Annotated in this window: 39 protein-coding genes and 1 riboswitch; of the genes, 25 read left to right on the top strand and 14 right to left on the bottom strand. The window is 69.9% G+C overall.

Annotation, left to right across the window (positions count from 1 at the left end; all coding sequences use genetic code 11):
- Positions 1–33 precede the first annotated feature (33 nt).
- The 3 genes from G6045_RS13245 (at position 34) to G6045_RS13235 (ending at position 5,504) form a co-directional block, all read left to right on the top strand.
- Positions 34–1,326, top strand: a complete 1,293-nt coding sequence (locus G6045_RS13245) for a sensor histidine kinase (protein ID WP_165332115.1) — start codon at positions 34–36, stop codon at positions 1,324–1,326.
- A gap of 52 nt (positions 1,327–1,378) precedes the next feature.
- A complete protein-coding gene (locus G6045_RS13240) occupies positions 1,379–2,065 on the top strand; it encodes a response regulator transcription factor (RefSeq protein ID WP_165332114.1) in 687 nt (228 codons plus the stop codon).
- A 256-nt stretch (positions 2,066–2,321) separates the two neighbouring features.
- A complete protein-coding gene (locus tag G6045_RS13235) occupies positions 2,322–5,504 on the top strand; it encodes an efflux RND transporter permease subunit (protein WP_165332113.1) in 3,183 nt (1,060 codons plus the stop codon).
- 75 nt (positions 5,505–5,579) lie between these two features.
- Here the strand turns inward: G6045_RS13235 and nadA are convergent, their stop codons facing one another.
- The gene (gene nadA / locus G6045_RS13230; RefSeq protein WP_328707757.1) at positions 5,580–6,779 is read right to left on the bottom strand and encodes a quinolinate synthase NadA; all 1,200 of its coding nucleotides are present in this window, start codon (positions 6,777–6,779) and stop codon (positions 5,580–5,582) included.
- Positions 6,780–7,058: 279 nt separating this feature from the next.
- On the opposite strand from nadA, the gene G6045_RS13225 reads away from it, so the two are divergent.
- Positions 7,059–7,418: a HesB/IscA family protein gene (locus tag G6045_RS13225; protein WP_165332111.1), complete on the top strand. Its 360-nt coding sequence runs from the start codon at positions 7,059–7,061 to the stop codon at positions 7,416–7,418.
- Positions 7,419–7,496: 78 nt separating this feature from the next.
- Here the strand turns inward: G6045_RS13225 and G6045_RS13220 are convergent, their stop codons facing one another.
- Both G6045_RS13220 and G6045_RS13215 read right to left on the bottom strand, forming a co-directional pair.
- Positions 7,497–8,954, bottom strand: coding sequence for a hypothetical protein (locus tag G6045_RS13220; RefSeq protein ID WP_165332110.1), 1,458 nt, complete (start codon positions 8,952–8,954; stop codon positions 7,497–7,499).
- 131 nt (positions 8,955–9,085) lie between these two features.
- Complete coding sequence (locus tag G6045_RS13215) at positions 9,086–9,298, bottom strand: hypothetical protein (protein WP_408056329.1); 213 nt, start codon at positions 9,296–9,298, stop codon at positions 9,086–9,088.
- Between the two features lie 166 nt (positions 9,299–9,464).
- Here G6045_RS13215 and G6045_RS13210 point away from each other — a divergent pair, with 166 nt between their 5' ends.
- Positions 9,465–10,439 (top strand): carbohydrate kinase family protein, encoded by a 975-nt coding sequence (locus G6045_RS13210; protein WP_165332109.1) that lies wholly within the window; start codon positions 9,465–9,467, stop codon positions 10,437–10,439.
- Between the two features lie 3 nt (positions 10,440–10,442).
- Here the strand turns inward: G6045_RS13210 and G6045_RS13205 are convergent, their stop codons facing one another.
- Complete coding sequence (locus tag G6045_RS13205; RefSeq protein WP_165332108.1) at positions 10,443–11,822, bottom strand: cysteine desulfurase/sulfurtransferase TusA family protein; 1,380 nt, start codon at positions 11,820–11,822, stop codon at positions 10,443–10,445.
- A gap of 312 nt (positions 11,823–12,134) precedes the next feature.
- Between G6045_RS13205 and ctaC the strand changes: the two genes are divergently transcribed.
- The 4 genes from ctaC (at position 12,135) to G6045_RS13185 (ending at position 16,615) form a co-directional block, all read left to right on the top strand.
- Positions 12,135–13,094, top strand: a complete 960-nt coding sequence (ctaC, locus tag G6045_RS13200) for an aa3-type cytochrome oxidase subunit II (RefSeq protein ID WP_165332107.1) — start codon at positions 12,135–12,137, stop codon at positions 13,092–13,094.
- Positions 13,091–14,836, top strand: a complete 1,746-nt coding sequence (ctaD, locus tag G6045_RS13195) for an aa3-type cytochrome oxidase subunit I (protein ID WP_165332106.1) — start codon at positions 13,091–13,093, stop codon at positions 14,834–14,836. Before ctaC ends, ctaD begins: the two co-directional genes overlap by 4 nt.
- Positions 14,833–15,231 (top strand): cytochrome c oxidase subunit 4, encoded by a 399-nt coding sequence (locus tag G6045_RS13190; RefSeq protein ID WP_165332105.1) that lies wholly within the window; start codon positions 14,833–14,835, stop codon positions 15,229–15,231. Before ctaD ends, G6045_RS13190 begins: the two co-directional genes overlap by 4 nt.
- Positions 15,232–15,370: 139 nt before the next feature.
- Positions 15,371–16,615 (top strand): L,D-transpeptidase, encoded by a 1,245-nt coding sequence (locus tag G6045_RS13185; RefSeq protein WP_165332104.1) that lies wholly within the window; start codon positions 15,371–15,373, stop codon positions 16,613–16,615.
- Positions 16,616–16,710: 95 nt separating this feature from the next.
- On the opposite strand, the gene G6045_RS13180 is transcribed toward G6045_RS13185, so the two are convergent.
- Entirely contained in the window at positions 16,711–17,112 is a 402-nt protein-coding gene (locus G6045_RS13180) for a response regulator (protein WP_165332103.1), read from the bottom strand.
- Positions 17,113–17,280: 168 nt separating this feature from the next.
- On the opposite strand from G6045_RS13180, the gene ctaE reads away from it, so the two are divergent.
- The 6 genes from ctaE to G6045_RS13150 all read left to right on the top strand — a co-directional run bounded on the left by ctaE (position 17,281) and on the right by G6045_RS13150 (position 24,430).
- A complete protein-coding gene (gene ctaE / locus G6045_RS13175) occupies positions 17,281–17,901 on the top strand; it encodes an aa3-type cytochrome oxidase subunit III (protein ID WP_165332102.1) in 621 nt (206 codons plus the stop codon).
- An 83-nt stretch (positions 17,902–17,984) separates the two neighbouring features.
- On the top strand, positions 17,985–18,794 hold the full coding sequence (gene qcrC, locus G6045_RS13170; protein ID WP_165332101.1) for a cytochrome bc1 complex diheme cytochrome c subunit: 810 nt from the start codon (positions 17,985–17,987) through the stop codon (positions 18,792–18,794).
- A complete protein-coding gene (gene qcrA / locus G6045_RS13165) occupies positions 18,791–19,843 on the top strand; it encodes a cytochrome bc1 complex Rieske iron-sulfur subunit (protein ID WP_165332100.1) in 1,053 nt (350 codons plus the stop codon). The genes qcrC and qcrA overlap by 4 nt, the downstream gene beginning before the upstream one ends.
- Positions 19,840–21,474: a cytochrome bc1 complex cytochrome b subunit gene (qcrB, locus tag G6045_RS13160; protein ID WP_165332099.1), complete on the top strand. Its 1,635-nt coding sequence runs from the start codon at positions 19,840–19,842 to the stop codon at positions 21,472–21,474. Before qcrA ends, qcrB begins: the two co-directional genes overlap by 4 nt.
- Before the next feature lie 118 nt (positions 21,475–21,592).
- Positions 21,593–22,657 carry an anthranilate phosphoribosyltransferase gene (gene trpD / locus G6045_RS13155; protein ID WP_165332098.1) on the top strand — a complete coding sequence of 355 codons (1,065 nt, stop codon included), beginning with the start codon at positions 21,593–21,595 and terminating at the stop codon, positions 22,655–22,657.
- An 84-nt stretch (positions 22,658–22,741) separates the two neighbouring features.
- Positions 22,742–22,859, top strand: a riboswitch (SAM riboswitch).
- Positions 22,860–23,035: 176 nt separating this feature from the next.
- Entirely contained in the window at positions 23,036–24,430 is a 1,395-nt protein-coding gene (locus G6045_RS13150) for an aminotransferase class V-fold PLP-dependent enzyme (protein ID WP_165332097.1), read from the top strand.
- A 3-nt stretch (positions 24,431–24,433) separates the two neighbouring features.
- On the opposite strand, the gene G6045_RS13145 is transcribed toward G6045_RS13150, so the two are convergent.
- From G6045_RS13145 to G6045_RS13115, 7 genes are all read right to left on the bottom strand, one after another.
- Positions 24,434–25,588 (bottom strand): glycerate kinase family protein, encoded by a 1,155-nt coding sequence (locus G6045_RS13145; protein ID WP_165332096.1) that lies wholly within the window; start codon positions 25,586–25,588, stop codon positions 24,434–24,436.
- Positions 25,589–25,689: 101 nt separating this feature from the next.
- Positions 25,690–27,108: an SLC13 family permease gene (locus G6045_RS13140; RefSeq protein ID WP_165332095.1), complete on the bottom strand. Its 1,419-nt coding sequence runs from the start codon at positions 27,106–27,108 to the stop codon at positions 25,690–25,692.
- Positions 27,109–27,202: 94 nt separating this feature from the next.
- Complete coding sequence (locus tag G6045_RS13135) at positions 27,203–27,868, bottom strand: response regulator transcription factor (protein ID WP_165332094.1); 666 nt, start codon at positions 27,866–27,868, stop codon at positions 27,203–27,205.
- A 74-nt stretch (positions 27,869–27,942) separates the two neighbouring features.
- Positions 27,943–29,403, bottom strand: a complete 1,461-nt coding sequence (locus tag G6045_RS13130) for a sensor histidine kinase (RefSeq protein WP_408056328.1) — start codon at positions 29,401–29,403, stop codon at positions 27,943–27,945.
- A complete protein-coding gene (locus tag G6045_RS13125; protein ID WP_165332093.1) occupies positions 29,378–29,653 on the bottom strand; it encodes a small hydrophilic protein in 276 nt (91 codons plus the stop codon). The genes G6045_RS13130 and G6045_RS13125 overlap by 26 nt, the downstream gene beginning before the upstream one ends.
- 102 nt (positions 29,654–29,755) lie before the next feature.
- On the bottom strand, positions 29,756–30,037 hold the full coding sequence (locus tag G6045_RS13120; RefSeq protein WP_165332092.1) for an Lrp/AsnC family transcriptional regulator: 282 nt from the start codon (positions 30,035–30,037) through the stop codon (positions 29,756–29,758).
- Entirely contained in the window at positions 30,034–30,798 is a 765-nt protein-coding gene (locus G6045_RS13115; protein ID WP_165332091.1) for a rhomboid family intramembrane serine protease, read from the bottom strand. Before G6045_RS13115 ends, G6045_RS13120 begins: the two co-directional genes overlap by 4 nt.
- 160 nt (positions 30,799–30,958) lie before the next feature.
- Between G6045_RS13115 and G6045_RS13110 the strand changes: the two genes are divergently transcribed.
- The 8 genes from G6045_RS13110 to G6045_RS13075 all read left to right on the top strand — a co-directional run bounded on the left by G6045_RS13110 (position 30,959) and on the right by G6045_RS13075 (position 38,359).
- The gene (locus G6045_RS13110) at positions 30,959–31,198 is read left to right on the top strand and encodes a hypothetical protein (protein WP_093609527.1); all 240 of its coding nucleotides are present in this window, start codon (positions 30,959–30,961) and stop codon (positions 31,196–31,198) included.
- A gap of 33 nt (positions 31,199–31,231) precedes the next feature.
- Positions 31,232–32,578, top strand: coding sequence for an NYN domain-containing protein (locus G6045_RS13105; RefSeq protein ID WP_165332090.1), 1,347 nt, complete (start codon positions 31,232–31,234; stop codon positions 32,576–32,578).
- A 301-nt stretch (positions 32,579–32,879) separates the two neighbouring features.
- Positions 32,880–33,908 (top strand): C40 family peptidase, encoded by a 1,029-nt coding sequence (locus tag G6045_RS13100; protein WP_165332089.1) that lies wholly within the window; start codon positions 32,880–32,882, stop codon positions 33,906–33,908.
- Between the two features lie 432 nt (positions 33,909–34,340).
- Positions 34,341–35,378, top strand: coding sequence for a C40 family peptidase (locus G6045_RS13095; protein WP_328707756.1), 1,038 nt, complete (start codon positions 34,341–34,343; stop codon positions 35,376–35,378).
- A gap of 73 nt (positions 35,379–35,451) precedes the next feature.
- Positions 35,452–36,642, top strand: coding sequence for a hypothetical protein (locus tag G6045_RS13090; RefSeq protein ID WP_328707755.1), 1,191 nt, complete (start codon positions 35,452–35,454; stop codon positions 36,640–36,642).
- 153 nt (positions 36,643–36,795) lie between these two features.
- Entirely contained in the window at positions 36,796–37,452 is a 657-nt protein-coding gene (locus G6045_RS13085) for a helix-turn-helix transcriptional regulator (RefSeq protein ID WP_165332088.1), read from the top strand.
- Between the two features lie 81 nt (positions 37,453–37,533).
- Entirely contained in the window at positions 37,534–37,932 is a 399-nt protein-coding gene (locus tag G6045_RS13080; protein WP_165332087.1) for a cupin domain-containing protein, read from the top strand.
- 46 nt (positions 37,933–37,978) lie between these two features.
- Complete coding sequence (locus G6045_RS13075) at positions 37,979–38,359, top strand: cupin domain-containing protein (RefSeq protein ID WP_165332086.1); 381 nt, start codon at positions 37,979–37,981, stop codon at positions 38,357–38,359.
- A gap of 10 nt (positions 38,360–38,369) precedes the next feature.
- Here G6045_RS13075 and G6045_RS13070 read toward each other — a convergent pair whose 3' ends face one another.
- Complete coding sequence (locus G6045_RS13070) at positions 38,370–38,894, bottom strand: PadR family transcriptional regulator (protein ID WP_165332085.1); 525 nt, start codon at positions 38,892–38,894, stop codon at positions 38,370–38,372.
- A 107-nt stretch (positions 38,895–39,001) separates the two neighbouring features.
- On the opposite strand from G6045_RS13070, the gene G6045_RS13065 reads away from it, so the two are divergent.
- A complete protein-coding gene (locus G6045_RS13065; RefSeq protein ID WP_165332084.1) occupies positions 39,002–40,384 on the top strand; it encodes an MATE family efflux transporter in 1,383 nt (460 codons plus the stop codon).
- Here the strand turns inward: G6045_RS13065 and G6045_RS13060 are convergent.
- Positions 40,348–41,622 (bottom strand): glycosyltransferase 87 family protein, encoded by a 1,275-nt coding sequence (locus G6045_RS13060; RefSeq protein ID WP_165332083.1) that lies wholly within the window; start codon positions 41,620–41,622, stop codon positions 40,348–40,350. The two genes, G6045_RS13065 and G6045_RS13060, sit on opposite strands and share 37 nt — an antisense overlap.
- 166 nt (positions 41,623–41,788) lie before the next feature.
- Here G6045_RS13060 and G6045_RS13055 point away from each other — a divergent pair, with 166 nt between their 5' ends.
- Complete coding sequence (locus G6045_RS13055; protein ID WP_165332082.1) at positions 41,789–42,931, top strand: glycosyltransferase family 4 protein; 1,143 nt, start codon at positions 41,789–41,791, stop codon at positions 42,929–42,931.
- Positions 42,932–42,998 lie beyond the last annotated feature (67 nt).

The following is a 42,998-nucleotide window of genomic DNA, read 5'->3' as shown; positions in this document are numbered from 1 at the left end:
CCCCACCCCGATCCACCCGGTACCGTTCCCGAAGTGACCACCCTCGCCCGCATCCGGGACTGGCTGACGGCCCACCCCCTGGCCTTCGACGCCACCCTCGCCTTCGCCGTCTTCGCCTGCATGGTCACCGCCTCCTTCGTGGAGCCGTACGGCCTGCACGGCCCCCACTTCGGCCGCGCCCCCGAGGCGATCAGCGTCGTCCTGATGGTGATCAGCGCCGCCGCCCTGGTGTTCCGCCGCCGCACCCCCCTGCTCGTCCTGATCATCACCGTCGCCGCCTCCCTCGTGGAGGTGCTCACCGGCGAACAGCGCGCCCCCGTGATGATGGCCGTCGTCATCGCCCTGTTCACGGTGGCCTCGATGACGAACCGCCCCACCACCTGGCGCTTCACCCTGCCGATCATGGCGGTCCTGACGGCGGCCGCGATGCTGACGAGCAAGCTCCCCTGGTACGCCCAGGAGAACCTCGGCGTCATCGCCTGGGCCGGCCTCGCGGCCGCCGCCGGTGACGCCCTGCGCAGCCGCCGCGCCTTCGTCGACGCGATCCAGGAGCGCGCCGAGCGCGCGGAGCGCACCCGCGAGCAGGAGGCCCTGCGCCGCGTGGCCGAGGAGCGCCTCCGTATCGCGCGCGATCTGCACGATGTCGTCGCGCACCACATCGCCCTGGTCAACGTTCAGGCCGGGGTCGCATCGCACGTCATGGACAAGCGCCCCGACCAGGCCAAGGAAGCCCTCGCCCACGTCCGCGAGGCCAGCCGCTCCGCGCTGAACGAACTGCGCGCCACCGTCGGCCTGCTCCGGCAGTCCGGCGATCCCGAGGCACCCACCGAGCCGGCCCCGGGCCTCGCCCGCCTCGACGACCTGCTCGACACCTTCCGTGCCGCCGGCCTCCCCGTGGAGCTCGTGCACAACGACAACGGCGAGCACCTTCAGGCCGCCGTGGACCTGGCCGCGTACCGGATCATCCAGGAGGCGCTCACCAACGTGCAGAAGCACGCGGGTACGGGTGCCAAGGCCGAGGTCAGCGTGCTCAGGGTGAGCCGCAACCTGGAGATCACCGTGCTCGACAACGGCGGTGGCGGTGCGCAGCCCGAGGAGGGCAAGGGGACGCGGCACCCGCACGACAACGCACGGCACCCGCACGACACACCGAGCCCCAAGTCCGAAGGCGGGCACGGTCTCATCGGGATGCGCGAGCGGGTCTCGGCCCTCGGTGGCACCTGCACCACCGGCCCCCGCTACGGAGGCGGTTTCCGCGTCCATGCGATCCTGCCCCTGAGTACCGAGGCCCAGCAGTCGTCGTCCCGCTCCCGCAAGTGCCTGTGAGCCGGACGGCTTTGGTGTCGCGCTTCGCACGATCCCGTACGGGGGAGAAATCATGACCATCCGTGTCCTGCTCGCCGACGACCAGGCCCTGCTGCGCAGCGCGTTCAAGGTGCTCGTCGACTCCGAGCCCGATATGGAGGTCGTGGGCGAGGCCTCCGACGGCGCCGAGGCCGTCGCCCTCGCACGCTCCGAACGCGCCGACGTGGTCCTCATGGACATCCGGATGCCCGGTACGGACGGTCTCGCCGCGACCCGGACGATCAGCGAGGACCCCGAACTCACCCACGTCCACGTGGTGATGCTCACCACCTTCGAGGTCGACGAGTACGTGGTGCAGTCCCTGCGGGCCGGCGCGTCCGGCTTCCTCGGCAAGGGCTCCGAGCCCGAGGAACTGCTCAACGCGATCCGGGTCGCGGCGGGCGGCGACGCACTGCTCTCGCCGGTCGCGACCAAAGGCCTGATCGCCAAGTTCCTTGCGCAGGGCGGCAGTTCCGACGGAGACGGCAGCGATGGCGCGCACGCCGAACGCCTCGCCCAGCTCACCGGCCGTGAGCGCGAGGTGCTCGTCCAGGTCGCGGGCGGTCTGTCCAACGACGAGATCGCCGAGCGGCTCAGCGTCAGCCCGCTCACCGTGAAGACCCATGTGAACCGTGCGATGGCCAAGCTCGGCGCCCGTGACCGCGCCCAACTCGTCGTCATCGCCTACGAATCCGGACTTGTCCGGCCGAAGGTCGACTGATCGGGACAGGCGAACCGGGACGAGCCGGGCGCGCTCCCTCCAAGGATGGAGCGCCCGTACTGCGCCCGCAGTAGGCGCCGTATAAGGAAACGGGTCCGCGGGGCGAGGAATCCGCTCCGGCGATGGCTGATCGTGTAGGCGGGCGGCACCTGCGCCCTGTCGGCAACCGACGGCAGGCCCGCGCGTGCTCGCCCGGGCAGCACCCGCGTGTGCCCGCCCGCCTGCCGCATACGCCAGCAAAGGAAGTCCCCATCCCATGTCCTGGCTGTCCAGATTCAGCCTTGCCCAACGGGCCCTGATCGGCCTGGTGTCGATCGTCGCGCTGGCCTTCGGCGCGATCGCCATTCCCCAGTTGAAGCAGCAGCTGCTTCCCTCCATCGAACTGCCGATGGTCTCGGTGATCGCCCCGTACCAGGGCGCCTCTCCCGACGTGGTCGAGAAGCAGGTCGTCGAGCCGCTCGAGGACTCCCTCGAAGCCGTCGACGGCATCAAGTCCGTCACGTCCACCGCCAGCGAGGGCAACGCCCTGCTTATGGCCTCCTTCGACTACGGCGACGGCTCCAAGCAGCTGGTCGCCGACGTCCAGCAGGCCGTCAACCGCGCCCGCGCCCAGCTTCCCGACGACGTCGACCCGCAGGTCGTGGCCGGTTCCACCGACGACATCCCGACCGTCGTGCTCGCCGCGTCCGCCGACGGCAAGGACCAGCAGGCGCTCGCCGACGACCTCGACCGCTCGGTCGTGCCGGTCCTCGAAGGCATCGACGGAGTGGCCCAGGTGGCCGTCGACGGCGTCCGCGACGTCGAGGTCTCCGTCACGCCCGACGACGCCAAGCTGGCCAAGGCGCGCCTGACGTCCGCCGCGCTCGTCCAGTCCCTCCAGGCGGGCGGCGCCACCCTGCCGGCCGGCTCCTTCGACGAGGACGGCAAGAACCGCACCGTTCAGGTCGGCGGCGGCTTCAGCTCCCTCGAGCAGATCGAGAACCTGATGGTCACCGGCGGCGAGGGCTCCAAGGCGAAGCCCGTACGCCTCGGTGATGTCGCCAAGGTCGAGGAGACCGAGGCCAAGGCCGACTCCCTGACCCGTACGAACGGTGAGCCGAGCCTCGCGATCGTCATCACCATGGACCAGGACGGCTCCGCGGTCGCGATCTCCAAGGCCGTCGAGGACGAACTGCCGTCCCTGCGCAAGGACTTGGGCGCCGGCGCCGAGCTGACGGTCGTCTCCGACCAGGGCCCGGCCGTCGAGAAGTCCATCTCCAGCCTCACCACCGAGGGCGCGCTCGGTCTCGCCTTCGCGGTCATCGTGATCCTGGTCTTCCTCGCGTCCCTGCGCTCCACGCTGGTCACCGCGGTCTCCATCCCGCTGTCCGTCGTCCTCGCGCTGATCGTCCTGTGGACGCGCGACCTGTCGCTCAACATGCTCACGCTGGGCGCGCTCACGATCGCCATCGGCCGCGTCGTGGACGACTCGATCGTGGTCCTGGAGAACATCAAGCGCCATCTCACCTACGGCGAGGAGCGCAAGGACGCCATCCTCAACGCCGTACGCGAGGTCTCGGGCGCCGTCACCTCCTCGACGCTCACCACCGTCGCGGTCTTCCTGCCGATCGGTCTGGTCGGCGGCATGGTGGGCGAGCTGTTCGGCTCGTTCTCGCTGACGGTCACCGCCGCGCTGCTCGCGTCCCTGATCGTCTCGCTGACGGTCGTGCCGGTCCTGTCGTTCTGGTTCCTGCGCGCCCCCAAGGGCACGTCCGAGGACCCGGAGGAGGCGCGCGCGGCCGCCGAGGCGAAGGAAGCGAAGAGCATCCTGCAGCGGATCTACGTCCCGGTGCTGCGCTTCGCGACCCGCCGCCGTCTCACCAGCGTGTTCCTGGCGATCGTGGTCCTGGTCGGCACCTTCGGCCTCGCCCCCATGCTGAAGACCAACTTCTTCGACCAGGGCGAGCAGAAGGTCCTCTCCATCAAGCAGGAGCTGGAGCCCGGCACCAGCCTGGCCGCCACGGACGAGGCCACGCAGAAGATCGAGCAGGTCCTCGACGGTGTGAAGGAGGTCAAGGACCACCAGGTGACGGTCGGCTCCTCCGGCTGGCTCGCGGCCTTCGGCGGCGGCACGGACACCAACCAGGCCTCGTACCAGATCACTTTGACCGACGACGCCGAGTACGAGGCGACCCGCGACAAGATCGACGCGGAACTCGCCAAGCTGGACGGCATCGGCGACACCCGTATCGCGGCCGGCGACGGCTTCGCGAACCAGGACCTGAGCGTGGTCGTGAAGGCCGCCGACGCCGAGGTCCTGGACAAGGCGGCCGAGCAGGTACGGTCCGAGGTCGCGAAGCTCGACGACGTCACCGACGTGCAGAGCGATCTGGCCCAGTCCGTCCCGCGCATCTCGGTCCGGGCCAACGACAAGGCCGCGGCGGCCGGGTTCAACGACGCCACCCTCGGTCAGATCGTCGCCCAGTCCGTACGCGGCACCCCGAGCGCCAAGGCGATCCTGGACGACACCGAGCGCGACGTCCTGGTGAAGTCCGCCAAGCCGGCGACGACCGTGGACGAGCTGCGGAACCTGCCGCTCGGCCGCGTCAAGCTCGGTGACATCGCCGAGGTGAAGGTCGTCGACAGCCCGGTCTCGATGACCCGTATCGACGGCTCGCGCGCGGCGACCATCACCGCCAAGCCGACCGGCGACAACACGGGCGCGGTCAGCGCATCGCTCCAGACCAAGCTGAACGAGCTGGAGAAGGAGCTCCCCGACGGCGCCACCGTCGCCATCGGCGGCGTCTCCGAGGACCAGGACGAGGCCTTCGCGGCGCTCGGCCTGGCGATGCTCGCGGCCATCGCGATCGTGTTCATGCTGCTCGTGGCGACCTTCAAGTCCCTTGCGCAGCCGCTGATCCTGCTGGTCTCCATCCCGTTCGCCGCCACCGGTGCGATCGGTCTGCTGATCGCCACGGACACCCCGATGGGCGTCCCGGCACTGATCGGCATGCTGATGCTCATCGGCATCGTGGTGACCAACGCGATCGTCCTCATCGACCTGATCAACCAGTACCGGGCCCAGGGCCTCGGCGTGGTCGAGTCGGTCATCGAGGGCGGCCGTCACCGCCTGCGCCCGATCCTGATGACGGCGCTCGCCACGATCTTCGCGCTGCTGCCGATGGCGGCGGGCGTCACGGGCGAGGGCGGCTTCATCGGCCAGCCCCTGGCCATCGTGGTGATCGGCGGTCTGCTCAGCTCGACGCTCCTGACCCTGCTGCTCGTACCGACGCTGTACGCGATGCTCGAGCTGCGCAAGGAGAAGCGGGCCGGGAAGAAGGCGGCCAAGCGCGCCGGGAAGGACAAGGCCACGAAGGACAAGGACGCCAAGCGGGACAAGGACATCCCGCAGCAGCCGACGGACACCGACGCGGCCATGGCGGACGCGCTGGACATCTGACCCGTTCCACGGCACACGAAGGGCGCCCCCGCGGATCTGCGGGGGCGCCCTTTCGCACGTGGGGGACGGAACGCGCTACGGCAGCGCGAGCATCCGCTCGAGGGCCAGCTTGGCGAAGCTCTCCGTCTCCTTGTCGACCTGAATGCGGTTGACGAGCTTGCCGTCCGCAAGGGACTCGAGTGCCCATACGAGATGGGGCAGATCGATCCGGTTCATGGTCGAGCAGAAGCACACGGTCTTGTCGAGGAAGACCACTTCCTTGTCCTCGGCCGCGAAGCGGTTGGCGAGGCGGCGCACCAGGTTGAGCTCGGTGCCGATGGCCCACTTGGAGCCGGCCGGGGCGGCTTCGAGGGTCTTGATGATGTACTCGGTCGACCCGACGTAGTCCGCCGCGGCGACGACCTCGTGCTTGCACTCGGGGTGCACGAGCACGTTGACACCCGGGATGCGCTCACGCACGTCGTGCACGCTGTCCAGGCTGAACCGGCCGTGCACGGAGCAGTGCCCGCGCCACAGGATCATCTTGGCGGCGCGCAGCTCTTCGTCCGTCAGGCCGCCGTTGGGCTTGTGCGGGTTGTAGAGCACGCAGTCCTCAAGAGACATCCCCATGTCACGTACGGCGGTGTTGCGGCCGAGGTGCTGGTCCGGCAGGAAGAGCACCTTCTCGCCCTGCTCGAAGGCCCAGTCGAGGGCCTTCTTCGCGTTGGACGAGGTGCAGATGGTGCCGCCGTGCTTGCCGGTGAAGGCCTTGATGTCGGCCGAGGAGTTCATGTAGCTCACGGGCACGACCTGCTCGGCTATGCCGGCGTCGGTCAGCACGTCCCAGCACTCGGCGACCTGCTCGGCGGTGGCCATATCGGCCATCGAGCAGCCGGCGGCGAGGTCCGGAAGGACGACCTTCTGGTCGTCGCCGGTCAGGATGTCGGCGGACTCGGCCATGAAGTGCACACCGCAGAACACGATGTACTCGGCCTCCGGCTTGGCGGCCGCGTCCCGCGCCAGCTTGAAGGAGTCACCGGTGACATCGGCGAACTGGATGACCTCGTCGCGCTGGTAGTGGTGCCCGAGCACGAACACCTTGTCGCCGAGCTTCTCCTTGGCGACGCGGGCACGCTCGACCAGGTCCGGGTCGGACGGAGAGGGCAGATCGCCGGGGCAGTCCACGCCGCGCTCGCTCTTGGGGTCGGCTTCGCGGCCGAGCAGCAGCAGGGCGAGCGGAGTCGGCTGCGGCTCAAAGCTGGGGGCAAGGTCCTGGGCCGTGGTCACGTCACGCACCCTTTCTTCTTCCGGCGGGCAGAGCCCACCGTCCGGGCCTGCTTTTCGTCGAATTGACGTTATCTATCATAACCGCTTCACGTCAGATTGACGATGCCTGATGTCGTCGATGTGACGCATTCCCCTGTACCTCGGGCCGTGTGCGCAACGCGCGCGGTGTGCGAGCATGAAGGAGCAAGGCCGCGTGCCGGAAAACGCCCCGACGCCGGGGAATGATTCGGCGCCCACCAAGGTTGGCCGAAGCGGAAGCAGTCTCCGTACTACCCGGGAGAGATGTAGATGTCCGTTCAGGACGAGAAGACCACCGTGAGCGACGGCATCATCCTGTCCGACGCCGCCGCCTCCAAGGTCAAGGCTCTGCTCGACCAGGAAGGCCGTGACGACCTGGCGCTGCGTGTCGCGGTTCAGCCCGGCGGCTGCTCCGGCCTGCGCTACCAGCTGTTCTTCGACGAGCGCTCGCTCGACGGCGATGTCACCAAGGAGTTCGAGGGCGGCGTGAAGGTCGTCACCGACCGCATGAGCGCCCCGTACCTGGGCGGCGCCTCGATCGACTTCGTCGACACCATCGAGAAGCAGGGCTTCACGATCGACAACCCCAACGCCACGGGCTCCTGCGCCTGCGGCGACTCGTTCAGCTAAGCCTGAACGTCCTGTAGCACCGCGAAGGGCGGCACCCTGTACGACAGGGTGCCGCCCTTCGCGTATGCCTCGAACGCGTTACTTCGCTTCGATCCGTGCCCCGCCCGCTCCGACGACCTCACGGTCGCCCAGCGGCTGGTCCAACTGCACGGTCTCCTTCAGCTCCTTGGCGATCATGATGCAGTACGTCCCCGGCTTCTGCGGCGTCTCCGTCACCGTCACCTCGACCCGGTCCCCGCTCTCCTTCACGGACGCCGCGTAGTCGCTGCACGCCCCGCCCCAGAAGTGCACCGTGAGCGTACGGTCCGATGCGCTGTACGACTCGATGTGCACGCTCCGAGGCTCGGCGGACCCGTCCCCGGGCTGGTCCGGAGTGGGTTCGGCCGGAGGCTCGGCGGAGCTCGGCAGGTCGGACGGAAGCGGCGCCGGGGAGCGCAGGAACTCTTTCTCGACGGCCGGATGCGTCACGGTGACGGGCTCCGCACCCGCCTGCGCCACCGAGAACAGCCACGACGGGACCAGCACCTGCCGGCCCTTCTCGTGGTACGCGGCGAGACCGAACACCGCGGACTCCACCTTCACCTGCTGCGGCTTCGGCGGCGCCGGCTTCGCACCCGGATCGCACGGCTGCTGCGGCTCACCGACGGTGAGATCGTCCTGATGCGGTACGGCGCTGGCGCAGCCCCCGATCTTCCCGGGCGCGATCCCGGCCGGCGCCGAGTTGAGCTGCTCGAGCGCTGCCTCGGCGCTGATCACGGGGTACTCGGCGCCCTTGACCGGCTTCGCCAACTGCCCGCTCGCGCCGGAGACTTCACCGTCAGGACCGATCTTGATCCCGGTCGAGGCGCCGTACGTCGGCAGCCCGCCCACCACGGGATCCGCGTTGACCACGCGCGCCGCACCCATCGTCTGCCGTGCGTCGAGCTCGGCGTCGTCCTGCCCGAGCGCCTTCAGTACGGGAGCGGCCGCGGCCTTCGCCGTCTTCTCGTCCACCGACGGCAGGTTCGCCATCCCGGAACCCACGGGCTTGTCGCAGCCGCCCTCGCGCGGGCAGGTCTCCGGGTCATTGACCAGGGGCGCATAGGTCCACGTCCCGGGCGCCTGCTTGGTCACCGTGAGCAGCGGCGCGTTCTTGCCTGTGCCGACCCGCCACTCGGCACCCTGCGAGGTCACCTCGCCCGGCACCTTCAGCGCCTCGGCCAGCTTCGCGACCTGCTTCTCGGAGACCTCGCCCGAGGCCCGGTACACGGCAACGAATTCGGGCGCCTCGGGCAGCTCGCCCCGCGCTGTGAACTGCGCACCGCCCGGCACCGGTTCACCGCCGTCGGCGTTCGGTGTGTAGCCGTCGAGCGTCAGCGGGGGAGGAGTGCCGTCGCCGGCGGGCGCACCGGAGTCTCCGCGTCCACTGCCGGAGGAGCTGCTGGTGGCGAGATAGGCGCCCCCGCCACCCGCGAGCAGCACGGCCGCCGCGACCGAGGCGACCACGAGGCGCGACTTCGGCCTGCGGGTTTCCTCATCTATGCCATCGGTGCTCACGACATGACTCCTTCACCAGGGCCGGGCATCCCGGACCGTATGCCGGCTCCCCACGACGGGGGATCGACAGTGGGACGGCCCGGGAGAGTGTTCGGTTCCCTGGTGGATACCGCCGTGGGCGCTCAGGCCGCTCAGTCTCCGTATTCGGACATCGCGTCCAGCATCCGCGCGGACGCCGGTGGCACGACGATCCCATGGATCCGCGAGGGCGGCACGGGAGAGACGACGGAGGCCTGGGGCGCGGCCCAGTGCGGCACCATCCGGGCGCAGTCCCCCTGCAGCTGCTTCAGCGTGAAGTCCTGGGCGGCGGGGGAGAGCGGCGCGGGCGCCATGTGCTTCGACATAACCGCACCGTACGCACGTCGTGCCCGCCAGAAAAACCCCTACTTTCCGGTAATTTCGCCAGGTCGTCGCAGGCGGTGACCTCTGTGTGCGATCGGTTCAGAGATACGGGGACTTCCCGGTAGCGTGAGGTGTCAACCCCAGCCCACGCGCAGGAGACTCAACGTCGTGCGTATCGCAGTCACCGGCTCCATCGCCACCGACCACCTGATGACCTTCCCCGGCCGCTTCGCCGACCAGCTGGTCGCCGATCAGCTGCACACGGTCTCTCTCTCCTTCCTCGTCGACAACCTCGACGTCCGCCGGGGAGGCGTCGGAGCGAACATCTGCTTCGGCATGGGACAGCTCGGCACCGCCCCGATCCTCGTCGGCGCCGCCGGCTCCGACTTCGACGAGTACCGCGCATGGCTCGACCGGCACGGTGTCGACACCGCCTCGGTCCGTATCTCCGAGACGCTGCACACGGCCCGCTTCGTGTGCACCACGGACAAGGACCACAACCAGATCGGCTCCTTCTATACGGGCGCGATGAGCGAGGCCCGGCTGATCGAGCTGAAGACCGTCGCCGACCGCGTGGGCGGCCTCGACCTGGTCCTGATCGGCGCGGACGACCCGGAGGCGATGCTCCGCCACACCGAGGAGTGCCGCTCGCGCGAGATCCCCTTCGCCGCCGACTTCTCGCAGCAGATCGCGCGGATGAACGGCGACGAGATCCGCACCCTGCTCGACGGCGCCACGTACCTCTTCTCCAATGAGTACGAGAAGGGCCTCATCGAGTCCAAGACCGGCTGGAGCGACGAGGAGATCCTCGGCCGCGTCGGCCACCGCGTCACCACCCTCGGCTCGCGCGGTGTGCGCATCGAGCGCGTCGGCGACGAGGCCATCGAGGTCGGCTGCCCGGAGGAGGACGCCAAGGTCGACCCGACCGGCGTCGGCGACGCGTTCCGCGCCGGCTTCCTGTCCGGTCTGTCCTGGGGTGTCTCCCTCGAGCGCGCCGCCCAGATCGGCTGCATGCTCGCGACCCTGGTGATCGAGACGCTCGGCACCCAGGAGTACACCCTGCGCCGCGCCCACTTCATGGACCGCTTCACCAAGGCGTACGGCTTCGACGCGGCCGCGGAGGTCAAGGAGCACCTGGCCTGAGGCCTAGATGAGCCGGCGGACCACATAGGCCCACCCCTGGTCCGCCGGCTTCTCGCCCACGTACTCGTGTCCGCGCAGATGGCACCACGCGCGGATGTCGAGCTCGGCCACCTCGTCGTCCGAGATGACGGTGACGGTCCCGCCAGCCACCACCCGCCCGATGGCCTTCGCCAGCTCGATCACCGGGAGAGGGCAGCGCTTGCCGAGCGTGTCGAGGATCAGCTCCTCGAGGCCCGACGGGGACGCGTCCCCGACCGGAGCGCCCAGCTTCTCCCGTACGGAAGCGACGGCGTCCGGCAGGACGGTAAGGAAGCGTTCGACGTCGTCCCTCGAAGTCCCGGGCGGCAGCGACACCCGCACATTGCCCTCGCTCAGCACCCCCATCGCCTTGAGCACATGGCTCGGCGTCAGCGTGGAGCTCGTACAGGAAGAGCCGGACGACACGGAGAACTCCGCCCGGTCCAGCTCGTGCAGCAGCGACTCGCCGTCGACATAGAGACAAGAGAACGTGACGATATGCGGCAGCCGCCGCTCAGGATCGCCGACGACCTCCACATCCGCCACGATCTCCGGCACCCGGGCCCGGATCAGCGCCGTCAACTCCCGTAGCCGGGCGGCCTCTTGAGCCGCCTCGGCCCGCACCGCCCGCAGCGAGGCCGCCGCCGCGACGATCGCCGGCAGATTCTCGAACCCGGGCGCACGCCCCGACTCCCGCTCGTCCACGGGGCCTTGCACGGAGAAGCGCACTCCCTTGCGTACGGCCAAAAGGCCCACACCGGCCGGACCGCCCCATTTGTGCGCACTGCCCGTCAACACCGACCAGCCGCCCTCCACCGGCCCCCACGCGAGCGACTGCGCCGCGTCCACGAGCAGCGGCACCCCGGTCGCCCGGCAGACCTCGGCGATCTCGGCCACCGGCTGCACCGTGCCCACCTCGTGGTTGGCGGACTGCAGACACGCAAGGGCGGTGTCCTCGCGCAGTGCCCGTACGAACAAAGAAGCGTCGACCCGGCCACCCCGGTCCACCGGGATCTCCGTCACCTCGCCGCCCTGTCCCTCATGGACCGCCGCCGAATGGAGCACCGCGGAATGCTCCACGGCGGACACGATCAAGTGACGCCCGGCGCGCCGCCGTCCGGCCAGGGCGCCCGCGATCCCGGTGTGCAGCGCCTGCGTCCCCGAGGCGGTGAACACCAGCTCGTCCGGGCGGCAGCCCACCGCTTCGGCCGCCGCCTCACGCGAGGCGTCGAGCAGCAGCCGGGCCCTGCGGCCCTCGCGGTAGAGCCGGGCGGGGTCGGCCCAGCCCTCGTCCAGGGCGGCGAGCAGGGCCTGCCGGGCGACAGGGTGCAGGGGAGCGGAGGTCGCGGCATCGAAGTACGGCACGTCCTCACGCTACCTGCGCCGCTCATTCGTACGAGGGGTTGCAGGTGCACCGGCCGCCTGTCCGGCCAGGGCCGCACCGACTTACTGTCGGTATCAGTCGAGGGACCGTCAGTTGCCTGTTCAAGGGCGGTTTTCCACCCCTTCGGGTCGCACCTCGGCGCGTTGGGCACCCTCCCCGCGCGACCCCAAATAGCGTCCAGTAGGGTTTGGTCCGCATAAACATCCAAACCCCTGCCCGTACACGGGCCGGTGCCCGACCAAGCATCATGGACGAGCCCGGTCGAGCGGGCGAGACTCTCGGGAAGGCGCTACGTGAGTCCCAACGGCTCCGACCGCTCGTCGCGGCGCCCGATGCGGCGGAAGCTGCCGCAGGTGCTGACTGCGGGCCTCATTCTTGCGACCGCTACAGGTTGTACGTACGAGGATTTCCCCCGCCTTGGAATGCCCACCCCCGTCACGGAGGAGGCTCCTCGGATCCTCTCCCTGTGGCAGGGCTCATGGGCCGCAGCGCTCGCCACGGGCGTGCTCGTCTGGGGCCTGATCCTGTGGAGTGTCATCTTCCACAGGCGCAGCCGCACCAAGGTCGAGGTTCCTCCGCAGACCCGGTACAACATGCCCATCGAGGCGCTGTACACGGTGGTTCCGCTCATCATCGTCTCGGTGCTCTTCTACTTCACGGCACGCGACGAGACGAAGCTCCTCGCCCAGTCCGAGAAGCCCGCCCACACGGTCAACGTGGTCGGCTTCCAGTGGAGCTGGGGCTTCAACTACGTCGAGAACGTGCCCGGTTCCAAGGGTGACGCCAAGACGGACGAGAACCTCGCGGACATCCCGGACAAGTACCGGGACGCGTTCCCGGCCGACGCCGGCGGTGTCTACGACATCGGCACTCCGGGCACCCGGAACCCGCAGAACAACAACCCGGGTCCGACCCTGTGGCTGCCGAAGGGCGAGAAGGTCCGCTTCGTGCTGACCTCGCGCGACGTCATCCACTCCTTCTGGGTCGTGCCGTTCCTGATGAAGCAGGACGTCATCCCGGGCCACACCAATGTCTTCGAGGTGACCCCCAACAAGGAGGGCACCTTCATGGGCAAGTGCGCCGAGCTCTGCGGCGTGGACCATTCCCGAATGCTGTTCAACGTGAAGGTCGTTTCTCCCGAGAAGTACCAGGAGCACCTGGAAGAGCTCGCGAAGAAGGGCCAGACCGGGTATGTCCCGGCCGGCATTGAGCAGACGGACAATGCCAGGAACTCGGAGAAGACCCAACTGTGAGCATCCTCAACGAGCAACCAAAGGGTGCCGCCGAAGCCGAGGACTCGTATGAGAACGAGATCCCGGTCCGGCGCAGGCAGCCCGGCAACGTCGTGGTGAAGTGGCTGACCACCACCGACCACAAGACGATCGGCACGCTGTACCTGGTCACGTCGTTCGCGTTCTTCTGCATCGGCGGTCTGATGGCGCTCTTCATGCGCGCCGAACTGGCCCGTCCCGGCACGCAGCTGATGTCGAACGAGCAGTTCAACCAGGCGTTCACGATGCACGGCACGATCATGCTGCTGATGTTCGCGACGCCGCTGTTCGCGGGCTTCGCGAACTGGATCATGCCGCTGCAGATCGGTGCTCCCGATGTGGCGTTCCCGCGGCTGAACATGTTCGCCTACTGGCTCTACCTGTTCGGCTCGCTGATCGCCGTCGGCGGTTTCCTCACCCCGCAGGGTGCGGCCGACTTCGGCTGGTTCGCCTACTCCCCGCTGTCGGACGCCGTCCGCTCGCCGGGCATCGGCGCCGACATGTGGATCATGGGTCTGGCCTTCTCCGGCTTCGGCACGATCCTCGGTTCGGTCAACTTCATCACGACCATCATCTGCATGCGTGCCCCCGGCATGACGATGTTCCGTATGCCGATCTTCACCTGGAACGTGCTGCTGACCGGTGTGCTGGTCCTGCTCGCCTTCCCGGTGCTCGCGGCCGCGCTGTTCGCCCTGGAGGCGGACCGTAAATTCGGAGCCCATATCTTCGATGCCGCAAATGGCGGCGCGTTGCTATGGCAACACCTCTTCTGGTTCTTCGGGCATCCAGAGGTGTACATCATCGCCTTGCCGTTCTTCGGCATCATTTCCGAGATCATCCCGGTCTTCTCGCGCAAGCCGATGTTCGGTTACATCGGTCTGATCGGCGCGACGATCGCGATCGCGGGTCTGTCCGTGACGGTGTGGGCGCACCACATGTACGTCACCGGCGGAGTGCTCCTGCCGTTCTTCTCCTTCATGACGTTCTTGATCGCCGTGCCAACAGGCGTGAAGTTCTTCAACTGGATCGGAACGATGTGGAAGGGGTCCTTGAGTTTCGAGACACCGATGCTCTGGACCATCGGCTTCCTGATCACCTTCACCTTCGGTGGTCTGACCGGTGTCATCCTGGCCTCGCCGCCGATGGACTTCCACGTCTCTGACTCGTACTTCGTGGTGGCGCACTTCCACTACGTGGTGTTCGGCACCGTCGTCTTCGCGATGTTCGCCGGCTTCCACTTCTGGTGGCCGAAGTTCACCGGCAAGATGCTGGACGAGCGCCTCGGCAAGATCACCTTCTGGACGCTGTTCGTGGGCTTCCACGGCACGTTCCTGGTGCAGCACTGGCTGGGCGCCGAGGGCATGCCGCGTCGTTACGCGGACTACCTCGCGGCCGACGGCTTCACGGCCCTGAACACGATTTCGACGATCGCGTCCTTCCTGCTCGGTATGTCGATCCTGCCGTTCATGTACAACGTCTGGAAGACCGCCAAGTACGGCAAGAAGGTCGAGGTCGACGACCCGTGGGGCTACGGCCGCTCGCTCGAGTGGGCCACGTCCTGCCCGCCGCCGCGGCACAACTTCCTCACGCTGCCGCGTATCCGCTCCGAATCCCCGGCGTTCGATCTGCACCACCCGGAGATCGTCGCCATGGAGCAGGAACAGCTGGCCGCCTCCGGCCACGGTGACAAGGCCCTCGCGGGCGGCAAGGAGGCAGGCAAGTGAAGGTCCAAGGAAAGATGTTCATCTGGCTGAGCGTCTTCGTGCTCGCCATGGCGATCGTCTACGGCGTGTGGTCGAAGGAGCCGGCCGGTACCACGGCACTGTTCCTGGCCTTCGGCCTGTGCATCATGGTCGGCTACTACCTGGCCTTCACGGCCCGGCGCGTGGACCAGATGGCGCAGGACAACAAGGAGGCCGATGTCGCGGACGAGGCCGGCGAGGTGGGGTTCTTCTCCCCGCACAGCTGGCAGCCGCTCGCGCTCGGAATCGGTGGCGCGCTCGCCTTCATGGGCGTCGTCTTCGGCTGGTGGCTGCTCTACTTCTCGGCCCCGATCATCCTGGTCGGCCTGTGGGGCTGGGTCTTCGAGTACTACCGCGGTGAGAACCAGAACCAGTGAGCCGCTAGCACGCTGAGCTCTGCGAGGGGCCCGGACACTCCGTCAGGAGTCGTCCGGGCCCCTCTTTTGCAGCAGTTTGAGCTTCTCGTACGGAGCACTCCGCGCGCCGTCGGTGACAAACCTTCATAGCGTGTGCTGCATGAGCCACTCACCGCGAATGCGCACGGTATTGAGCTGCACCCTTCTTGTGGCCGCGCTTGCCGCGGGCGCCACGGGCTGCGGCTCCGACGGCCACCCGCTCTCGGCGAAGCCCTATGACGCGGCCGGCCAGATCGCCTTCAACGGGCCCGCGGGTACCCAGAAGGCGGACCCGGACAAGCCCCTGGAAGTCACCGCACAGGGCAAGGGCGGACGGATCACCGACGTCACCGCCACGGATGCGCTGGGCCGTTACGTGGCCGGTGAGCTCTCCGCCGACGGCAGTCGCTGGCACACCACGACGCCGCTCGCCGCGGGCGCGGCCTACACGGTCAAGGTGAGCACCGAGGACGAAGAGGGCTCGCCCGGCCGCAAGGTCCTCACCTTCGAGACCCGCGAGGCGGCCAAGAAGGGGCGCGTGGACGTCGAGTTCGGCCCCGAGGAGGGCCAGTACGGCGTCGGTATGCCCGTCACCGCCACGCTGAGCAGGCCCGTCAAGGACGAGAAGGCGCGGGCGATCGTCGAGCGCTCCCTGGAGGTCCGCTCGGAGCCGGCCACGGAGGGCACCTGGCACTGGTTCGAGGACGACAAGCTGCACTACCGCCCCAAGGACTACTGGCCCGCCAACGCCAAGATCTCCGTCTCCTCGCACCTGGAGGGCGTGAAGATCGCCGACAAGCTGTGGGGCGGCGAGGGCAAGCCCCTGAAGCTCACCACGGGCAGCAAGATCGAGGCCGTGGTGGACGCCGGCGCCCACTACATGACCGTCTACCGCAACGGCGAGGAGATCAACTCCATGCCGGTGACCACCGGCAAGCCCGGCTGGGAGACGCGCAACGGCACCAAGGTCGTGCTCGGCAAGGAGTACGTGGTCCGGATGACCAGCCGGGCCATCGGCGCCGCCGAGTTCTACGACAAGCAGGTCTACTACGCGACCCGTCTCACCGACACGGGCGAGTACGTGCACGCGGCGCCCTGGTCGGCCGGCTCGCACGGCTACGCCAACGTCAGCCACGGATGTGTGGGAATGAGCACAGGCAACGCCGCCTGGTTCTACGGGATCGTGCAGCCCGGCGACATCGTGCGCACCATCAACAGCTACGGCGAGTACCTGCCGGCGTACGGCAACGGCCTCGGCGACTGGAACATGGAGTGGAAGGACTGGCGCAAGGGCAGCGTGGTCAACGCCGATCTGCGCGAGGGCCAGACCCACCACGACGAGGCCCGCCTTCGCCCCTCCGTGTGACGGCGGTCCGCGTGCGGTGTGACCCGAACGCGTGACATGGCTCGAGCCCGTACGGACCACCGTACGGGCTCAAGTGCGTTCAGCGGTAAGGAAGATCAGGCCCCGATGGCCAGGCGCGTGCGCAGCAGGGCGGCCAGTGAGGCGGCGAACTCGACGGGCTCGACCGGCAGCGTCACCGCGGCCTCCGCGCGGCTCCAGGTGGCCAGCCAGGCGTCCTGCGGACGGCCCATCAGAAGCAGTACGGGCGGCGACTGGAAGACCTCGTCCTTGATCTGCCGGCACATCCCCATGCCGCCCATCGGCACGGCCTCTCCGTCGAACACACAGACATCGATACCGCCCCGGTCGAGCTCCTTGAGGACGGCGGCAGGGGTGGCGCACTCGATGAACTCGACCTGGGGAACATCCGCGGCCGGCCTGCGACCGGTCGCCAGCCTCACCTGCTCGCGGGTGTTGGCGTCGTCGCTGTAGACCAGGACCGTGGCGGTCGACTGCATGGTTCCTCCGTGGGAAAGGCCGTACACCGTTGCGCGGATGCTACTCCGTCAAACACCCCGTCAACACCGGTACGCAGGGCCCTTCGATGGGCCATCCGGGCTGGACATCGGGCGCGAACACTCCGAACGGCACCCCCCGGAGTGAGTGCCAGATAAGCGACCGACATAATGTCGGTCGTGGCGACAGCAACGACAGTAGAAACCGGGCACGCGCACCCGTCGGTCAATCGGCCGAACCTCACCAGCGTCGGAACCATCATCTGGTTGAGCTCCGAGCTGATGTTCTTCGCGGCCCTCTTCGCGATGTACTTCACCCTGCGTTCGGTGACGGGTGCCGAGCACTGGAAGGAAATGGCCTCGAGCCTGAACTTCCCCTTCTCGGCGACGAACACCACGATCCTGGTGCTCTCTTCGCTCACCTGCCAGCTCGGCGTCTTCGCCGCCGAGCGCGGGGACGTGAAGAAGCTCCGGATGTGGTTCATCGTGACCTTCATCATGGGCGCGGTCTTCATCGGCGGTCAGGTCTTCGAGTACACCGAGCTGGTCAAGCACGAGGGTCTCTCGCTCTCGTCCGACCCGTACGGCTCGGTGTTCTACCTGACCACCGGCTTCCACGGCCTGCACGTGACGGGTGGGCTCATCGCCTTCCTGCTCGTACTGGGCCGTACCTACGCGGCTCGCAGATTCACTCACGAGCAGGCGACCGCAGCCATCGTCGTGTCCTACTACTGGCACTTCGTCGATGTGGTGTGGATCGGTCTCTTCGCCACGATCTACATGATCAAGTAGCGGGGCCGAGAACCCGTAAGCCGGGCCGAGACCCGAACCTTTCCGAAGCATCGACGCAGAAGATCCTGACACCGGGGTAATCCGTGAAAAAGCTCTCCGCACGACGACGCCATCCGCTGGCGGCGGTCGTCGTCCTAATCCTCGCGCTTGCGGCCACCGGGGGGCTGTACGCCGCGTTCGCGCCGGCGGACAAGGCGCAGGCCGAAGAAACACAGCAGTCCCTCGCGATCGAGGAGGGCAAGAAGCTCTACTCGGTCGGCTGCGCCAGCTGCCACGGCACCGGTGGTCAGGGCACCACTGACGGTCCGTCGCTCGTGGGCGTCGGCTCCGCCGCGGTGGACTTCCAGGTGGGCACCGGCCGTATGCCGGCCCAGCAGCCCGGCGCCCAGGTGCCGAAGAAGAAGAACATCTACACGCAGGCCGAGATCGACCAGCTGGCCGCGTACGTCGCCTCCCTCGGCGCCGGTCCGGTCACCCCGACGGACAAGCAGGTCAGCCCGGAGGGTGCGGACATCGCCAAGGGTGGCGAGCTGTTCCGTACCAACTGCGCGCAGTGCCACAACTTCACCGGTGAGGGCGGCGCCCTGACGAAGGGCAAGTTCGCGCCGAGCCTTGAGGGCGTCAGCCCCAAGCACATCTACGAGGCCATGCAGACCGGCCCGCAGAACATGCCCTCCTTCCCCGACACGACGATGCCGGAGAAGCAGAAGAAGGACATCATCGCGTACCTTGACGCGGTCAATGGTGAGAAGACGGAGAGCCCCGGCGGTCTCAAGCTCGGCGGGCTCGGCCCGGTCAGCGAGGGTCTGTTCGCCTGGATCTTCGGTCTCGGTGCCCTGATCGCTGTCGCTGTGTGGGTCGCCGCGCGGACCGCAAAGGCCAAGAAGTCATGAGCAGCCAAGACATTCCAGAAGAGAACCTGCCCGTAGCGCAGGCCGACGGCGCCGACTTGGAGAAGCACGGGGAGAACCCGTTCGCCGATCCCGGACTGCCGCCCCACGAGCACCGCATCCAGGACATCGACGAGCGGGCCGCGAAGCGCTCCGAGCGCACCGTGGCCTTCCTGTTCACGCTGTCGATGCTGGCCACGATCGGCTTCATCGCCTCGTACGTGGCGTTCCCGGTCGACAAGAGCATCTACGTCTGGCCGATCGGGCACATCAGCGCGCTGAACTTCGCCCTGGGCATGACCCTCGGCATCGCGCTGTTCTGCATCGGCGCGGGCGCGGTCCACTGGGCCCGCACCCTGATGTCCGACGAGGAGATCGCCGACGAGCGGCACGAGATCTCGGCGCCGCCCGAGGTCAAGGCGAAGGTCCTCGCGGACTTCAAGCAGGGCGCCAAGGAGTCGGCGATGGGTCGGCGCAAGCTGATCCGCAACACCATGTTCGGTGCGCTGACCCTGGTCCCGCTGTCCGGTGTGGTCCTGCTTCGTGACCTCGGTCCGCTGCCCGAGGACAAGCTCCGGCACACGCTGTGGGCCAAGGGCAAGCTGCTCGTGAACCAGAACACGAACGAGCCGCTGCGTCCCGCGGACGTGGCCGTCGGTTCGCTGACCTTCGCCAAGCCCGAGGGCTTGGAGGAGCACGACCACGACTTCCAGACCCAGATCGCCAAGGCCGCCCTGATGATCGTCCGCCTCGAGCCGGACGACATCAAGGACAAGCAGGAACTCGAGTGGTCCCACGAGGGCATCGTGGCCTACTCGAAGATCTGCACCCACGTGGGCTGCCCGATCTCTCTGTACGAGCAGCAGACGCACCACGTCCTCTGCCCGTGCCACCAGTCCACCTTCGACCTCACCGACGGAGCCCGAGTGATCTTCGGTCCCGCCGGCCACGCCCTGCCGCAGCTGCGCATCGGCGTGAACGAGGAGGGCTACCTCCAGGCGCTTGGCGACTTCGAGGAGCCTGTCGGTCCTGCCTTCTGGGAGCGCGGATGAGCACCACAACTTCTTCGACGGACAACAAGCGCAAAGCGCCTGCGGGCGAGCGCGTTGCCGACTGGGCCGACGGCCGTCTCGGGATCTACTCCCTGGCCAAGGCCAACATGCGGAAGATCTTTCCGGACCACTGGTCCTTCATGCTCGGCGAGATCTGCCTCTACAGCTTCATCATCATCATCCTCACGGGTGTGTATCTGACGCTGTTCTTCCACCCGTCGATGAACGAGGTGGAGTACCACGGCAGCTACGTCCCGCTGCAGGGTCAGCTGATGTCCGAGGCGTTCAACTCGACCATGCACATCTCCTTCGATGTGCGCGGTGGTCTGCTGATCCGGCAGATCCACCACTGGGCGGCGCTGATCTTCGTCGCGGCCATGCTCGTGCACATGATGCGCGTGTTCTTCACCGGCGCGTTCCGCAAGCCGCGTGAGGTCAACTGGCTGTTCGGCTTCCTGCTGCTCGTCCTCGGCATGTTCACCGGATTCACCGGTTACTCACTGCCGGACGACCTGCTGTCGGGTACCGGTGTGCGCTTCATGCAGGGCGCGGTGCTCTCGGTGCCGATCGTCGGTACGTATCTGTCGATGTTCCTGTTCGGCGGAGAGTTCCCCGGCGGCGACTTCGTGGCCCGGTTCTACTCGGTGCACATCCTGCTGCTGCCGGGCATCATGCTCGGGCTCGTGGTGGCGCACCTGATCCTGGTCTTCTACCACAAGCACACCCAGTTCGCGGGCCCCGGCAAGACCAACAAGAACGTGGTCGGCATGCCGCTTCTGCCCGTGTACATGGCGAAGGCCGGCGGCTTCTTCTTCCTGGTCTTCGGTGTCATCGCGGCCATCTCGGCGCTCGCCTCGATCAACCCGATCTGGGCGCTCGGCCCGTACCGTCCGGACCAGGTGTCGACCGGCGCCCAGCCCGACTGGTACATGGGCTTCTCCGAAGGCCTGATCCGTGTCATGCCGGGCTGGGAGATCAACGCCTGGGGTCACACGCTCGTCCTGGGTGTGTTCATCCCGCTGATCATCTTCCCGCTGGTGCTCGTGACGATCGCCGTCTGGCCGTTCATCGAGTCCTGGGTCACCGGGGACAAGCGCGAGCACCACATCCTGGACCGCCCGCGCAACGCCCCGACCCGTACAGCCTTCGGTGTGGCCTGGCTGACCTGGTACTTCATCCTCCTCATCGGTGGTGGAAACGACCTCTGGGCGACGCACTTCCATCTGTCGATCAACTCGATCACCTGGTTCGTCCGGATCGCGTTCTTCGTCGGACCGGTGATCGCGTTCATCATCACCAAGCGGATCTGCCTCGGCCTCCAGCGCCGCGACAAGGACAAGGTGCTGCACGGACGCGAGTCCGGCATCATCAAGCGCCTGCCGCACGGTGAGTTCATCGAGGTGCACGAGCCGCTCAGCCAGGAGGCGCTGCACACCCTCACGGCGCACGAGCAGCACAAGCCGCTCGAGCTCGGCCCGACGGTCGACGAGAACGGTGTCGAGCGCAAGGTGAAGGGCACGCAGAAGCTCAAGGCCAAGCTCTCGCAGGGCATGTACGGGGAAGAGAGCCAGATCCCCAAGCCCACCGCCGACGAGTACAAGGAGATCACCAGCGGCCACGGCCACCACTGATCTCTGTAGCTGAACGCCACGGCAGGAGCCCCGTCCATTCGCTGGACGGGGCTCTTTGCCGTCCCCGGGCTTCGTTAGGCTGAGGCCTGCCGATTCGTACCGACGACCAGGAGCGACCATGAGCGCTGTGACCCCCGCTGGAGGCGACACCACGGCGGTCCGTTCCTGGCCCGCCGTACTGAACGGACTGCTCGACGGGCGCGACCAGAGCGCCGAGGACACCTTCTGGGCGATGGACCGCATCATGCGCGGTGAGGCGACCGACGCTCAGATCGCCGGGTTCGTGGTGGCGCTGCGGGCCAAGGGCGAGACCGTCGGTGAGATCACCGGTCTCGTACGCGCGATGTACGAGCACGCCAATGTCATCGAGGTGTCCGGGCCGACCGTGGACATCGTCGGGACCGGGGGCGACGGCGCCAAGACGGTCAACATCTCGACCATGTCGTCGATCGTCATCGCCGGCACGGGCGCCAAGGTCGTCAAGCACGGCAACCGGGCCGCTTCGTCCGCGTCCGGGTCCTCCGACGTCCTGGAGAAGCTCGGGGTCAATCTGGAGCTGACGCCGCAGCGCGTGGCCGAGGTGGCCGAAGAGGCCGGGATCACCTTCTGCTTCGCCGTGAAGTTCCACCCGGCGCTGCGTCATGCCGGTGCGGCACGCGGCCAGTTGGGCATCCGGACGATCTTCAATGTGCTCGGTCCGCTGACCAACCCGGCGCGGGTGAAGGCGCAGGCCGTGGGCGTGGCCGATCCGCGGATGGCGCCGATCGTGGCCGGGGTGTTCGCCGAGCGCGGGAACTCCTCGCTGGTGTTCCGCGGTGACGACGGGCTCGACGAGCTGACCACCACCGCGACCTCGCGGGTGTGGATCGTGCGCGACGGTGTCGTACGCGAGGAGTCCTTCGATCCGCGCGATGTCGGCCTCGAGTTGGTGCCGGTCGAGGCGCTGCGCGGCGCCGACGCCTCGTACAACGCCGAGGTCGCGCGCCGGGTGCTCTCGGGGGAGACAGGTCCCGTACGGGATGCGGTGGTGCTCAACTCGGCCGCGGCGCTCGTCGCGTTGGAGCCGACGGACGCGCCGCTCGCCGAGCAGATCCGGGCCGGGATGGACAAGGCCGCCGAGGCCATCGACTCGGGTGCGGCGCGCAGGACGCTCGAGCGGTGGATCAAGGCCAGCAACGCCTGAGGGCGCGCGGATGTGACGCAGGGCGCAGTCCGGGATACGGACTGCGCCTTGCGCGTGGAAGATCTTCTGGCAAGATGCTGCACAGGTCATGAGTGACAGCGACTACGGCCCCGGCCCGCTGTCCGGCAACCCTCCGTCCGTGGCGGGGTGCCCCGGGTGAAGACCAGGCCGCAGACAACAAGGTCTGTGGCAAGCGCGGACCCCTGCACACCCTGGGGTCCTGGTCCTCAAGGGAGCAGTCTCGTGAGCAAGCGAATGCGATAGGGCGAATCCGCCCCACTTCCGCGCACCCTCTTTTCCCCCCTTTTTTCGGATCACCCGCGCTCGACGCCGTACGGCTCGCGCGGTGCATTCGCCTGCCTGCCACGGGAGTTCGCCATGTCCGCGTACCTGAACACCAACGCCGCCACCCTCGAAGCCTCCGCCGCCGAGCCGGTGTGTACCGAGCCGCTCCAGGTCCTCGGCCGCGATGTCCGCGTGCCGCTCGTCACCGGCGGTGAAGTCACCTACGCCGCCCTGGACTACGCGGCCAGCGCCCCCGCCCTGCAGCGGGTCTGGGACGACGTGGCCGCGTACGCGCCGTACTACGGCAGCGTGCACCGCGGCGCCGGCTATCTGTCGCAGCTGTCCACCGACCTGTTCGAGAACGCGCGGCGCACCGTCGAGGAGTTCCTCGACTGCCGCGAGGGCGACCAGGTGATCTTCACGCGGTCGACCACCGACTCGCTCAACCTGCTGGCCCAGGCGCTGCCCGCCGACTGCCAGGTGTTCGTCTTCGAGACCGAGCACCACGCGTCGCTGCTGCCCTGGCGCGATGCCCGGGTCACCTACCTCAACGCTCCCCGTACGCCCGACGAGGCCGTACGCACCCTGGAGACCGCGCTCGCCGCGCGCGACCCGTACGGTCCGGCGCTCGTGTGCGTGACCGGGGCGTCCAATGTCACCGGCGAGCTCTGGCCGGTGCGCGAGCTGGCGGCGGCCGCTCACGCGCACGGTGCGCGCATCGTGCTCGACGCCGCTCAGCTCGCGCCCCATCACCCCGTCTCCGTACAGGAGTTGGACGTGGACTGGGTGGCCTTCTCCGGGCACAAGCTGTACGCGCCCTTCGGCTCCGGCGTCCTTGCCGGGCGTGCCGACTGGCTGCAGGAGGCCGAGCCGTACCTCGCGGGCGGCGGCGCGTCCAAGGCGGTCGCGCGGCGCACCGACGGCGGCGTGGACGTCGAGTGGCACTCCACCGCCGCGCGGCACGAGGCCGGTTCGCCGAACGTGATCGGCGCCTACTCCATCGCCTCCGCGTGCAAGGCGCTCGCCGAGGCCGGGTTCGACCAGCTGGTCGCGCGGGAGCAGGAGCTGATCGGGCGGGTCCGTACGGGACTTGCCGAGGTGCCCCAGGTCAGGGTGCTCTCGCTGTTCGGCGACGACGCCCCGCGCGTGGGCGTCATCTCCTTCGTCGTCGACGGCTGGAACAGCTCGCACTTCGCCGCCGCGCTCTCCGCCGAGTACGGCATCGGGGTGCGTGACGGACTGTTCTGCGCCCACCCGCTGGTGCGCACCCTGCTCGGCAGCGATCCGCAGGAGCAGGGCGAGTGCGGCGCCCCCGAGGCCGCGCCCGGCGAGAAGTCGCTGAACGCGATCCGGGTGAGCTTCGGCGCGGGGACGCCCGACGAGCACGTGGAGCGTTTCGTACGCGCCGTCGGCGAGCTGGTCCGTGACGGTGCGCGGTGGAACTACCGTACCGAGGACGGGCGTTGCGTGCCCGACACCTCTGCCTGACAGCTAAGCCGCCAGCCGGGCGCCCAGGAGAACCATCCGCAGGGCGCGTTCCGTGGCGTCCGTGAGGAACTCCGCGCCCCGGCCCAGGGCTTCGGTCAGGGTGACCGGCGCGGGCAGGATGCCGCTGTAGGCGTCCACGCCCGAAGCGCGGATACGGTGCGCCCCCTCGCCGATCGTGCCCGCGAGCACGAGCACCGGCCGGCCGGACAGCTTGGCGCGGCGGGCCACTTCGGCGGGGACCTTGCCGCGCGGGCTCTGGAAGTCGAGGGCGCCCTCGGCCGTGACGACCAGGTCGGCGCGGGCAAGGCGGGCGTCGAGGTCGAGGTGATCCAGGAGCACGTCGAAGCGGGGGAGCAGCCGCGCGCCGAGCGCGGCGAGGCCCGCGCCGAGGCCGCCGGACGCGCCGGTACCCGGGCCCTCCCGCAGGTCCAGGTCGCTCGGCAGATCCCGCTCGAGGGCCGAGGCCCACCGGTCGAGGGAGGCCGACAGCCCCTCGACCTGCTGCGGGGTCGCGCCCTTCTGCGGGCCGAAGACCCGGGCGACGCCGCGCTCCCCGCACAGGACGTTGAAGGGATTGCAGGCGACAAGCAGCTCCGTGTCCTTCAGCCGGGGGTCCAAGCCCGTCGTGTCGATCCGGTCGAGGGCCGCCAAGGCGCTTCCGCCGTACGGGAGTTCACGGCCGTCGGTGTCGAGGAGCCGCGCCCCCAGAGCTTGCAGCGCACCCGCGCCGCCGTCCGACGTACCGGAGTCGCCGCAGCCGATGAGGATGCGGCGCACGCCCGTGTCGAGCGCCGCGGAGATCAGTTCGCCCACGCCGTACGTGGTGGTCGCGCCCGGATCGCGCAGGGCGCGGGGGACCAGGGACAGGCCCGCCACGGCGGCCATCTCGACGACTGCCGTGGTGGGGCCGAGCAGCGCGAAGTGGGTACGGACGGGGCGGCCGACCGGGCCGGTGGCCGTGGTGGGGACGAGCTGCCCGCCGGGGGTGCCGGCGGCGAGCGTCGCCGCGGTGCCCTCGCCGCCGTCCACCAGCGGGATGAGGTCGACCTCGGCATCGGGTACGACGCGTCGTACGCCCTCGGCGATGGCCTGGGCGGCGGCCTCGGCGGACAGGGACTCCTTGAAACCGCTGGGGGCGACGGCGACTCGGGTCAGCATGGTGAACTCCTGATCGGGGTGCGGGGATTGTGGGCCGGTACGGGGTGGCGTGCTCAGGGCGCGAGCCTGAGGGAGCAGGTGGTGCGCTCAGGGCGCGAGGCTCAAGGGGCGAGGACGGGCACGCCGAGCAGCGGCCAGACGGCAAGGGCGAAGAGGAGCACCAGGGCCGCCGTGAGCGGTGCGAGTACGGCGGACAGGCGCAGCAGGTCGCGCGGGGTGTACGTCGGGGTGCCGGGGATGTCCGCGAAGAGCGTCACGGGCTTGGCGGAGGCCGGCAAGGTGTGGCAGAAGCCGGCCGCGGCGGTCGAGGCGAGCGCGGCGGCCACCGGGTTCACACCGGCGCCCACCGCGGCGACCACGACCAGCGGCACCAGGACCGACGAGCGGGCCGAGCGGGACTGAAGGACCAGATGCGCGGCGGTGCTGACGGCGATCACGACGCCCAGGAACAGCGCGGGGGACAGCCCGTTCGGCAATCCGTCGACCAGCCATTTCGCCGCCCCCGAGTCGGCGAGGGCGACGCCCATCGCCATGGTCGCGGCCATGAAGAGCAGCAGCGACCAGGGCACGGTCTTCAGGGCGTCCTTGAGACGTACGGTGCCGAGCGCCGGCGAGGCCGCGACGACCGCCCCGATCAGGGCGACCACGGCGGGCGGCACCTGGTGCAGCGGCTCGCTGCACCACAGCACCACGACCGTGCCGAGCAGCAGTGCGCAGCGGGTCTCCTCGGTGCTCAGCGGGCCCGTGACCGGCTGCTCGCTGTGCTCCTGGATCTGCGCGGCGGTGATACGGACCGGGCCCGTGCGGTCCTCGTGCCGGGTCATCGTCAACAGCACGGCTTCGGCGGCCAGATGGGACGAGGCGACGGCGAGCGGCAGACCGAGCAGCAGCCACTGTGTGAAGCCGATCTGCTCGCCGGTCGCCTCGAACAGGACGTTCACGGTGATGAGGTGGGCGCCCGCGCCGATCAGGGTCGCCACCGCCGAAAGCAGGATGACCGTGGGAAAGAGCAGCGCCAGCATCACCACGAGGCGCCTGCGGTCGGCGAGGACCTTGGCCAGGGCGAGGAACACCGGCAGGGCCAGGGCCGCGCGGCCGGAGGTCGCGGGCACGGCGAAGGCCGTCACGACCAGTGCGGCGGTGGTCAGATGCGTCAACTGCCGTACGCTGCGGGCCCCGCTGACCAGGAAGGCCGCGGCCCGTCCCGCGAGCCCGGTCCGGCGTACCGCGGCGGCGAGCACGAACGCGCAGATGAGCAGCCACACCGTCTCGTCGCCGAGCGTCCCGAACAGCGTGTCGCTGCTGATCACGCCCGTCACCGTGAGCGCGAGCCCCGCGCCCAGGGCGATATAGGTGTCGTCGATCGGGGTGCCGATCCACGCGCAGGTCGCCAGGGTGAACACCGCGAGGGTCAGCCGGGCGTCGCCGTCCAGGGCCGGGAAGTTGGTGGGGACGAGCAGCAGCCCGCAGATGCTGAGGGCCACCACGAGGGTTGCTGTCTGCCGTACGTTCAGGGTCACGCCGTACAGCGTTGTGGGCCGCGGTGAGCCCTCAATGAGCCGTAGATGAAGGAAAGTTCACCCGGGCCCGGGCAGGCCGGCCCGGCGGCGCCGCTCACTCCCCGGGCATGCGGTACCCCATCCCGCGCACCGTCTCGACCTGCTGCGCGCCGAGCTTCTTGCGCAGCGCCCTCACGTACACGTCGACGATGTTGGACCCGGGGTCGAAGTCGTAACCCCAGACGTGGGACAGGATCTGTTCCCGCGACAGGACCTGGCCGGGGTGGCGCAGGAACAGTTCGAGCAGCACGAACTCGCGGGCCGTGAGATCGACCGTACGGCCGTCGGCGCGCGCCCTGCGGGTGCGCAGATCGAGTGAGAGCTCGCCGTTCTTGAGCAGCGTGACCTCGGGGGCGCGGGCTGCCGTGCGCAGCCGCAGCCGTACCCGCGCGAGCAGTTCCTCGAAGCGGAACGGCTTGGTCATCCAGTCGTCGGCGCCGCCCTCCAGACCGGCCACGGTGTCCCGTACCGAATCGCGGGCCGTGAGCACGATCACCGGCACCGTCACCCGGGCCTCGCGCAGCTGGCGAAGCACCGTGAAGCCGTCCTTGCCGGGCAGTCCGATGTCCAGGACCACCAGGTCGAAGCCGCCGGTCAGGGCGTAGTCGTGGGCGCTCTCGCCGTCGCCGACGACCGTGGTCGTGAAGCCGTTGGAGCGCAGCCCCTTCTCGACGAAGGACGCGATGCGCTCCTCGTCCTCGACTATGAGTATCCGGTGCATCGCGTCCTACTTTCCTACGGCGTTGTGGGCGCCGCGCTCCGTGGTGCGTTCGGTGCGTTCAGTGCGTCCTGGGTTCATGCCGCCGAGCCGTCCCATGCCAGGACGAACGTCGCGCCGCCGCCCTCGGTGTTCTGCAGCCGTATCTGTCCGCGGTGTCCTTCGGCGATCGCCTTCACGATGGACAGACCGAGCCCGGCTCCGCCGCTCGCGGCCCGGCGTGTGGTCCCGCGGCGGAAGCGCTCGAAGATCAGCTCGGCGTCCTGCGGCCGTACGCCGATGCCCGAGTCGGCCACGTACATCTCGACGAGGGGGCCGCGCACCCTCGAACCGATGCGGATGGTCTCGCCGGCGGCCGTGTGCTGCACGGCGTTCTGCGCCAGCTGGACCATCGCCTGCGTGACCCGCTGCGGGTCCAACCGGGCCTCGCCGTCGGCGACTTCGGCCAGCTGCCAGTCGCGTGCGCCGAGGGTGCGGGCCTTGACGTAGACATCGGCGGTGAGTTCGGCGAGCTGGACCGGCTCAGGGGTGACGAAGTCGGGCCGCTCGGCCTTGGCGAGCAGCAGCAGGTCCTCGACGATGCGGCTCATCCGGTCGAGTTCGTCGGTGACGATCCGTACGGTCTCTTCGCGCTCGGCCGGATCGTCGCCCATCAGCTCCAGATGCCCGCGCACGATCGTGATGGGGGTACGCAGTTCATGGCCCGCGTCGTCGACGAACTGCCGCTGTCCCGCGAAGGCACGCTCGAGCCGGTCGAGCATGCCGTTGAACGTCTCGGCCAGCGCGGCCACATCGTCCTTGCCCTGGACGGGGATGCGCCGGGTCAGGTCCTGCTCGGTGAGCTGCGCGGCCGTCGTCCGTACGAGACGTACCGGCTTGAGGATGCGGCCCGCGACCACCCAGCCGATGCCCGTGGTCATCAGGAGCGCCACCCCGGAGATCGCGAGCAGCACCCGGAACACCTGGTCCGCGCGGGCCTGGTCGTGCTCGGGGTGGAAGGCCACGACGAAGGCGGCCTGCGCGTCCTGGCCGCGCAGCGCGACCTCGACCTTCGCCCAGCGCACCTCGCCCGAGGGGCGGTCGAGGGTGCCGGTGGACGCGGGGGACTCGAAGATCCGCCGGCGGGCCGCGGCGTCGTCGTCCAGCGGCAGGTCCGCACGGATGTCCCGTACCTGGGCCAGCTTCGCCGGGTCCGGGTCGTGTTCGCGCGCGACCAGACCGAGCAACTCCTCGTCGGGATCGGCGTACTGGCGCTCCAGGAACACCTTCAGGAGCTCCCGTGTGTCCGTGAAGGGCTTGTTGGTCGCCGGGTCCCTGCCGATGTCGACGAAGTTCTTGAACTCGTTCGCCTCCTGGCTGAGCAGCAGGGCGACCCGCTGGTCGACATCTCTCAGCAGGATCGATCGGGTCGTGCCGGCGACCGCGGCGAGCGCCACCGCCATCACGGCGAGCAGCCACAGGAGGATGCGCAGCCGGGCCGAGAGCCGCCAGGGGGAGGAGATGCGGTCGGGGTCAGCCGTCGTCGCGGTCGTCGTCATCGTCATCGTCGTCGTTCACCGGCGGCCTGGAGACCACCTCGTCGCTCGGGTCGCCGCTGGGCTGCCGCGTACCCGGTGTCGCCGAGGGGGTGCTCGACCCGGGCGTTCCCGTCGAGCTGTTGTCCAGCTCGACCTTCGGCGGCACCTTGGGGGTCTCAGGGCTGTCGGTGAGGGCGTAGCTCGTCGCGGCGATGCCGAGAGGGATCGCCACCACGGCGGCGAGGGTCGCTATGCGGTGGGAGAAAGCCATGGACTCAGCGTGCGCCGCCGACCCCGCGCGCCGGATGAGCCGCGGATGAAGAAGTCTTCATCTGCGCGCACTTCATCGGCTGCTTCCGCCCCAGGACCCAGGTCAGTTGTCGAGCCCGATGGCGAAGGCCGCCTCGAGGTCGTGCTGGGAGTACGTGCGGAACGCCACATGCGTGTCCGTCGCCTCGACGCCCGGGATCTTGCTGATCTTGCCGGGGATGATGTCCGCGAGGTTCTCGTGCTGGTGGACACGGACCATCGCGATCAGGTCGTACGTACCCGTGACCGAGAAGACCTCGCTGACGCTGTCGAGCGCGGCGATGGACTCGGCGATCTCCGGGATCCGGTCGACGCTGGTCTTGATGAGCACGATCGCGGTGATCACGGCTGACTGTCTCCCTCGGTGGCCGGCGCCCTGTGCCCGGCGGGCCCCTTCACTTTAGACCTACGGGCATAACGTCCCCATGCGTAGAGGAACCCCAGCGAGAAGCCCGCGAGGTGCGCGAGATACGCGACCCCCGGACCGTTCTCGTCCCGCCGGGCGGCCAGCCACTGCAGGGTCACCCAGAACGGCAGCACGATCCAGGCCGGGAAGCGCAGCGGGAGGAAGAACAGGAAGGGCAGCAGGCTGGTGACGCGGGCCTTGGGGAACAGCTTCAGGAACGCGCCGAGCACCGCCGAGATCGCCCCGGACGCCCCGACCAGGGTCTGCGTGGAGCCCGCGTTCGCCAGCGCGTAGGCGAACAGGGCCAGGGCGCCGCAGCCCAGGTAGAACAGGGCGAACTGCAGATGCCCGAGCCGTTCCTCGACCATGCCGCCGAAGACGTAGAGGAAGAGCATGTTGCCGAGCAGATGCAGCCAGCTGCCGTGCACGAACAGGGCGGTCACCGGGGTGATCGCGGCCCGCGGCGAGCCGCTGAGCAGCTCGGCCGGGATCACACCCCAGCGCGCGAAGAAGGTGCGCTGGGCGGCGAGCAGCGCATCGCCGGTGCCGTACGCCGGATTGAGTCCTGCGGCGGGGGAGAGGACGAAGACCGCGCAGCACAGGGCGATCAGGCCGTACGTGACCAGCGGGCCGTGGCCCGTGAGGACCCGCGCGGCCGAGGTCCGCAGGCTCTGGCCGGCCGCTCCGGGTTTCGTGATCATGCACAGATCCTGACGGAACGGGACGGATGTGCAGGGACCGCCTCGCCGTTGTGATCAGCGTCCCCGACTGCGGACGGCGTCCGCACCGCACCCCGCCAGGCCGTAGGGTTACGGGGAGTGCGTTCCGATGCGAAAGCCACCTGAAAGGCGCCCCGCCACCATGACGGTTCCCCTGCCGACCGCCGAGACCCGCTGGCGCTGCACGCTCTGCGGCAACCTCACGCGTTTCGACGTGACGCGATCCTCCAAGGTCGTGGAATACGTCCATCTCGACCTGGCCGGTGAGCCGAAGGTGGAGGAGCGCGAGGTGGTCAGTGAGACCATCGAGTCGGTGCGGTGCCGTTGGTGCAACGCACAGGACCAGGTCGAACTGGTGGACAGGCCGGGCGCGGGCTCCTGAGGAGTGCCGCACCCTCGGACAGTGGGGTGACGGATGGTGGAGAACCAGGGCGGGGAGCCGGGCGACGGCGCCGCTGAGGTGCTCGACCGCCCGCTGCCCGAAGGTGTACGGCGCCGGGTCATCGCGCTGGCCTCGGAGGGCTTCGGCTCCCTGACGATGACCGAACTGCCCGCGCAGCTGCGGCAGTACGCACGGTTCACCCCGTCGCGGCGGCTGAAATTCGCGGGCAACGCGATGGCCTCCGCGCTGGAGTCCGACCCGCTGTTCCGTCAGCGCATCGGCGAACGGTTCAGAGAGACGCAGCCCGAACTCGCCGGCGCCCTCGACGCGGGGTCGCCGCCGCCGGCCGCGGACCCGCTCGACGTGGCGGCCGCGGCCTATGTGCTGCGCCCCGTCGGCTGGGTCAAGCTGGTCACGGCCGCCGGCGAGGAGGCGCAGCGCGCCGAGTCCGAGCGGGCCGACGAGGAGGCCAGGGCCGAACTGGAGCGGCTGCGCACGGAGCTGGCCGCCGCCCAGGAGCACACCAGGTCCGAGACCGAACGGCTGCGCTGCGAGCTGGAGTCGGCCAAGAAGGAAGCCGAATCGCTTCATCGCAAGCTGCGCAGCGCGCTGAGCGACGTCAAGCGCGGCGAGGCGGCACTGCGCAAGGCGCATGCCGAGTTCGAGACGCAGCGCACCGAGACGCAGGCCGCGCAGTCCGCGGCCGAGAGCGAGGCCCGGCGGCTCAAGTCCCGCCTCGCGGAGGCCGAGTCGGCCCTGGAGTCCAGCCGCAAGGCGGTACGCGAGGGTCGGTCCATCGAGGACATGCGGGTGCGGCTGCTGCTCGACACCCTCCTCGAGTCGGCCCAGGGGCTGCGCCGTGAACTCGCGCTGCCGCCCGTCGACGTACGCCCCGCAGAGACCGTGGACGCGGTCGAGCCGGGCCGGATGTCGCCCAAGGACATCGCCGCACGCGCCCTGTCCGAGGCCGACCCGGCGATCCTCGACCAGCTGCTCGCGCTGCCGCAGGCGCATCTGGTGGTCGACGGCTACAACGTGACGAAGACCGGCTACCCGACCATGCCGCTCGAGAAGCAGCGGCTACGGCTGCTGGGCGGCCTGTCCGCGCTCGCCGCGCAGACCGGCGCCGAGGTCACCTGTGTCTTCGACGGGGCCGAACTGGCCGCGCCCGTCCTGCTCGCACCGCCGCGCGGGGTGCGGGTGCTGTTCTCCAAGCCCGGGGTGACGGCCGACGAGCTGATCCGCCAGCTGGTGCGCGCGGAGCCCCCTGGGCGGCCCGTGACGGTGGTCTCCACGGACCGCGAGGTCGCGGACGGGGTGGCCAAGGCCGGGGCGCGTCCGGTGCCCTCAGTGATGCTCCTGAAGCGTCTGTCGCGCTGAGTAGTGCGCTTGGGCCGGTATCGGTCGACTATCGGGGCTCTCGTCAACTCCTGTGACGTATGCCCGAATTAGCGAGACCTTCACACGACGTAGCGTCAACCCGTCATCACTGCACGTGGGTTCTCGGTAAAGAAAACGCTCCGTGAGTATTTTTTTGTCATCGGGATTTGAACTGATCACAGGAAGGTCACTAGGGTCACGCTCGAACCTTCGCACGGTTGATCACCCATAAGGGGTGACGGCAGGTTCACCGCCCGCCGGTTCGTTCGGTAGGCGGCTTGAGAAGAAGGAGCTCGCCTTCGTGGCGTCCCACCGTCGACCCAAGCAGCCCAGCCGGACCCGCGTGACCGTGCTCACCGCGACCGCAGCCGCCGCCGTGGCGCTCACCTCCCAGGCCGCGCAGGCCGACGAGAAGCCCACGAAGAAGGAAGTCAAGGCGAAGGTCGACCGGTTGTACGAGGAGGCCGAGAAGGCCACCGAGAAGTACAACGGTGCCAAGGAGCAGCAGGGCAAGCTCCAGGACGACATCGACGAGCTCCAGGACAAGGTCGCCCGCGGCCAGGACGAGCTCAACGGCCTGCGCGACAGCCTCGGTTCGATGGCCAGCGCCCAGTACCGCAGCGGCGGCATCGACCCGACCGTCCAGCTCTTCCTCTCGTCCGACCCGGACACGTACCTGGACAAGGCCTCCACGCTCGACCAGATGACGGCCAAGCAGGCCGACGCGCTGGAGAAGATCCAGGACAAGCAGCGGACCCTCGCGCAGCAGCGCAAGGAAGCCACGCAGAAGCTGAACGACCTCGAGGACACCCGCGAGGAGCTCGGCAAGAAGAAGAAGGAAGTCCAGGGCAAGCTCGGCGAGGCGCAGAAGCTCCTCAACACCCTGACCGCGAAGGAGCGCGCCGCGCTCGCCGCCGAGGACGCGCGCGCCAGCCGCGACGCCGGTTCCCGGGTCGACCTCGGCAACGCGGCCAAGGGATCGAACTTCGCGATGGCCGCCTTCCAGGCCGCGCAGAGCAAGATCGGTTCGCCGTACGTCTACGGCGCCGCGGGCCCCGGCTCGTTCGACTGCTCGGGCCTGACCTCCTGGGCGTACGGGCAGGCCGGCGTCTCCATACCCCGGACCTCGCAGTCCCAGGCCAACGCCGGTACCCGCATCTCCTCGCAGAGCGACCTGCGCGTCGGCGACCTGGTCATCTTCTACGGCGACATGCACCACGTCGGCTTCTACGCGGGCAACGGCCAGGTGCTGCACGCCCCGAAGCCGGGTGCGGTCGTGCGCTACGAGTCGATCAACAACATGCCGTACATGTTCGGCGTCCGTATCTGACGCCTCGTGCCCTCCTGCGAGGACGCCGAACCGCGGTGACCCGCCCTCCGAACGGGCGAATTCCCGCATAGTCTGCTGACCCCACGCCCCGCCAACGACCTGCGTCGATGGCGGGGCGTCGTGTTGCGCGCGGCGCCGCGGGGCCCGGAGTCGGTGATAGCTTCCGCGACGTTCGCCCCGCGCTTTCGCGGGGCGGGCCTACCGCCGGACGGGCGGGATGTAAGGCCTGTGGAGGCTCCGAGGCGCCGGAACTGCGGTTTCGGCAGGGGTCGTTGAAGCGGGAACCCGCCGGAAGCCGTTCGCGCCGCGGACGGCAGACCGGAGGCCCAGCTGGTTCGTCAGGGGCCGGACGTCCGTACTGCCGCTGATATCCGGCAGCCCGCCTTGCATGAGGGCGGGCGGCAGCGGCAGCAGGAAGGAGAGCCGTACCCCGTGGCGTCCCATCGCCGTTCCGCTTCGCCCGACCGCTTCGGCAGGTTCGACCGGAGCGCGCGCGTCACCGTCCTGTCCGCGGCCATGGCCACCGCCGCCGCGACCCTCGCCGCCGCGCCGGCGGGCGCCGACCCGGGGGAGCCCGCGGGCGGCACCCGGGCCAAGGTCGACCGCCTCTACGCGGAGGCCGAGCGGGCCACGGAGGCGTACAACAAGGCGGATGAGCAGGCCGGGGAGCTGCGCGAGCAGATCGACCGGTCCAAGGACCGGGTCGCGCGCGGCCAGGAGCGCATCAACACCATGCGGGGCGCGCTCGGTTCACTCGCCGGCGCCCAGTACCGCTCCGGCGGGGTCGACCCGACCCTCGCCCTGATGCTGTCCGAGAATCCGGACACGTATCTGGACAAGGCCGCCACGCTCGACCGGATCAGCGCCCGGCATGCCGAGGGTCTCGCCGACCTCCAGGAGGCCCAGCGCAAGCTGGCGCAGGAGCGGGACGAGGCGCAGCGCAAGCTGGTCGAGCTGGAGAAGTCCCGCAAGGCGGTGGCCCGGCAGAAGCGGATCGTGGAGAAGAAGCTCGCCGAGGCGCGCCGGCTCCTCAACTCCCTGCCGGGCGCCGAACGGGCCGCGTACGACCGGGCGTCGCGCTCGGGCCGGGCCGAGATGCCCGCGGTGGGCGGCGCCCCGGCCTCCGCGCGCGCCGCGTCCGCGATCGCGGCGGTACGCCAGGCGGTCGGCCGTCCTTACGTGTGGGGCGCGAGCGGGCCGTACGGGTTCGACTGCTCGGGTCTGACGCAGTGGGCGTACTCGCAGGCGGGCGTGGGGCTGCCGCGGACGTCGCAGGCGCAGCGGTACGCGGGGCGCCAGGTGTCGCTCGCGGAGGCTCAGCCGGGTGATCTGGTGACGTATCGCGATGACGCCAGCCACATCGGGATGTACATGGGGAACGGGCAGGTCGTGCACGCGCCGTACCCCGGTGCGCCGGTGCGCTACGACCCCGTCGGCATGATGCCGATCTCCTCGGTGACGCGGGTCTGACGGCTCGCTTCCCGGGCGTGGGGCGCCTCGCAGCGGCGCCCCACGGGGCCCGGCCCCCCGTACGATCGGGAACGTGGCTGGTCGAGGGCGTGTGAGAGCCGGGGTCGTGGGGCTCGTCGTGGGGGCCGCGCTGTCCGGGTGTGCCGGGGCGCCCGGTGAGCCTGCCGACAGCCGTGCGGTCAAGGAGTTGCTGGAGCGCAGAGCCGAGGCCGTGCTCGCCGGTGATACCGCCGGCTTCCGGGCGACCGAGGCCGACGGGGACGCCGACGAGCTGGACGATCTGGCCCAAGTGCCGCTCAGCACCTGGAAGTACGAGCTGACCCGCCTGGACCCGGCCGGCGACGAGGCCACCGCGACGGTGCGGCTCCAGTACCGGATCACCGGCTACGACGCCGCTCCGGTCACCGCGGACCGCACCCTGCGGCTGCGCAGCGACGACGGCGCGTGGCGCGTGGCCTCCGACCGGCCGCAGGGCAAGGGCGCGGAGCAGCTCTGGGAACAGGGCGAGGTCAGGGCCGTGCAGGGGCAGCACAGCCTCGTCCTCGGCGTCGGCCGCAGCACCGAGAAGCTGCGCGCCTACGCGGATCTCGCCGACCGGGCCGTCCCCGCGGTCCAGGACGTGTGGGGCAAGGGCTGGTCGGGCCGGGTCGTGGTCCTCGTACCGCAGTCGCTCGACGCCATGGGCAAGCTGCTCGGCGCACCCTCCTCCGGCTACCAGGGGATCGCCGCCGTCACCACCGGCGAGGCGGGCGGCTCCGACGCGGCGCCCGCGGACCGGATCATCCTCAACCCCGAAGCGTTCGACGTGCTCGGCGACTTCGGCCAGCAGGTCGTGCTCACGCATGAGACCACCCACGTGGCGACCCGCACCGACACCACCCCGGCGACCCCGCTGTGGCTCTCGGAGGGTTTCGCGGACTGGCTCGGCTACCTCGGCTCCGGCCGTACGGCGCAGCAGGCTGCCCCGGAACTGGACCGGGCCCTCGACCGCTCCGAGCAGCCCGTCGCGCTCCCCACGGACGACGAGTTCGCCTTCGCGGGCCATGCGTCCCGGCTCGCCCAGGCGTACGAGGGCGGCTGGCTGGCCTGCAAGATGATCGCCGAGCGCTGGGGCCAGCAGAAGCTGCTCGCCTTCTACAAGGCGGTCGGCGGGCACGAGCGGCGGGACGGGGCGGTGGAGGACGCGCTGCACGAGGTGCTCCGCACGGACCTGGAGACGTTCACGCGGGAGTGGCGGGAGTACGTGCGGCAGGAGCTGGCCTAGGCCGACGGGCGCCGGTCAGGGGGCGGTTGAGCCGGGACCAGTGGGTGGGTTGGGACCAGCGGGGCGAGTCGGGAGCGGTGGGGTGAGTCGGGACCAATGGTGAGGACTTTTGCCTCTCTCCTTTAGGTGATGCCCATCGTTTATATTCGTGTCATGACCGAAATGACCGATGGTGACGCGGCCGAGAGCGTGCATCGCGCCCTCGCCGTTCCTTCGCGACGGCGTCTGATGTCCCTGCTGCGGGAGGCGGACGGCCTGCTCGCGATGGATGAGCTCACCGCCGCCACCGGTCTGTCGGCGGCCACGGTGCGGCATCACTTGGCCGCACTGGCCGAGGCCGGACTCGTACGGGCCGAGAGGTCCGCGGGTACGGGACGCGGCCGGCCGAAGCTGCTGTACGCGGCCGTGCCCGCCGTCCCCGGGGGCGGCGACGAGGACCGTGCCTACCGTGATCTGGCCGGCGCCCTCGTCGACGCCCTCGCGGCCGACGCGCCCTCGGCGCGTGACGCGGGCCGGGCCTGGGGCGGCCGCCTCGCCCGGGCCGCCGGTCCCGCCCCGGCGGCCGAGCGCGTGTACGCGCACGCGGCGCGCCTCGGCTTCGATCCGGAAACGGTGCCGGCGCCTGCCGGCACGGACCGGATCCTGCTGCACGGGTGCCCGTACCGCGAGCTGGCCCGCAAGACGCCCGAGGTCGTCTGCGCCCTGCATCAGGGGCTGCTCGACGGCCTGCTCGAAGGGGACGGCGCCCGGGCCGAGTTGCATCCCTTCCTCGCGCCGGATCTGTGCCGGGCCGACCTCGTCGCCCGCTGAAACACCCGCCATGTCCCCGTATCGCTTCCCTCTGCTTCCGCCGCCTCGCGGCCCCCGTTTCCCGTTTCCCAGGAGGACCCCGTGTTCCCCATCCGCATCGACACCCAGTACGTACGCGGTGACATGCCCGTCACCCGGATCGACCCGCAGGGCGCGCCCTTCACGGAACTCGCCGCCGCGCGGATCCAGTTGCTCGCCGGCACGGGCCTGGAGGCGCACGCCTACGAGGAGTCGGAGGTGCTGCTCACCGGGGTCGAGGGCGAGGTGCGCGTCGGGGACCCCGGGCGCGGTGAGGTCGCCTTGCGGCCGGGCGCCTGCGTGATGGTCCCGCGCGGGGAGCTGTTCACCCTCGCCAACCACACGGGCCGGCCCGCCACGCTGCTCGCCGTACTGAGCCGCGGTGACCGCGTCGACGGGCTGCCGCGTTCCCGTCGCGACCCGCTGTCCGAGCCCGGGCGTCATCTGCAGGCCGTCGCCTGAGCCGGTCCTCGTACCGAATCCATAGAACCTACGCAAGGAGATCCCCATGTTCGGCATGACCATCGACACCGCGCTCGACCGGAACGCCCGGAGCACCGCCCTGCGCCTCGACCCGAAGGGCGGCCCGTTCCGTGAACTCGCCGCCGTGCGGATCCAGGTGCCCGCGGGCGGCACCATCCCCGCGCACTCCCACGGCGCGTCCGAACTGCTGCTCACCGGCATAGCGGGCGTCGTCGAGGCGTCCTGCACGTGCGGTGCCAGGACGGTGGAGCCGGGCACGTTCGCGATGCTTCCCGCGGGCAAGGAGATCACCCTGGTCAACAACGGGGAGCAGGACGCCACCGTGCTCGCGGTCTTCTCGCAGAGCGAGTTCACCGAGGCGCTTCCGCACGCCGCGGCCGAGGGCTGCGGCTGTCACAAGGGGTGAGCCCGGGGCGTCAGGACTCCAGCTCCGCGATCGCCTCCGTCAGCCACTTCTTCTCCGCGGTGCCCGTGGCCCTGGCGATCCGCAGCATGCCGCGGCGGAACAGGTCGGGCTCGGCCTCCGCCTTGACCGGCGCCCCGCCCTCGTAGAAGAAACTCGCCGGCGCGGACAGGAACTCCTGGCGCCGCCGCAGCACCGCCGCCTGATCGGCGCGGTCCGGCAGCTGGCCGAGGAAGGCGAGCAGCGTGAAGAAGCGCTGGCCGTCCGTGATGTCCGCGTCCTTCGGTGAACGCAACTGTTCGTGGAGCGCCGCACGGCCCTCGGAGGTGAGGGAGAGGATGCGGCGCGGGACGGCGCCCGTGCCGGGCACCGTGCGCTGGTCGAGCTTGCCGGCCTTCACCAGGCGGGTGAGGGCGGGGTAGAGCGCGCCGTCGCTGACCGGGCGGACGTGGCCGCTCAGGTCCTGGATACGGGCCTTCAACTCGTAGCCGTGCAGCGGCCGTTCGCCGAGGAAGCCCAGGATCGTCAGTTCCAGCACTCTGTCTCCCGCTCGCGTTCATGCTCGTGCTTGCCGTTCGCTCAGGCGTCATGGTATCTCTCGTCGAGGTACCTCGAATCGAGGTATAGCGAATCGAGGGGGCTGGGATGGGGCACACCGAGTCGGGGACCGGGCACACCGCGGACGGACCGGTGCACAGGCGACGGCTTGTGGCACTCGCGTATCCCGTCTACTTCGAACTGCTTGCCTCGGTCGCCGCAGGCATCGTCACGATGATCTGGGTCGCGCGGCTCGGCGGTCCTGCCGTCGCCGCCGTGGCCGTCGCGACCAACGTCGAGAATCTGCTGCTCGGCCTCGCGCTGATCGGCGGCTCCGGTACGACGGTGCTCGTGGCGCATGCCCGCGGGGCGGACGACACAGCCGCGCGACGTGGTGCGGTGGCGGGCGGCTGGGCGGTGTGCGCGGTCATCGCACCGGCCGTCGCGGTCGGCGGGTTCCTGCTGCGCGAGCCGATCGCCGCGCTGGTCCTGGGCGGCTCCCAAGGCCCTGAAGTCGCCCTCGCCGCGGCGTACTTCGCGATCTCGCTGCCCGGCTCGGCGCTGCTCTTCGCGCAGTTCCAGCTGGACGCGGTCCTCAAGGGCGGCGGCGACACCCGCACCCCGATGCGCCTTGCGCTGCTCGCCAACGGTCTGATCCTGGTCCTCGATCCGCTGCTCATCGAGGCGTACGGCCTTCAGGGCGCCGCCCTCGCCATGGCACTCGGCCGCGCGGTCGCCCTGGGCTGCGGGCTGCTCGTGCTGCGCCGGCACCGGACTGCGGGCCCCAGGGTGGCGGTGGCCCGTGCGGCCCTGCGCACCCTGCGGACCGGGCTGCCGATGGGCGCGGACTTCCTGCTGCGGATGGCGGCGACGCTCGCCCTGGTCGGGGTCGTCGGGCGTCTCGGCGTGGCCTCCGTCGCGGCATACGGGATCGCCACGAAGGCGATGTACGTGGCGACCATGGCGTTCTATGCCGTACGGCAGGCGGCGTCGATCCACACCGCCCATCTGCTCGGCGAAGGGGAGCAGGGGCAGCAGGGGCAGGAGGGGCAGGAGGGGCAGCAGGTTCACCAGGGGCACATGGCCGTGGGGCGGCAGACGCTGCTGGTGGCCGGGACGCTGGGCACGCTCGCGGCCGGGCTGCTGTTCGCCGGCGCCCCGGCGGTGCTCGCCGCGTTCGGGGCCGGGCCCGAAGTGGCCGGACAGGGTGCGGTGTTCCTGCGCTGCCTCGGCCCGTATCTGATCCTGCTCGCCTGCTTCATCGCGCTCGGCGGCGTCCTCGAGGGCAGCGGGCACAGCGCCCGGCTGCTGCGGATCACCGCGCTCGGGGCCTTGGTCCAACTGCCGCTCGCCTACGCCTTGTCCGGGCTCGGGCTCGCCGGTGTGGCCCTCGCCATGGGACTCGCCGCGGCCGTGCAGTGCGCGGCGCTCGGGCTGCTGGTCCGGCGGGTGCGTCAGATGCCGGCGCCGGTCTTCTCGCGCGCCGCCTGAGTGGGCCGTGTGTCGCGCTCACGCGGTTCGGCGACCGTCTGCCGCCACAGCCGTCGGGCGGCGAGCAGGGTGGCCGCCACGAGCAGGCCGTTGCGTACGGTCAGGAGGGCGATGCCCCAGGGGTCGCTGGCCGCCACGTGCGAGAACCAGATGGGGAACTCCAGGAACGAGACCCCCGTCGCCGCAAGGGTGAGCAGCGCGGGACCGCGCATGCGGCTCGTACGGAAGATCAGGCAGACCGCGGCCAGGCCGACCAGCCACAGCAGATACTGCGGGCTGATCACGCGGCTCGTGGCCGTGAACAGGAGCACCGCCGTGAAGGCCGCGTCCGCGGGCGTCGACGGCGCCCAGGTGCGGGCGCGCAGCCGCCAAAGGAGCAGCCAGGCGAAGGCCGCAGCCGTGAGCGCCTGGGCCGCGGTCGTGACGAGGGGGACGTACGGGCCGAGGAACTCCACCGAGCCGTAGTTGAGCTGCATACGGCCCGGCCAGCCGAAGTGCCGGGCCACGTGGAAGGGCAGGGCGCCGAGCGATTCGACCTCCGTGCCGCGGTCGCGCTGGAAGCCCAGGAAGGCGAGCGCGCCCGGCATCGTCACGGTGAACGCCAGCGTCAGGGCGAGCGCCGTGGCGACCGCGGTGGTCCAGGCGCGGCGGGTGGCACGGGCGCGAGGGGTGCCGATCAGGAGCAGTGCGGGCCAGACCTTGAGCAGGGCGCCGAGCGCGACCAGGGCGCCCTGGGTGCGGGCGTGCCGGGCGCCCGCGAGCAGCGCGGTGACGGCGGCGGCGGTGACGAACAGGTCGTAGCGCGCGTACGAGGTCGGTCCGAGCAGCGGCACCCCGGCGACCCACACCCAGGCGCCGGCGGCCGACTTGCCGGGCCGGCCCGCCGCGTACCGCAGCAGTCCGAGCACCGCCGCGTCCGTGACGAAGGCCAGGACGAAGAACGCCGAGGTGTACGCGAGGAACGGCAGCAGCGCGGGGGCCAGGACGGGGAGCGCGGCGGCCGGCGGGTACTGCCAGGTGACGTCGTCCAGCGGGAACGTTCCGGTGCGCAGGATCTCGTACCAGCTCTGATAGATGACCTCGACGTCCCCGGTGACGTCCGGTCCCGGGGCCGTGAAGACCTTGAAGACCCAGAGCAGGAGCAGGGCGCGCGTGGGCAGCCAGACGGCCAGCAGCCGGACTGTCAGGGGGAGTTGCGCGAGGGTGCGCAGAGGCGTGAGTCGCTTTGCGGACGTCATGTGTGCCTTGCCCGTAAATGTACTGAGTGTGGTCCGCCATGATGCCGCCGGGGGACGGGCCATGGGGTGAGGCGCGACGGCCGGGCGGGCAGCGGCACGGCGGCGAGCGGACCGCGGCCCGGTGTGCGCGGCGGCGTGCGGGCGCCTTCGGCTACTGTCGGCGTCGATGCACAAGACCCTGATCGTCACGAACGACTTCCCGCCCCGCCCCGGCGGCATCCAGGCCTTCCTGCACAACATGGCGCTGCGTCTGGACCCCGAGCAGCTCGTCGTCTACGCCTCCACCTGGAAGCGCGGCCACGAGGGTGCCGAGGCGACCGCCGCCTTCGACGCGGAACAGCCCTTCAAGGTCGTACGGGACCGCACCACGATGCTTCTGCCGACCCCGCGCGTCACCCGGCGTGCCGTATCCCTGCTCCAGGAGCACGGTTGTACGTCGGTGTGGTTCGGCGCGGCCGCCCCGCTCGGCCTGATGGGCTCGGCGCTGCGCAAGGCGGGGGCGACCCGTCTTGTCGCCACCACGCACGGGCACGAGGCGGGCTGGGCCCAGCTGCCCGGGTCCCGTCAACTCCTGCGCAGGATCGGGGAGTCGACGGACACGATCACGTATCTCGGCGAGTACACGCGCTCGCGGATCGCCGCGGCGCTCACCCCCGAGGCCGCCGCGCGGATGGTGCAACTGCCGCCCGGCGTCGACGAGAAGACCTTCCACCCCGGCTCGGGCGGCGCCGAGGTGCGGGCCCGGCTCGGGCTCAGCGAGCGGCCGGTGGTCGTCTGCGTCTCGCGGCTCGTACCGCGCAAGGGGCAGGACACGCTGATCGAGGCCATGCCGCTGATCCTGGCGAAGGTGCCGGACGCGGTGCTCCTGATCGTGGGCGGCGGCCCGTACGAGAAGGATCTGCGCAAGCTGGCCGCCGAGACCGGGGTCGCCGAATCCGTGCACTTCACGGGGGCCGTGCCGTGGAGTGAACTGCCCGCGCACTACGGGGCGGGCGACGTCTTCGCGATGCCGTGCCGCACCCGGCGCGGGGGCCTCGACGTCGAGGGTCTCGGCATCGTCTACCTGGAGGCCTCCGCCACCGGACTGCCCGTCGTGGCCGGTGACTCGGGCGGTGCGCCGGACGCGGTGCTCGACGGGGAGACCGGCTGGGTGGTGCGGGGCGGCTCCGCCGAGGACTCCGCGGAGCGCGTTACGGCCCTTCTGCTCGACCCCGAGCTGCGGGCCCGGATGGGGGCGCGGGGGCGTGCGTGGGTCGAGGAGAAGTGGCGCTGGGATCTGCTGGCGGAGAGGCTGCGGGAGCTGCTGTAGGTCGGGTGCGGGTGGGGCGCCTGCGGCGGGCTTTTCTCCCCGCCCCGCCCCTTCCCGAAACCGGGGG

Origin of the sequence: Streptomyces mesophilus (genome assembly GCF_011044995.1) — a bacterium.
GTDB lineage: Bacteria > Actinomycetota > Actinomycetes > Streptomycetales > Streptomycetaceae > Streptomyces > Streptomyces mesophilus.
The sequence above is the reverse complement of the archived record's forward strand: the minus strand, read 5'-3'. Positions and strand labels throughout refer to the sequence as shown.

Bases quoted from the DNA above. Each gene is read 5' to 3' on its own strand.
- G6045_RS13240 (WP_165332114.1), top strand. From the start codon at position 1,379: ATGACCATCCGTGTCCTGCTCGCCGACGACCAGGCCCTGCTGCGCAGC.
- G6045_RS13235 (WP_165332113.1), top strand. From the start codon at position 2,322: ATGTCCTGGCTGTCCAGATTCAGCCTTGCCCAACGGGCCCTGATCGGC.
- G6045_RS13225 (WP_165332111.1), top strand. From the start codon at position 7,059: ATGTCCGTTCAGGACGAGAAGACCACCGTGAGCGACGGCATCATCCTG.
- G6045_RS13215 (WP_408056329.1), bottom strand. From the start codon at position 9,298: ATGTCGAAGCACATGGCGCCCGCGCCGCTCTCCCCCGCCGCCCAGGAC.
- G6045_RS13185 (WP_165332104.1), top strand. From the start codon at position 15,371: ATGAGCCACTCACCGCGAATGCGCACGGTATTGAGCTGCACCCTTCTT.
- G6045_RS13180 (WP_165332103.1), bottom strand. From the start codon at position 17,112: ATGCAGTCGACCGCCACGGTCCTGGTCTACAGCGACGACGCCAACACC.
- ctaE (WP_165332102.1), top strand. From the start codon at position 17,281: ATGTCGGTCGTGGCGACAGCAACGACAGTAGAAACCGGGCACGCGCAC.
- qcrA (WP_165332100.1), top strand. From the start codon at position 18,791: ATGAGCAGCCAAGACATTCCAGAAGAGAACCTGCCCGTAGCGCAGGCC.
- qcrB (WP_165332099.1), top strand. From the start codon at position 19,840: ATGAGCACCACAACTTCTTCGACGGACAACAAGCGCAAAGCGCCTGCG.
- trpD (WP_165332098.1), top strand. From the start codon at position 21,593: ATGAGCGCTGTGACCCCCGCTGGAGGCGACACCACGGCGGTCCGTTCC.
- G6045_RS13150 (WP_165332097.1), top strand. From the start codon at position 23,036: ATGTCCGCGTACCTGAACACCAACGCCGCCACCCTCGAAGCCTCCGCC.
- G6045_RS13145 (WP_165332096.1), bottom strand. From the start codon at position 25,588: ATGCTGACCCGAGTCGCCGTCGCCCCCAGCGGTTTCAAGGAGTCCCTG.
- G6045_RS13135 (WP_165332094.1), bottom strand. From the start codon at position 27,868: ATGCACCGGATACTCATAGTCGAGGACGAGGAGCGCATCGCGTCCTTC.
- G6045_RS13130 (WP_408056328.1), bottom strand. From the start codon at position 29,403: ATGACGACGACCGCGACGACGGCTGACCCCGACCGCATCTCCTCCCCC.
- G6045_RS13125 (WP_165332093.1), bottom strand. From the start codon at position 29,653: ATGGCTTTCTCCCACCGCATAGCGACCCTCGCCGCCGTGGTGGCGATC.
- G6045_RS13115 (WP_165332091.1), bottom strand. From the start codon at position 30,798: ATGATCACGAAACCCGGAGCGGCCGGCCAGAGCCTGCGGACCTCGGCC.
- G6045_RS13110 (WP_093609527.1), top strand. From the start codon at position 30,959: ATGACGGTTCCCCTGCCGACCGCCGAGACCCGCTGGCGCTGCACGCTC.
- G6045_RS13105 (WP_165332090.1), top strand. From the start codon at position 31,232: ATGGTGGAGAACCAGGGCGGGGAGCCGGGCGACGGCGCCGCTGAGGTG.
- G6045_RS13085 (WP_165332088.1), top strand. From the start codon at position 36,796: ATGACCGAAATGACCGATGGTGACGCGGCCGAGAGCGTGCATCGCGCC.
- G6045_RS13075 (WP_165332086.1), top strand. From the start codon at position 37,979: ATGTTCGGCATGACCATCGACACCGCGCTCGACCGGAACGCCCGGAGC.
- G6045_RS13065 (WP_165332084.1), top strand. From the start codon at position 39,002: ATGGGGCACACCGAGTCGGGGACCGGGCACACCGCGGACGGACCGGTG.
- G6045_RS13060 (WP_165332083.1), bottom strand. From the start codon at position 41,622: ATGACGTCCGCAAAGCGACTCACGCCTCTGCGCACCCTCGCGCAACTC.
- G6045_RS13055 (WP_165332082.1), top strand. From the start codon at position 41,789: ATGCACAAGACCCTGATCGTCACGAACGACTTCCCGCCCCGCCCCGGC.